The 57,671-nt window shown below is 44.9% G+C and carries 39 protein-coding genes (2 of these 39 running past the window's edge); 30 read left to right on the forward strand and 9 right to left on the reverse strand.

What is annotated here, in order from left to right:
• Nucleotides 1-533 carry the 3' end of a CBM96 family carbohydrate-binding protein gene (locus HQN90_RS13750; RefSeq protein WP_173219187.1) on the forward strand. It extends 3,493 nt beyond the left edge of the window, so 533 of the gene's 4,026 nt are visible here — the last part of the coding sequence; its start codon lies off the left edge, out of view; its stop codon occupies nucleotides 531-533.
• Between the two features lie 280 nt (nucleotides 534-813).
• Here HQN90_RS13750 and HQN90_RS13755 read toward each other — a convergent pair whose 3' ends face one another.
• The 6 genes from HQN90_RS13755 to HQN90_RS13780 are packed head-to-tail and all read right to left on the reverse strand — an operon-like array spanning nucleotide 814 to nucleotide 4,385.
• The gene (locus tag HQN90_RS13755; protein ID WP_173219190.1) at nucleotides 814-1,428 is read right to left on the reverse strand and encodes a DedA family protein; all 615 of its coding nucleotides are present in this window, start codon (nucleotides 1,426-1,428) and stop codon (nucleotides 814-816) included.
• On the reverse strand, nucleotides 1,418-2,086 hold the full coding sequence (locus HQN90_RS13760) for a phosphatase PAP2 family protein (protein WP_246362329.1): 669 nt from the start codon (nucleotides 2,084-2,086) through the stop codon (nucleotides 1,418-1,420). The genes HQN90_RS13755 and HQN90_RS13760 overlap by 11 nt, the downstream gene beginning before the upstream one ends.
• Entirely contained in the window at nucleotides 2,086-2,631 is a 546-nt protein-coding gene (locus HQN90_RS13765) for a class I SAM-dependent methyltransferase (protein WP_173219193.1), read from the reverse strand. The genes HQN90_RS13760 and HQN90_RS13765 overlap by 1 nt, the downstream gene beginning before the upstream one ends.
• A 29-nt stretch (nucleotides 2,632-2,660) precedes the next feature.
• Nucleotides 2,661-3,332: an ABC transporter permease gene (locus tag HQN90_RS13770; RefSeq protein ID WP_173219196.1), complete on the reverse strand. Its 672-nt coding sequence runs from the start codon at nucleotides 3,330-3,332 to the stop codon at nucleotides 2,661-2,663.
• Nucleotides 3,319-4,020 (reverse strand): ABC transporter ATP-binding protein, encoded by a 702-nt coding sequence (locus tag HQN90_RS13775; protein WP_173219199.1) that lies wholly within the window; start codon nucleotides 4,018-4,020, stop codon nucleotides 3,319-3,321. The genes HQN90_RS13770 and HQN90_RS13775 overlap by 14 nt, the downstream gene beginning before the upstream one ends.
• Nucleotides 4,017-4,385, reverse strand: coding sequence for a GntR family transcriptional regulator (locus HQN90_RS13780; protein ID WP_173219202.1), 369 nt, complete (start codon nucleotides 4,383-4,385; stop codon nucleotides 4,017-4,019). The genes HQN90_RS13775 and HQN90_RS13780 overlap by 4 nt, the downstream gene beginning before the upstream one ends.
• Nucleotides 4,386-4,773: 388 nt before the next feature.
• On the opposite strand from HQN90_RS13780, the gene HQN90_RS13785 reads away from it, so the two are divergent.
• The 11 genes from HQN90_RS13785 (at nucleotide 4,774) to HQN90_RS13835 (ending at nucleotide 18,008) form a co-directional block, all read left to right on the forward strand.
• Nucleotides 4,774-4,992: an S-layer homology domain-containing protein gene (locus HQN90_RS13785; protein WP_173219206.1), complete on the forward strand. Its 219-nt coding sequence runs from the start codon at nucleotides 4,774-4,776 to the stop codon at nucleotides 4,990-4,992.
• A 341-nt stretch (nucleotides 4,993-5,333) separates the two neighbouring features.
• A complete protein-coding gene (locus tag HQN90_RS13790) occupies nucleotides 5,334-5,477 on the forward strand; it encodes a hypothetical protein (protein ID WP_173219209.1) in 144 nt (47 codons plus the stop codon).
• A 59-nt stretch (nucleotides 5,478-5,536) separates the two neighbouring features.
• Entirely contained in the window at nucleotides 5,537-6,310 is a 774-nt protein-coding gene (locus tag HQN90_RS13795) for a glycosyl hydrolase family 95 catalytic domain-containing protein (RefSeq protein ID WP_173219212.1), read from the forward strand.
• 320 nt (nucleotides 6,311-6,630) lie between these two features.
• Entirely contained in the window at nucleotides 6,631-7,557 is a 927-nt protein-coding gene (locus tag HQN90_RS13800; protein WP_246362355.1) for a carbohydrate ABC transporter permease, read from the forward strand.
• Nucleotides 7,558-7,582: 25 nt separating this feature from the next.
• On the forward strand, nucleotides 7,583-8,413 hold the full coding sequence (locus HQN90_RS13805) for an ABC transporter permease subunit (RefSeq protein WP_173219218.1): 831 nt from the start codon (nucleotides 7,583-7,585) through the stop codon (nucleotides 8,411-8,413).
• 116 nt (nucleotides 8,414-8,529) lie between these two features.
• On the forward strand, nucleotides 8,530-9,906 hold the full coding sequence (locus HQN90_RS13810; protein WP_173219221.1) for an ABC transporter substrate-binding protein: 1,377 nt from the start codon (nucleotides 8,530-8,532) through the stop codon (nucleotides 9,904-9,906).
• Nucleotides 9,907-9,973: 67 nt separating this feature from the next.
• A complete protein-coding gene (locus HQN90_RS13815) occupies nucleotides 9,974-11,653 on the forward strand; it encodes a sensor histidine kinase (RefSeq protein WP_173219224.1) in 1,680 nt (559 codons plus the stop codon).
• 6 nt (nucleotides 11,654-11,659) lie between these two features.
• The gene (locus HQN90_RS13820; protein WP_173219226.1) at nucleotides 11,660-13,198 is read left to right on the forward strand and encodes a response regulator transcription factor; all 1,539 of its coding nucleotides are present in this window, start codon (nucleotides 11,660-11,662) and stop codon (nucleotides 13,196-13,198) included.
• A 351-nt stretch (nucleotides 13,199-13,549) separates the two neighbouring features.
• A complete protein-coding gene (locus HQN90_RS13825; protein WP_173219229.1) occupies nucleotides 13,550-13,729 on the forward strand; it encodes a hypothetical protein in 180 nt (59 codons plus the stop codon).
• A 69-nt stretch (nucleotides 13,730-13,798) separates the two neighbouring features.
• Nucleotides 13,799-17,518, forward strand: coding sequence for a discoidin domain-containing protein (locus tag HQN90_RS13830; protein WP_173219232.1), 3,720 nt, complete (start codon nucleotides 13,799-13,801; stop codon nucleotides 17,516-17,518).
• 91 nt (nucleotides 17,519-17,609) lie between these two features.
• On the forward strand, nucleotides 17,610-18,008 hold the full coding sequence (locus HQN90_RS13835; protein ID WP_173219235.1) for a hypothetical protein: 399 nt from the start codon (nucleotides 17,610-17,612) through the stop codon (nucleotides 18,006-18,008).
• Between the two features lie 136 nt (nucleotides 18,009-18,144).
• Here the strand turns inward: HQN90_RS13835 and HQN90_RS13840 are convergent, their stop codons facing one another.
• Nucleotides 18,145-18,810, reverse strand: coding sequence for a FadR/GntR family transcriptional regulator (locus tag HQN90_RS13840; RefSeq protein WP_173219238.1), 666 nt, complete (start codon nucleotides 18,808-18,810; stop codon nucleotides 18,145-18,147).
• 339 nt (nucleotides 18,811-19,149) lie between these two features.
• Between HQN90_RS13840 and HQN90_RS13845 the strand changes: the two genes are divergently transcribed.
• From HQN90_RS13845 to HQN90_RS13860, 4 genes are all read left to right on the forward strand, one after another.
• Nucleotides 19,150-20,310 (forward strand): mandelate racemase/muconate lactonizing enzyme family protein, encoded by a 1,161-nt coding sequence (locus tag HQN90_RS13845; protein WP_173219241.1) that lies wholly within the window; start codon nucleotides 19,150-19,152, stop codon nucleotides 20,308-20,310.
• Between the two features lie 48 nt (nucleotides 20,311-20,358).
• Nucleotides 20,359-21,003, forward strand: a complete 645-nt coding sequence (locus HQN90_RS13850) for a bifunctional 4-hydroxy-2-oxoglutarate aldolase/2-dehydro-3-deoxy-phosphogluconate aldolase (RefSeq protein ID WP_173219244.1) — start codon at nucleotides 20,359-20,361, stop codon at nucleotides 21,001-21,003.
• Entirely contained in the window at nucleotides 21,000-21,923 is a 924-nt protein-coding gene (locus HQN90_RS13855) for a dihydrodipicolinate synthase family protein (protein WP_173219247.1), read from the forward strand. Before HQN90_RS13850 ends, HQN90_RS13855 begins: the two co-directional genes overlap by 4 nt.
• A gap of 192 nt (nucleotides 21,924-22,115) precedes the next feature.
• Nucleotides 22,116-22,898: an SDR family NAD(P)-dependent oxidoreductase gene (locus tag HQN90_RS13860; RefSeq protein WP_173219250.1), complete on the forward strand. Its 783-nt coding sequence runs from the start codon at nucleotides 22,116-22,118 to the stop codon at nucleotides 22,896-22,898.
• On the opposite strand, the gene HQN90_RS13865 is transcribed toward HQN90_RS13860, so the two are convergent.
• Nucleotides 22,895-23,692, reverse strand: coding sequence for a response regulator transcription factor (locus HQN90_RS13865; RefSeq protein ID WP_173219253.1), 798 nt, complete (start codon nucleotides 23,690-23,692; stop codon nucleotides 22,895-22,897). The two genes, HQN90_RS13860 and HQN90_RS13865, sit on opposite strands and share 4 nt — an antisense overlap.
• Nucleotides 23,689-25,416, reverse strand: coding sequence for a histidine kinase (locus tag HQN90_RS39600; protein ID WP_173219256.1), 1,728 nt, complete (start codon nucleotides 25,414-25,416; stop codon nucleotides 23,689-23,691). Before HQN90_RS39600 ends, HQN90_RS13865 begins: the two co-directional genes overlap by 4 nt.
• Before the next feature lie 317 nt (nucleotides 25,417-25,733).
• Here HQN90_RS39600 and HQN90_RS13875 point away from each other — a divergent pair, with 317 nt between their 5' ends.
• The 14 genes from HQN90_RS13875 to HQN90_RS13940 form a co-directional block, all read left to right on the forward strand.
• Nucleotides 25,734-27,041 (forward strand): ABC transporter substrate-binding protein, encoded by a 1,308-nt coding sequence (locus HQN90_RS13875; protein ID WP_173219259.1) that lies wholly within the window; start codon nucleotides 25,734-25,736, stop codon nucleotides 27,039-27,041.
• Nucleotides 27,042-27,112: 71 nt separating this feature from the next.
• Nucleotides 27,113-27,994, forward strand: a complete 882-nt coding sequence (locus HQN90_RS13880; RefSeq protein WP_173219262.1) for a carbohydrate ABC transporter permease — start codon at nucleotides 27,113-27,115, stop codon at nucleotides 27,992-27,994.
• 8 nt (nucleotides 27,995-28,002) lie between these two features.
• Nucleotides 28,003-28,818 carry a carbohydrate ABC transporter permease gene (locus HQN90_RS13885; protein WP_173219265.1) on the forward strand — a complete coding sequence of 272 codons (816 nt, stop codon included), beginning with the start codon at nucleotides 28,003-28,005 and terminating at the stop codon, nucleotides 28,816-28,818.
• A gap of 126 nt (nucleotides 28,819-28,944) precedes the next feature.
• Nucleotides 28,945-32,595 carry a glycoside hydrolase family 2 TIM barrel-domain containing protein gene (locus HQN90_RS13890; protein ID WP_173219268.1) on the forward strand — a complete coding sequence of 1,217 codons (3,651 nt, stop codon included), beginning with the start codon at nucleotides 28,945-28,947 and terminating at the stop codon, nucleotides 32,593-32,595.
• Nucleotides 32,596-32,860: 265 nt separating this feature from the next.
• A complete protein-coding gene (locus HQN90_RS13895) occupies nucleotides 32,861-33,745 on the forward strand; it encodes a carbohydrate ABC transporter permease (RefSeq protein WP_173219271.1) in 885 nt (294 codons plus the stop codon).
• A complete protein-coding gene (locus HQN90_RS13900) occupies nucleotides 33,742-34,623 on the forward strand; it encodes a carbohydrate ABC transporter permease (RefSeq protein WP_246362332.1) in 882 nt (293 codons plus the stop codon). Before HQN90_RS13895 ends, HQN90_RS13900 begins: the two co-directional genes overlap by 4 nt.
• Nucleotides 34,624-34,657: 34 nt before the next feature.
• On the forward strand, nucleotides 34,658-36,682 hold the full coding sequence (locus HQN90_RS13905) for a beta-galactosidase (protein WP_173219274.1): 2,025 nt from the start codon (nucleotides 34,658-34,660) through the stop codon (nucleotides 36,680-36,682).
• A gap of 291 nt (nucleotides 36,683-36,973) precedes the next feature.
• Complete coding sequence (locus tag HQN90_RS39605; protein ID WP_173219277.1) at nucleotides 36,974-38,800, forward strand: histidine kinase; 1,827 nt, start codon at nucleotides 36,974-36,976, stop codon at nucleotides 38,798-38,800.
• A gap of 70 nt (nucleotides 38,801-38,870) precedes the next feature.
• Nucleotides 38,871-39,122, forward strand: a complete 252-nt coding sequence (locus tag HQN90_RS13915; RefSeq protein ID WP_173219280.1) for a hypothetical protein — start codon at nucleotides 38,871-38,873, stop codon at nucleotides 39,120-39,122.
• Nucleotides 39,123-39,162: 40 nt separating this feature from the next.
• On the forward strand, nucleotides 39,163-40,803 hold the full coding sequence (locus HQN90_RS13920) for a helix-turn-helix domain-containing protein (protein WP_173219283.1): 1,641 nt from the start codon (nucleotides 39,163-39,165) through the stop codon (nucleotides 40,801-40,803).
• A gap of 115 nt (nucleotides 40,804-40,918) precedes the next feature.
• On the forward strand, nucleotides 40,919-42,235 hold the full coding sequence (locus HQN90_RS13925) for an ABC transporter substrate-binding protein (RefSeq protein WP_173219286.1): 1,317 nt from the start codon (nucleotides 40,919-40,921) through the stop codon (nucleotides 42,233-42,235).
• Between the two features lie 158 nt (nucleotides 42,236-42,393).
• Entirely contained in the window at nucleotides 42,394-49,377 is a 6,984-nt protein-coding gene (locus HQN90_RS13930; RefSeq protein WP_173219289.1) for a discoidin domain-containing protein, read from the forward strand.
• Between the two features lie 482 nt (nucleotides 49,378-49,859).
• Entirely contained in the window at nucleotides 49,860-56,180 is a 6,321-nt protein-coding gene (locus HQN90_RS13935; RefSeq protein WP_173219292.1) for a discoidin domain-containing protein, read from the forward strand.
• Between the two features lie 79 nt (nucleotides 56,181-56,259).
• Nucleotides 56,260-57,671, forward strand: the 5' portion of a protein-coding gene (locus HQN90_RS13940) for an S-layer homology domain-containing protein (protein WP_173219295.1). It continues 379 nt past the right edge of the window; 1,412 of the gene's 1,791 nt are visible here — the first part of the coding sequence; it begins with the start codon at nucleotides 56,260-56,262; the stop codon falls past the right edge of the window.

The following is a 57,671-nucleotide window of genomic DNA, read 5'->3' on the forward strand; positions in this document are numbered from 1 at the left end:
ATTCGTACCTGCGTTTTGATTTGGTTAATGTACCGGCAGATTCCAACGCATTTACTGCGAAACTGCGGTTGACATCGGCTTCGGTGGGAACTTTTACCGATCAAGCGCAGTTTGTCCAGGATGATTCTTGGGGAGAAACATCAATTAACTATACTAACAAGCCTGCGGGAGGGGCAGTCGTGGGGGTATGGAACATGCTGTCGGCTGAGAATTCCGTGGAACTTGATATCAGTTCTCCTTATAACACCGAACTTGTTGGCGACAAGCAGTTAAGCCTGGTTATCACATCACAGACGACAAACAACATTTCTCACTATTATTATGCGAAGGAGAATGGAGGCGGTAAACCAAAGATCGTGGTTTACACGAAAAAGGCTACGAGCAGAACCATCGGCGCTGAGGCAGATACGATGGTGAGTGGAAGCGTACCAAATGCGAACTATGGTAAAAATACCAATCTTGAGGTGAGAAATTCGGCTTTTGTCCCGCGCCAAACGTTTGTTCGCTTCAACAACGGAATACCAAGTGAATGACGGTGCATGGACCATCTACACCGGTTTCATTCCTGCCGTCGGTGAAGGAACGTATAAGCTAGGTTATCGCAGCAAGGATCAATCAGGAAATCATTAAGAAGTGTACTTGGTTCGGGAGGAAGGCTTTATCGCTTTCCTCCCGATTATCAGATTGGAGAGATTGATTGATGAATGGGTTCTTGTTTACTTATTGCTTTATTGGTCTATTCTCAGGTGTTTTAAACTTTATTCACTGAACCCTCAATTGTAAGCGCTTCCTTAGAGACGAGAACGCGTATCGTCAAGCCTGACCCCTACCAGGTTTATTGTGTTTGTAGGCAAACCAGATAATCGCCCACACCGCAACGAGGACGAAAGGTAGCCAAAGGAAGCGCAAGCCGTATTCATAGATGAGCGAACCGACTTCCCGCGCGTGATCGCCTGCATAACGTCCGATTATAAAGAACAGGAATGTCCAGAAGAAGCCCGCCGTATATGAGAATAAGGCGTAGCGCCTGAACGGCATCCGGTTAACGCCGACCACATATGGCATAACATGCCGAACGATCGGGAAAAAATAACTGATGGCTATTGCAAAACTACCATATTTGTGAACGAGTGTCTCTGAAAATTCCAACGCCTTATCCACCTTCTTCTTACGACGCAATTTGTTCAGCAAAGGCGTTCCCGCATACCGGCCGAGCAGGTAGCCAAGCGATAAGCCCGAAACGACACCCAAATACGTCAGCAGGAAGGCGGGGACGGGGTGCAAAAGCCCGTTTACGGTGACGGCGCCGCCGGTCATGACGACGACTTCGTCTGGAATCGGCATGCCGACGATGCCCAGCCATAAAGAGAGGAACAGCGCCAAATAGCCGAATTGCTGAATATACGACACCAGCATTTCATAGCTCATGGACGGCAGTCTCCTTTCGCGTATGTTTGCCTGCGAAACGAAAACGCTTTACTACGAAATAGAGCGCTTCGGCCAGCAAAACGGCTCCTGCAATGTCCAGCAGCGCGTGCTGCTTTACGAACAGGGTAGATACGATGATACTCCATACCGTTATGAAAACTACCGATAGTGTGCTTCGTTTGATTCCGCATAAGTACGATGCTTTCAGCACGACATAGCTGGTCAGGACATGGATGCTCGGGAAGCAGTTGAAGGGCGCGTCGGTCCTGTAGACGATATTCACGAGTCCGTTAAACAAGCCGTTCGGCTCCACACCGGGCCTGGGGACGGTCGTTTGGTACAACGCATAAACCAGATAACAGGCGAGAAGCCCGGTGCACAAGGTCGTCAAGCTGCGGTAGTAGACCGCTCTATTTTTCATGAAGAAGACGACGAGCATGACGAAAATGAATGGGTACCAGATCAAATAGGGGATGATAAATGCCGGAACGAAAGGAATCAGACGATCGAGATCAGTCATCAGGCTGCCTACATTGCCTCCGCGGCCATGATTCAGGATGCCGTAGAATACGTTCAAAACGGGAATTGCCAGAATCCACAGCAGCGGCAAGTAAGCGGCAAACTTAATCTTCATCTCGTCCGCAGGAATGGAGTTCATCAAGTATCTCCCCTTTTGTGGCAGACGTGGAGCGCTTTCTTGCATTTAAAAACCCACGCCGGAGGAATATTCATCCAGGTGTATCCCGTGTCCATTGCCGGAAAATGCTTTTGAAAATGCGGCTTCAGCAGCAGCGTATATTGAAACGCAACGAAAGTTCCGTTATCTGCCAACGCATCGCGTATGGCGCCGAACAGCTGCTCCTTCAATTCATAGGAAAAGTTCGCAAAAGGGAGCCCCGAAACAATGAGGTCGAACGGATGTCCCGTCTCCTGAACAATCTCTCCAAGTCTTAATGCATCATCAAATAAAGGAAGTTCAGGAAAGCGCCGTGCCAATTGTTTCCGGAACGTTTCGTTTTTTTCATACAAATACAATCGACTGCCTGAGCTTCTGTTTTGCTGAATATGCTGCGTAAATGCGCCCGTCCCAGGGCCGAGCTCGGCGATCCGCTTCATCTTATGCCACGGCAAAGTAACTGGAAGCATTGTACGGGTTAGAAATCCCGAGCTTGGAATGACACTCCCTACTTGACTTGAATTCATTAGAAACTCTCCGAAGAACGAGTTTTTTGTCATTCGACCCCTACTTTCTTATTCAGCAAATAACAGCTGACCGTAAAAAATACCAGACTTACGATGATCAAAGTAAACGTCGACGTGAAATTCGCGAAAGCTATGATCCATAAGAACAAGCCAGCAATAAAACTCAGAAAGGTTACAAGAAGAGATAGCTTGCCGCAGCACTTGCCAATCAGTATACTTGTAGAACATAAAAACACACAGCATGTAACGGATAGAAACCACTTTATCAGTAGCAGCACCTTGGACCATGCGAATGTAACCAAAGGGTCGGCGCGAAACAATTGCTCGCCACTAACACTGTGTTGCATCCATAAGCCGGCGATCATGACTGCCGTTATTAGCATTACTTCCACAAGGATCAAGATATATTTGGAAACAAGCAAATAAGTTCGGGGGACAGGGAGAACCAATAATTGATAAATTGAATGCTGCTTCCACTCGTCAAGCCATGTAGAAAAGCAGTGCAGAAACGGAATAAGCAACCCGGCGGCGAACACCATAATATTCAAAAACATAATGAAACCAAGCTCGTCAGGAAGCTGTCTATGATGGGTCAGGATGGCAATCGCCACATTTAGAAGAGCTATTGATCCGAGCGTAACCCAAATCGTATTTCTTCGATTCCGTAAATCAGTAAGCACCAACCTTCTAAATGCGTGCATGATCGTACACCTCTTTCAAAATATCCATTAAAGACAAGCTTCTTTCAAGTTTTAATGTCTCTACATTACCGCTAAGCAGCAGCTTCCCTTCGTGAATAAACATTACCTCATCGAGCATGACTTCCACTTCGGATAACTCATGCGTAGTCATGATGATGGTTTGACCTTCCTCCACAAAATCCTCCACAATCGCTTGAGCAATCTGCTGTCTCGTGAAAGGATCGATTCCCGAGAAAGGTTCGTCCAGGAGCAAATATCTGGCTTGACGGCTAAGTGTCAGCAACAGCTTCATCTTAGCCCTCGTCCCTTTGGACGCCTCTCGAATCGACGATTCGGGCATTAATTCGAAAAAATTAAGCAAATGACGAGCCTTATTATCGTCCCAATCCCAATATATGTCTTTCATATACTGCATGGCGTCGGATAATTTCATCCATGGATACCAGACATCCTTGTCGGGAAGATAACTCAGCATCCCTCTTGTAGACAAACTCGGTAATTTGCCGTCCATAGTAATGTTGCCTCGATTCAGCCGGAGCAGTCCGACCATCGCTTTGAGCAACGTTGATTTGCCAGCACCGTTCGTACCCAGCAATCCGATGATTCGCCCCTCCTCGGCGGAGAAGGATATACCGTCCAACGCTTTTTTATTTCCGAACGTCTTAATGGCGTGTTCTACTACGATCATTGAGATTTCTCCCCTTTCATATACTTTTTCATTGTATCCAGAATCTCCTCATCCGATTTCCCGAAAGAACGTAGCATTTCGATGTTTTGGCTAACCGCGGCGTTCAACGCTTCTTCCCTTAACGCTTCCAAAATTTTCGCATCGCTGGTCATAAAGCTTCCCTGCCCTCTTGCCGTTACAATCAATTTCATGTCCTCCATTTCCCTGTAGGCTCTCTGGATCGTATTTGGGTTGACCCCCAATCTTTTGGCAAGCTCGCGGCGTGAGGGAATTTCCTGACCCAATGGATACGTTCCGTTGATGAACTTTATTTTGATGTCATCGATAATTTGGGTATAAATCGGTTCCTTTTGATTGAATTCCATCGCAGCCTCCACCAATCTCATTCGTGTTACTGTCTTACTGTCTTACTGTATTAATTAATTAATACAGTAACAATAAAAAAATGCAAAGTCAATAGATATTTCAAAAAACAAGCGCCACTCTCCTAACTCTAAGTTTTGGCCCAAACGGCTTTAGGCACCATAACTATCGAGGTAAAGTCGGTTGAATCAACGCATGCGGTAACGGTGGGGAGAAAATCAGTACCTTACGGTCAAAAACAGCAAGTATAATCCATCGGATGGCATGGTTGAATTTTACCCTAAGCATTTCGGCAAATACGCAGCTACCCTTGCTAGCGCCACATTCCAAGACCTTTCAGGCGTACCTTAGGCGAAGTCTGGCATTGAGGGACTTGCTGTCAGAGAAGTGGTGAATGGAGTCGAGGAAGTAAAAGCAATACATATCGTCTTGCCGAAACAAGAAGGGGCAGCCGCATTCAAAGATCAGGAGACGATCGCCTCTTATGCTACCGATGCTGTAGCCACGATGCAGCAAGAAGGCATTATCAATGGTTTCGACAATGGCACATTTGAATCATATTTGAGATTAGTATACTGTTTGCCTTTTACCGCCGTACGGTCTTCTTAACAGGATTTGAGCGTGGCGCGCACCCTTCTTATTTATAAATGTGGAGTCAACCAACCACCTAGCGCGGAGGGAACTACAAGACGCTATTATAGAAAAAAGTGTTATTATCGCTAGTCAAAGGGAACTACAGGGTGCTATTTTGCTGTTTGATGAGAAATTCAGTGCTTTTCGTGGAAATAAGACCCTGTAGTTCTGCTATGACCCTAGTATCCCTGTTATTTGCATAAATAGCGTCCTACAGTTCCCTTAACAGGATTTGTCGCTTGAAGAAACTCATCTCTCAGGGCTGCGAAGCGGTTTTTCTTACATGAGCTCGTTTGTTCGATTTCTAGGGGAGCATCATGGCGCTTAAAGGCGAAGATGTTTCGGGTGGTGTTGCTAGCGAAGTTCTTCAACTAAGTGACAAGACATTTCATTCCGGCGAACCGTTTAAAAATTCTGATCATCCGAGTCGTAAAACAGCTCTGGATACGACGAGAAGCTAGCTGGCTCAAGCGGATACAGCAACAACAGTAACATACCGCGAGCCGCATCTGGCGGTAATTTGAACATTTCTAACGCTACGGTAATCGAGTTGTTATACGCAGACGCGACAAGTTATAAGGATCCCTTTACCAATCCGAATCCAAGCCAAGGTGGTAATCTTCCTGCCCCGATCGTAATGGGTATTATGAATGCTGCTTTTGCCAAAACTTATACACAGCTCTTGGATGCACACCAAACTGATTACCGGAGTTTGTTCCGCAGACTATGGACGGAAGTTAACGGTAATTCGGGTAGTTCTAGGCCATACACGATGACCTACCAGTACGCTCGTTACGTAAACATTGCTGCTTCCAGAGCCAATACATTCGACCGTCCTTTTAACGAGAATGGCATGTGGCAGTACAATTGGAGGCCAACTGCATATGGGGCACATTTTTTCAATGAAAATGTAGAAAAAGTGTACGGATTAATTGAGACGGGGAACCTTTCTGAAAATGGCGATCCACTTTGGAAGTATATTAAAAATCTAGCCAAAAACGGAGCGAAAACTGCACAATCCGATTTTGGGTTTGATGGTTGGATGGTGCCGCACGCATCCGATGTTTGGGCCAAAACAGAACTTAGTGCAGGGGACAATGAATGGGCAATCTGGCCTACAGGGGGCATGTGGCTCATGTTCAATGTGTATGACCATTATCGGTTTACACATGATATATCGTTTCTGCGCGATACGGCATTCCCTCTTATGAAGGGTTCTGCAGAATTTGCATTGTGTTTATATGAAATATTTCGATATTGCGTAAACAGACCTCGGCAAGAAATTCTCGCTTGAATTCGATGGCGTTATATCAACAATCGTAGATATGCAAACGGGAGAGTCAGTTGCTTCCATCTCACCCCAGGCCGTATCGAGTCGGAGGTTCATGCAACTGTGCATGGGCCTATTCTACTTATTCACTCAAATTTCGTGGTTTCAAAAAACTAGTTAAACCTTTATGCTTACAAAACTGGATGGAGAAATCTTGATTAAAAGACATCCTGAAATAAGACAATAATACAAATGAGTCAAGCATTTGCTCCATTCCGGGTCCTTCTGAAATAGAAGATAATAGAACTAATCAATAAATTAGTAGGAGGTAACCCGTGGAGAAGATGAATACACTGACTAAACCTGCAATGAAGAAATTTCGCCGTGGTTATTCGTTGGAAAGGCGTGAAAAGCAAGTAGGTTTCTTATTCGCAATCCCAAGTATCATCGGATTTTTCCTGTTTGTTTTATTACCGATATTGGGAATTTTTTTCTTGAGTTTCAATAAAGTAGACCTCATGTCAGGAAGTTTTTCCTTTGAGGGGCTGAAATATTATAACAAAATGTTTCATGAGGAAGACTTTTGGAAATCAGTTCAAAATACAGGCATCTATTTGGTGATTTATGTCCCATTAACTCTTGCACTTGGATTAGCTATGGCATTAATCTTAAACGCCAAACTCTATTTGAGAGGCTTGATAAGAACTTTCTTCATTATCCCTTACATCACCACTTATGTAGCAACTTTAGTTGTCTGGAATGTTTTTTTGCATCCGACACAAGGACCTCTAAATAGTTTGCTTATAAGTTTGGGAGTCGCCTCTCCTCCTCAATACATGGTTGATACGCAGTGGGCACTACCTGTTCTTGCCGCCATCGGAGCATGGAAAGATGTGGGTTATCATTGCATCTTATTTTTGGCCGCACTTCAAACGGTATCAGTTGACTACTATGAATCCTCGTCGATTGATGGGGCCAACCGCATGCAGCGCTTCCGACATATCACGCTTCCATTAATCTCACCTACTACCTTTTTCCTTCTACTGATCACAATTATTGGCGGACTTCAGGCATTCTATCAAATGGCCTTAATGACCAAAGGTGGACCTGCATTCAGTACAACCACACTTACCTATTATATTTATCGTTCTGCTTTTGAATTTTCTGACTTCTCTTATGCATCTGCAATCGGTGTGTTCCTTTTTCTAATAACGCTGTTGTTGATATGGATCAATTGGCTTGCACAAAAGAAATGGGTATTTTATCAATAAAATAATTAAAGGGAGGAGGATAATTGTGAAGAATGGAGTTAACGTGCAAAAATTTGTAAGATCGCTTCTATTTATCATCATTGGATTAATCTTTATCACTCCGCTTCTCTGGATGGTATCGACATCCTTTAAATTTGAAAGCCAAGTTTTTGAAAGGCCATTTGTCTTCTTGCATTGGGGGCAATTGAATTTAGAGAATTACCGAACTATTTGGCTAAAAACGCCTTTTTTAACTTGGTTATATAATTCAGTTTTTGTTGTTCTGTTTTCTGTCATTTTTCGTTTGATTATTGCCGCATTCGGTGGATACTCGTTTGGGTTTCTCAAATTCAAATATTCCGGTGCCATATTCTTCTTGTTCTTAATGACCTTGTTTGTACCGTATCAACTTACCTTATTGCCACAGTTTATCGCGTTTCGCTATGTTCATCTATTAGATACAAGGTGGGCGTTAATCATTCCCAATATCTTAGATATTCTATCTATTTTCCTCATGCGGCAGTTCTTTTTAAGTTTTCCTCGCGAATTAATAAGTGCTGCGTACATGGAGGGGAGTGGAATTACACGGTCTTTTATGAGAGTAGCACTGCCCTTAGCGAAAGTTCCATTGATTACGCTGGGTATTCTAAGCTTTTTTATGATCTGGGATCAGTTCTATCAGCCTCTTATTTTCTTAAAATCAAAAGAGTTATACACGATACCTATGGGTTTGCAAAGTTTCCAAACGCAATTTGGTAAAGATTATGCCCAACAAATGGCGCTTGCATGTCTTGCCATTGTACCTGTATTAAGTGTATTTTTGATTCTACAAAAACAATTTATCGAGAGTGTGACTTCTTCAGGAATAAAAGGATAATAGAACGAAAAAACAGATAATTCTACAAATGAGCCAAGCATTTATTCCATTCAATTTCAAACGCAATTCCACCTATAATCAAATTGTACAAAAAACAAATAAGGGGATGAATAATCATGATTAAAAAATTATCCATAATCGCTGCTTCTTGTGTGTTAGTTTTCATGGCTGTTGGTTGTAGTTCCAAAAGCAGTTCACCAAGTACGACAGATGCGGTTGATGCTAAAGGCGCAACTTCAAGCCCAACTTCAAACCCAACAGAAAGCGTGACACTTGAGGTATTAAACATTTCTGAGTATACAGATACGCCCGAATATAAAGCCTTTATTGAGCGCTTTCAAAAGAAATACCCGAATATTAAGATTGATTCGATCGCAGTCCCTCATGAACAATACATTAATAAACGAAATGTCATGCTGGCAAGTGGCTCTATCGTTGATTTAATCTGGGGCAATGGTGTCGATCAGTTCGATGCGATTAATAAGGGATTTCTGATGCCGATTGATGCACCAGCCAAAGAAGCAGGCGTAGATATGAGTAAAGATTTCGGTGATTTTAAACCAGATAAGGATGGGAAATATTACAGATTCCCAATTCAACAAAATAACTGGATGATGTTTTACAATAAAAAAGTATTCGATGATGCTAAAGTGCCATACCCCGATGCTAAGGTTCCAATGACTTGGGACGAATACGCCGTCACAGCTCAGAAACTAACGAACAATGCAAGCGGCAAAGACAAAGTGTATGGTATGTTTTATAACAATTGGGGCATGTATTACTATGGTTACGGCAGTCAATTAACCGATGGCAAGTTCTATACTTCAGATGGTTTGAGCAATATCAACGCTCCGGAATTCAAGCGTAGCTTGGAATGGATGAATGATGTTATCAATGTGAAGAAAGCAGCAATGCCTGTAGCCGAATATATTTCCAACAATACGGATTTCTTATCTTATTGGAACGGGAATTACGGAATGGTTGTGGGTGCCCAATGGTATGCACAGTTGGCCGCTACCAAAAAAGATAAATTCCCACGTGATTGGAAAGCAGGAATTGCCCCAATGCCTGTGCCGAAAGAAATGGCTGGCAAACATATGAACTGGTCAAGCATCGATTCCCTGGCTGTTCCCAAAAATTCAAAACATGCCAAAGAAGCGTTGATATTCGCTAAAGAGTACGTTGCAGATTACACCTTGAGTACGGGGACTCTTCCCATGTATAATAAAATTGACGCGAACAAGTATTTCCAAGAGTTAGCAGACAAATTAAAAGACGACGGAATTACTTTGGAACAAGTCAAATATTTGTTTGGCGGTGACGCAGCTGTCATTAATGTCGCAGAAAAGCCAGTATTGGGCGCGCCATCTGAGTACGAAGCAACCTTCTTGGATCAGATGACACAATACTACACAGGGAAAATATCAGTTGATGATGTTTTGAAAAATGTTAAGCAAAAAGTCGACAAAGTGATTCAAGATCAAAAAAAATAAATAAATAACCTTCTATGCCCGTCTTATTAAAGTCGGGCATAGAACTTTTACAAGGAGAAGAAGTAGTATGATATGGAGTAATAGACGGTATTCAGGTCCTAAATCGGTTCAGCGCAGACTGATTTTTTTACTAGTGGCCGTTTTTATCCCCTTATCCCTGGTGCTTATTTTTGTTTATCGTTTTACGGAGTTAACGTTGTTGAACAAGGTGAACGAGGTCAATCAATTTAGGATGGAACAAACATCTTCGCGTGTTCAAGATTTATTTCAACGAATATTTATGGCTACTAATTTATTTATTAACGATAGGCAATTACTAGGTGCACTTGAGGTGAAGGATCCTTTTGATATTGAGAAAAATAAAATTTATTTAGAAGCGATAGAGCGGCTGCAATATGCTTTCTTTCTCAATGAAAAATATGTGGTCATTCTACGTGACAATAACGGGAATATTTATCAGTCGGACACTTCTCGATTAGCCATAAGAAAGGAGGAATTGAAGGGACGGGTGCTATCGATCATGGATTGGGAGGATGCTGATATTTTTGATAGTTTCAAGTGGTCTACTGTAGATAGTCAACAAATAAACGGAGAAATCGCAAGCTTTATTGTGTTTACACGATGGCTGTTCAACCCCGAAACTGCTACTAAAAAGGGGATGATCTCCATAGTCATTCCTATTTCGTATATACAAAATATTCTTGAAAACGATGGGGGACATTACATCATTGAAAATGAGAAGAACGAAAGTGTATTTTCAACTCACATAGATGGTGAACATTCCGTTGAGAAAATATCGAAAAGTACAAATACTCGTAGCGTGAAGAAGCTCAATCCTACGAATTGGCATTTGTACCAATTGGAAAGCACGGATTTTTTGAACAATCCATTGAAATTGTTTACTGTGGTTGTGTTTATGACGATTACATTGGTTATTGTTATCTATATTGTAATTATGATTGTCGTACTTCAAACAACTAGAAATGTATTTAATCAAATTCGGTTCTTATCCAAGCAATTAACCACGAACTCATCTAATTTATCCATTTCGATTAAATCCGACTACCAAATCGTTGAATTATCAGAAATTCTTCGCCAATTGGTCCACAATTTAACAACCTCACGAAAAAACTTTGAATTGGCCTCTATTGAAAAAAGAAAATTAGAAATGCAAATGCTTCAGCAGCAAATGAATCCGCATTTTTTATTAAATACATTAAGTACGATACGATTTATTGCTGACTCCACCGCACAACAAAGGATAAGTTCTTTAGTACTATCTCTTTCCTTCCTTCTCAGACAGCAACTATATAAGGATGATTCTCATTGGACGATGAGAGAAGAGAACGAGTACTTGCTTAAGTATATCGAGATACAAAATGCTAGATTTGGTGATGAGTATCAAGTCGACATTCATTTTCAAGAGGGGACTCTGGATAAGTTGATTTTACGAATGCTCATACAGCCACTCTTAGAAAATTGTTTTGAACATGCTTTTGCAGGTAAAACGGAGGGAAGAATTCAAATAGGTGCTTTGGTTAAAAAGGGTGGAATGGAGTTAACTGTTCAAGACGATGGACTCGGGTTCGTAGATCGAGGGGTCAAAAAATCAAGAAAGAACATTGGGTTATCGAATGTAAAGGATCGTTTGAAGCTTCACTATAGGGGATCTTCCGCTTTCGATATCAGTAGTTATCCATCTTTAGGGTCATGCATAACGATATTTATTCCAGATGAAACGAGCTGATCTTTAATGAAGCTGTTGATTGTTGAAGATGAGGCACCTGTCCGTAAACACATGAAGTGGATGTTAGAGGGCAGTGGCATTGAGCTATGGGAAGCGGAAAACGGAAGAGAAGCGCTAGATGTATTAGAGCAAAACTCAATAGACATTATGTTGACGGATATTCGTATGCCTATTATTGATGGTATTGAGTTGATCCAACAATGCAAGCTTCTCTATCCTCGGTTATGGTCTATTGTATTGAGCAACTATGCTGAGTTTGACCTTGCGCAAATGGCATTGCGATATGGGGCCAAAAATTATTTACTTAAAGCAACCATCTGTAAGGAAAGTCTGGTAACTGAACTAAATCGCGCTTACGAATATTCGCAAAGTGAAAGTCTGGAAAAAGGACGGCTGGATTCGAATGAAATGCTAATGCTTCAAAATTCATTGTTTTATGAATGGCTGCATCAGCGTATTAACACGGCAGAATTGATCAAAAGATCAATGAAATTGAACGTTCAAGTCTTTCAATTCGAGGAGACCCAGTCGATGTTTACATTGCTGGAAGTGGACCGATTTACGGAGTGGTGTGCGTCAAAATTTAACTGCCAAGCAGATCTCGCCATCTATGCATTTATGAATGTAGCTGTAGAGGTCATCAAACAATTTCATCCTAAAAATGAATTATTTCATTTGGAAAACGCTAGATTCATACTTTTGGATTTCGGTGAGTGTAATAGGGAGAAACATGACGAGAAAATGAAAGGCGTGCAGTTGGCTTTACAACAGTTTTTAAAACTTGAGTCTTCTTTGATTACGGGATATGACTTCACAACGATGGATTCATTCATCGAGAAGGTCCGTCATTCGGTCAACGATATGACACAGTTGTTTTATTGTATGCCAGCATGTCTCATTTCTCACAATGAGCGGGAGTCTACTAGCAAAGATATAGATTTGTATTCCTTTTTTCAAAATATAGAGGTGGAAAACGAAAAGAACTACACCTTGAGTTCAAATTTGCCGATGTGGATCGAGTCTTTTTTTGATTTGGTCCGCTATTTAAAGCGTCAACCAAGTACAGTAAAAGAAGATTTAAAGTTCTTGATATCTTTTATTGAGAAAAAGGGGTATTCGGTCACGGAAGACTTGAAAACTGAAATTAGTCGCAAACAAGCGTATCGGCTAAATGATTATAAAATCATTTTTGAGCAATGGTTGAATGACTATCATTATATGGGCACACATCGGATAGAGATTGTAGAAGCATTAAATTATATCCATGAACATTACTCAAATAAGTTCACTGTAGATGATATTTGCAATCACATTAACATCAGTCGATCTCATTTCTCTAAACTATTTAAAGAGCATCAGGGAGTCTCCGTTATTGAATATGTGGAAGGCGTGCGTATGAAGCAAGCCAGAGTGCTTTTGCGGACAACACCGCTAACCATCAGTGAGATTGCTGATCGAATAGGTGTACAAGATATCTTTTATTTCAGCAAACTATATAAGAAGTATTACAAGGTCAGTCCAAGTAAAGACCGGAGTATGTTGTAGAGGAGAGTTTTTAGAAGGAAGAAGGAAGTTTACCTCTTTCCAAAAACTGATTTAATTTTACAAAGGGCAAAGGATGAAATTACATGTTTTATTAAAAACTGATTACTTATAATAGGTGTAGGCCTTATGAATGATCACAGAGAGGGGGGCGTTAGAGTGCCAAAGCCATATCTTGTAAGCGTTATTAAGCATTGAGAGACGGGAAAAGAAATGTTTGAAAACCCTTGGGCGACACGGTGACACGGTAAGTATTATCGGTTCCTAATTCAACAAAACAACTGGGGTATGTACTTCTACGGCTTGCAGGTATCACACCAATGCCCGTGCCAAAGGAGGTGGTCAGGCAAACATATGAACGGGTCCAGCATCGACTCGCTCGCGGTGCCGAAAAACTCCAAGCATGTCAAAGCAGAGCTCATTCTGGCCAAGAAATACTCCTTTCCGGGTTTGGCCGATGTGCTGGTCGACGACGCACTGAACGATGTAAAGACGAAAGTTGATGCTGCGATTGTTGTACTGAGCAAGCAGTAATAGTACCAAGCGACTATGTGCTGCAACGATAAGTACCGAAAAATAAATCAGGTGAGAGGTGTGAGCGTTATGCGAATACAATCGACTGCGAAATGGACGTCATTACTTGTTTTGATTGCGATGACTTTAATCATGCTGGTACCCGCGACAACTGCCAGGACATATGCAGCAGCGGGAGATCCCGTTGAGCTCGCTTCTGTAACCATCCCGCATAAATTCATGACGGCAACGGCTACAAGCCAGAATGCCGGGTATGAAGCCAGTAAAGCCATTGACGGAAATCAGAATACACTATGGCACACGAAATATTCCAATCCTGCGGATAGCTTGCCTCAGAGTATGACCATTAAATTGAATCGCGGCTATCAAGTAAACAAATTCAGATTGCTACCAAGACAGAATAATAATACGAATGGAAGAATTACTAACTACAATCTCTATGTAAGTGTAGATGGAATCAATTATCAAAAAGTAGCAAACGGCACCTGGTCAAGCGATGCTACAGAAAAAGTCGTCAATATAACCCCGGCTGTAAGCGCTTCATATGTAAAGCTGGAAGCGCTCTCAGGAGGGGGAGGCTTCGCAGCGGCAGCAGAAATCAATATTGGAACTGAAACAACCTTCTCCCTTGCCGGCGAATGGGGATTCAAATTAGGCAATGCAAACGGAACCGCTCAGGGCTTGATCGAGTCCGTCAAACTTCCGGGAACGCTCGATGAGAATAAAAAAGGCGCCGTTAATAGCAATGTGGCGCTTAACACGCTGAGCAGGAAATACACATATACAGGTCCCGCCACCTACCAGAAGAAATTCACCTTGCCTGCAAGTTTCGAAGGCAAGCGGGTTGAGCTGTTCCTCGAACGAACAAGGGTTACAAAGTTATGGGTGAACAATCAGTATGTCGGCACTCAAAACCAGCTTACCTCATCTCAGGTATACGATATCACCGATTATCTGGGGAAAGGTGAAAACATCATTACCATTGAGGTGTCCAACTCTTATACGAACATGCCCAAAGGAATACTCAGCTCTCATATGGCCACGGAGCATACGCAGACCAACTGGAACGGTATACTGGGCAGCATCGAAATTCAAGCACACGATGCTCTATACATGGATCAGGTCCGGGTATACCCCGACGTGGACAGCAAGATGGCCAAAGTAAAAATAGATGTTCAAAATACAACAACAGAGGTGATGGAAGGAACACTGACCCTTTCGGCCAAGAACTGGAATTCCAATGTTTCTCATGAAGTGCCTGAGCAAACGTTCCATATTACCGTGCAGCCGGGGGATAAGACGATCGAAGTCGCTTACAAGATGGGCGATAACGTGCAGTTGTGGGATGAATTCAATCCGGCACTTTACAACCTCAGGGTTGTTATAGAAGCAGGAGAATATGCCTCAAGCGCCGATGTCGATTTTGGCATGAGAAGTTTTAAAGTGAATGGCGCTCACAAGCAGTTTGCTATAAATGGGAAAAATATATTTTTGCGAAGCGAAGCCAATTGCGCCGTATTCCCGCTTACCGGATACGCTCCGATGGATGAAGCAGGCTGGGAAAAGCTGTTTAGCGTATACAAGTCCTATGGCATCAATCATGTGAGATTCCATTCCTGGTCGCCGCCGGAGGCGGCATTTAAAGTGGCCGACAGGATGGGTTTATATTTGCAGCCGGAGCTTTCTCAATGGGATACACGGACGACGTTTTCTTCGGAAAGCGATTACGCGTACTACACGAAAGAAGCGGAAAGTGTCGTCAAGCAATTTGCCAACCATCCTTCCTTCGTGATGTATACATGGGGTAACGAGCTGCAAGGCGACAGGATCAGGATGAATGACCTTGTCGAGCATATGAAAACGATTGACTCGACAAGACTGTATGCGGAAGGCTCCAATACATGGTATGGCAGGGAAGGGCCCGGACCCAAAAGCGACTTTTTTACCGCCCAACAATGGGGATCTCGGCAATTCAGGGGAGCGTATGCGGGAAGCTATGGGCACGTAAACGACAATTATCCTTCAACGATGGAGGATTACACCAAAGCGATGACAGATGTTCCAATGCCTCTGTTCAGCTTTGAGGTAGGACAGTTTGAGGTCTATCCCGATTTTACAGAGATTCCGAAATATACAGGCGTGCTGGAAGCGAGAAATTTCAAGAAATTCCAGCAGGATCTTGAAAATGCCGGCATGTTGGACCAGGCAGACCAATTCGTCAAAGCATCGGGACAGTTATCACAAATCAGCTACCGCGAAGAAATCGAAGCGGCGCTTCGCACCCCGCAGTTTGCAGGGATTTCACTGCTGGGGCTGCAAGATTTTCCCGGACAGGGTACGGCACTCGTGGGTATGGTGAATGCGCTTGGAGAATCGAAGAGCTTCTCCAACCCGAATGCCTTCAAACAATTCAATAACGCCGTTGTTCCGCTTGTTCGTATGGAGAAAATGACCTGGCAGAACAATGAAAGATATACGGCGAAGCTGCAGCTAGCCAATTATGGGCCGAAGGATCTTACTGGAATCCCTTATTGGACAATCAAACGGCTAGACGGCACGGTAGTGGCATCAGGTGAATTGACTGTCTTAACCGCAGCGCAAGGAGGATTAAGGGACTTAGGAAACATCAGCGCGGACCTTTCGAGTGTAGCTAAAGCCGCACAGTTAACCCTGGAAGTGGGGATAAAGGGTTCTTCATATATTAACCTTTATGATATATGGGTATATCCTGCGAAGGTAGATACCGTTGCACCCAAAGATGTACTGATCGTCAAGGATTTTAATGCAGAAGCCAAAAAAACGCTCAAGCAGGGTGGCAAGGTCCTGATTGTTCCTGACAGTACGAGTTCAGCTCTGCCAAAGAGCGTCCAGGGAGCATTTATGACCGACTTCTGGAGTTATCCGGCGTTCAAAGTCAATAATCAACCCGGCACGATGGGGCTTTTGATCGACACCGACCATCAAGCGCTGAAAGATTTTCCAACGAATTACTTCAGTAACTGGCAGTGGTGGCCGCTTGCCAAGAATGGAAGACCCACTATTCTTGACGATACATCGATAACCTTCAGGCCAATTGTGCAAGTGATCGATAATTTCGAGAGGAACCATAAGCTTGGTTTGCTCTTTGAGGCCAACGTGGATAATGGGAAACTCATGGTGAGCTCCATGGACCTGCTGAATCAGCAGGATAAGCCGGAAGTCAGACAGATGCTTCATAGCATTTTGCGCTATATGGGTTCCGATGCGTTTAATCCTGAGGAGTCGCTTAATGCAGACTTTATCCAATCAATCGTCCCCGGCACCAGAACAGACTTGGCCGAAAACAAATTAAGAACGGGTTTCCCGGAGCCTTTAGTATCGTATAATACGACGGCCGGTTACAATTATGTTTATGACAGGAAATGGCAGCTTGTCGACGGGAAAGAGGACTATACGACTGGCACAAACTCCTGGACGAATTGGACGGCAGACCCCAAGCGGCCACAGGATTATATCGGTATCGATTTCGGGAAGGCCACGCGGTTTGATAGGGTGGAACTGGATGTCTTTACAGACTTCGATACCGCGCCGCCCGGAAGCGTGACTGTACAATACTGGAATGGATCCGCCTGGGTTAATGTAAGCCATCAGCAGAACGGCGCTTTTGTAAAGGGTCCGAACTTGATTCAATTCGATCCTGTCGAATCCTCCAAAGTAAAATTGACAATGACTGCCGGTATTTCAGGAGGGAAACCGAGAGGAATCGCAATCACGGAACTGAGGGTATACGACAATATTTTGGTGAAGTAGATCCGCTTCCCTCCTCCAGTGGTTCCGACAACATGACTGAAATAGGCAGTTCGCTGCAACTGTTGGCCGATGTCGAAGCGGACGAGCCGAGATGGCAGGGGTTGCACAATTATGCTCTGCAGCAGATTTAGCCGGGCTTAGCGCATCGGATGTATCCGATTGGCCGTCATGTAGCCAAAATAATCGAATAATTCTTGTAAAACGCTGTACTTCTATATCAAAATCAAACGTAGATTCGCTCTTGACCCTTATGGTTTCTTTTGCTGGTTTGGCAACGAGTATGGAAAAGGCAGCGGACCATTTCAACGTGGGTGCAGCCTTTATCCTCACTCGTTTTTTCTTTGTTCATTTCAAACAAAGCTACAGCAAACATGGACAAAGCGAAAGATGGAAGTACAAGCACCAACTGGGCACGTTCAATAAGTTTCATAATAAAAGAATATTGAACAGCCGAACATTACCGAATTTGAAGTTTACGGAAATTAGTTAAACCTGCGCTTGTCACCATTCCATTCGCGGCACAAGTGGTAAACAGTGAAATTTGCATAAGGACTCTCCCAAACTTGAAATTTCGGTTGTGGGGGAGTTTTTTAGTTACTCTTCGTTATCACTTTGGCCGTTCCTACCTACTGGATAAACACGCGCAGCATTTCGCGAATATGCGCTTCCATTAACATTTTGGCTTGTTCGGCATGTCTTTCTTCCATAGCTATGGCAATTAAGATGTGGTAGTTTGATGCTTTCGTGCGCATATTAGGGATGGTATTGGTTTGTTTTCTTGCTTCCACGGAAATGGGGGTAATCATGGACATCATTCTGATCAGGACCGGATTATTGGCCCCTTCTGCAATGAGTTGATGAAAGGCCATATCGGTTTCGAAGAAATCCCCCCCTTTTTGCATTTGTACAACCATTTGGTCCGCTAGGTAACGCAATTGTTGGATTTGTGAAGCTGTTGCATGCTTAGCGCATAGCGCTGCGAGTTCGGGTTCAATGAGCAGCCTTGCTTCAAGCAGTGAAACTAATGAAATATTCCCAAGCTGCTCAAGAGTCGTTGTGGGGTCTTCTAGTAATAAAGGATCATTGCGCAAATACATGCCTCGGCCGTGCTCAATGCTGACAATGCGTTGATTCTCTAGAATACGCAAAGCTTCCCGAACGGTAGATATGCCCAGAGAAAGTTCTACTGCTAACTGTTGTACTGTTGGCAGCCGATCTCCGGCTTTCCATTCTCCGCTCTTTATTTTTTCCTTGATTGCTTGTATTGCGGTTTCATATGCCATCGTTTTCATATTTAAAGACCTTTCTTTTTTCAATAGACTTCAAGATCAATTCTAGCATAGCTCAGATCACCTTGAAAAAAAAGAGACATACATACGATCTTCTTGGAAAATCATATCGTCAATAAGGATAGTTATGATGACTTCAGTAAGTTTATTTATATAGATATGATGAATTCATAATTAAATTATACCCATAATTAGGTAGAAAGATTCAAAATTAGAGCGAATACAAGCGGTTTATTTAAAATAATGAAAACATATGATTGACATACGCTAAAATAGATCATATCATAACATCATAAAGATATGATCTATTTTATTAAATTTCATTTTAGCGGAGGTTATCTTATGAAAATTACAGACGTGAAAGTATGGTTGGTTGAAGGGATTAAGTACAATTGGACAATGATCAAAATTTATACCGACGAAGGTTATACAGGGGTCGGAGAAGCGACGAACTGGCCAGGAAGTCCCATCGTTGAAGCAGCGGCTAAGCATGTGGGTGAACGCATCATTGGTCTGGATCCGATGAGAACGGATTTTATTTGGACGAAGTTATATCGCGATTTGAACTGGGTTGGACCTTACGGAGCAAGTATGTGCGCGATCAGCGGGATCGATATGGCATTGCTTGACTTGAAAGGAAAAGTATTAGGCGTTCCATGTTATGAGCTGCTTGGCGGAGCGTTCCGTACGGAAATCCCGCTCTATGCCAATTACTGGTTTACTGGCGGCGGTCATAACGCAGAGGATTATGCGGCGCAAGCCCTTAAGGTGAAAGAAGCAGGCTTCGGTGGACTGAAGTTCGATCCGTTCGCACATACCAACTATTTATATGGCGAAGATTTGTCCAGTAATTTGTCTCTGACACCTGAACTTCAACAAAGAGCTTATGATGTAACGAAGGCTGTTCGTGATGCGATCGGTAGTGACATGGATATGATGATTGAAACGCATGCAATGCTGAACTTCAAGACAGCTATTACGATGGCGGACAAATTGGCGGAGCTGGATATTACTTGGTATGAGGAACCTGTGGGACCTGAAAGCGCGGATACCTTGCAAGCGGTTCGCGATCGGCTGAATCCGAGAGTATCCATTTGTGTCGGTGAGCGCCATTATACAAGGTATGGCATTCGTCAGATTCTCGAGAAACAATTGGTCGATATTATTATGCCGGACATCACGCGCTGTGGCGGTCCGTCTGAAATGAAGCGGATGGCAACGATGGCGGAAGCGTACAATGTGCTGCTGGCACCGCATAACCCCAATGGGCCGCTTTCCACATTGGCAAGTGCTCATGTCTGCGCTTCAGTGCCGAATTTCTTCCGACAAGAGTTTATGTTCAACGATGTTCCTTGGAGAGATGAAGTGATCGATCATCCAATTGAAATGAAACAAGGACGTCTCGTGTTATCTAACCGTCCGGGGTTAGGCGTCGATTTAGTCGAGGAAGCTATGGAAGCGCATCCGGGAATTCGGGAAGCCAGACCGGGATTCTATGTATAAGCGATGGATTGCATGGATTGCAGTCAGGTATAAGGCGGAGAAGCGCGTATGAATAAATCGGCTAATCTACAGAAGCTCAAAGATTCAGGAATTGTTGCTGTGATACGCCGTCCGAATCCGCAACATATTCAGCATATAGCGAATGCGTTGGTTGAGGGCGGTGTAGGCGCGTTGGAGATTACAGTGGACACGCCAGGTGTCTTCGAAATGATTGCCAGTCTGAAGAAAGCCTTGGGTGAGCGTACTTTGGTAGGGGCCGGAACCGTATTGGATGCGGATACGGCGAAACAGGCGATTCAAGCAGGTTCCGATTTTATTTTTGCCCCAATTTTGGACATAGAAACAATTCGAGTAACGAACGCTTACGGGAAAATATCCATACCTGGCGTCATGACGCCAACTGAAATTGTTACCGCTTATAAGGCGGGCGCTGATTTAATCAAAGTTTTCCCCAGTAATGTTTTGGGGGCCGACTATATCAAGGAGCTTCAAGGACCTTTGGGACACATTCCCATGATGCCTACTGGCGGAGTGACCCTGGATAATGCAGATCAGTTCATTCGGAACGGGGCTGTTGCTGTCGGGATCGGCGGCTCTTTAGTGAAACAAGATGCCGTAGAGGCTGGCCGATACGAAGAATTGACACAGATAGCAAGGAAATTCGCGCATCTCATTCAGGAGGCTAGAAAATGAATATAAAAAAAGAGCAGGATCAAGTGGAGATCAGAGGTGTATATCCAATTATGGCTCCTCCATTTCAGGCGGATGGGGAAATCGATTGGGATGATTTTCGAACTTTAATTCATCATCTGTCAAAGTCCGGCATTCAGGGTCTGACCATGTTCGGGATTGCGAGTGAGTTCTATAAGTTCACGGATTATGAACGGAAAGATCTAGCTGCCATATTTGTTGATGAGCTGCAAGGTACTGGCGTACGAAGCGTTCTCTCGGTCACGGATCATAGCACGGAAATAGCTGTCAAACGTGCGAAGGAATATGAAGCAATCGGGGCAGATGCATTAATGCTGCTGCCTCCTTTCTTCCTTCGTCCTAGCATGGAGGCGATTAAAGAACATATCCGAGCCGTGGTGAGCGCTGTAACCATTCCTGTGCTTGTACAATACGCTCCGTCGGAGACGAATGTGGAAATTGCCATTGATGAGTTAATCGAGATCTATGACGCGTATCCGAATGTTGTTTTCAAAATCGAGTCCAACCCGCCGATGGATACCATAAACGGAATTCTGCAAGAGCGGCAGCAAGCTGTCATTATGAACGGTTATGCTGGTTTATATATGCTGGACGTATTGCAAGCCGGCGGGAAAGGTGTCATGCCAGGCTGTTCGTTTGCTGAAATCTACGTTGAAATTTATCGATTACATCAGAGGGGGTGCGAAAGCGAGGCGAGGCAGCTTCATCAGAAGCTACTCTTTTATATTTCGCGCTGGATGAAAGATTGCGAGTATATCATTCAAGTCGAGAAGAACATTTTACAACAAAGAGGTTTGATCAAAACCGATTATTGTCGGAAACCTTCTTATCCTTTAAATCAGGATGATAGGGACATGATCCGCCAGTTCTTAGAAGAGTTTGGTCCTATATTGAATAGATAATGGGAGAAAGCACCAAAAAGACGGCATTCATTTCAGTACTGAATGGAATGCCGTCTTTTTGTGAATTTAAGGATTTTTTCAAACAATTACGTCACTTGTAAGCATCAGGCATCCATAATACGATGTGTACAGGCACGGTATTGTGTTTGGATACAGCAAGTGGTTACCATTCTGGCAAAAGGGGAGCTTACAATGGCACTAAACATTGATCTGAACGGCCAAGTTGCGATTATTACTGGTGCATCTGGGGGTATCGGCCTGGGGGCAGCGCGTATGCTGGCAAAAGCCGGTGCTTTTGTTGCAGCATGCGCAAGAGAAAGCAGTCCGGAGTGGAAACAATTCGAATTGGAGCAATTAGCATCAGGTAAGCCGTGTTTGTTTACTGAAATCGACATAACGGATGATAAATCAGTTAGATCTTTTGTACAGATGACTGTTCAACAATTCGGAGGTATTCATATTCTTGTTTCAAATGCAGGAGCAAATATGTTTAATGGTGCTGCTGACTGTGAGGCAGACTTGTGGCAGCGCAACATGGATCTCAATCTGAAATCCCACTGGATGATGAGCCAATGCTGCAAGCCATATCTGGAACAAAGCGCCAGCGGCGTTATCGTGATCATGACTTCGAATCATGCCATCGCAACCATCCCAGGGTGCTTCCCATACAATGTGGCCAAGACGGCATTGACGGGCCTCGTTCGCAGCCTTGCTGTCGAATGGGGACCTTCCATTCGCACGGTTGGCATTGCCCCGGGATTTATTGACACGCCAGGCAACGATGCCTGGTTTCAATCGTTCCCTGACCCGCAAACGGAACGAGAGCAGACTGTGCAACGGCATCCAGTCGGGCGCTTGGGTACTCCCGAGGAGATCGGCGCCTTCTGTGCGTTCTTGGCCAGCTCGTATGCCTCATTTGCCTCGGGCTGCACCTATGTAGTGGATGGTGGTCGCACAGCGCTGCTGCAAGATTAATGTCCTATTATGGCGACGGTGCCAAGGGTGCGGCGGTATTCAGAAGGTGTTTGCCCAACGATCATCTTAAAAATCTCATTAAAGTGGCGGAACGTTTTGTAACCGACAAGTTCTGCCACTTCATAACTTTTATACTGCAAGTCGGCAAGCAGATACTTGCTTCGCTCAATGCGCACCAAATGGATAAAATGACTTAGGCTATGGCCCGTTTCCTCCTTGAATATTGTGCTGAAATAGGAAGAGCTCAAATGAACCTGACTTGCGATGTCGGGAACGGAGAGCTCTTTTTCGTAGTTGGCCTCAACGTACTGAACCGCCGTTAGGATCCATGGGTTGGTAGATTGAATGTCATATGTCGCGTTCCATGAGCTCTCGCCAGCAATACCTTCAGCAGTTGAATTCACCGATGCTGCTGACGTTGCAGCGGCCTTTGAAGCGCGCTCTAACGTTTCAATAATGACCGCCGGATCGCATGGCTTCAAAATGTAATCGAGCACACCTGCCTTAATCGCCGAATAGGCATAATTGAACTCCGCATGCCCTGTTAGTAAGATGACTTTGATATGCGGCCACCTGCAGGTTATTGTACGGCATACCTCAATGCCATCTATGCCCGGCATACGAATGTCGGAGAGTACGATGTCCGTGGTGTTTCTTTCCAACCATTCAAGCGCTTCCCCTCCGTCAGGAAAATCAGCCACGACTTGGAACGACGGCGATCGATCGATTATGCGTCGCAAACCTTCTCGGATGTTAATCTCGTCATCAATGAGGACAACTCTTGATGGTTTCATCCTGTTGATTCATCTCCTTTACTTATCAAGCTGGGGAACGTAATCGTAATTTGAGTACCAACACTGACTTCACTCTCAATTTGCACGCCAAATGCCTCCCCGTAGTGAAGCCCAAGTCTTTCATGCACATTGAGTATCCCAAGCCCTTTGTCACTCTGTTGACCTTCCGCCGATCGTCTCTTTTTGAGCAGCAGCTTCAGCTTTTCCTCCGGAATGCCGGCCCCATCGTCAGAAATAACGAGCGTAACGATACCTTGACTCTCTGCGGCTTCAATGCGAAGCTCTTTGGCCGTTTTTTTCGGTTCAATGCCGTAAGTAATCGCGTTCTCCACGATCGGTTGAATGAGCAGACGAGGTATTTGGCAGCTGAGCAGCTCTTGCGGGACATGGATATGGGTTTGAAAGCGCCCAGGGTATCTATATTGAATGATCGAAATATAGCGCTTGATGTGCCACAGTTCTTCTTCGAGCGTTGTCATTGAGGAATTAGGATTTAGGGCATACCTCAGCATTTGCGAAAGGTCTAGAATGACTTGCGATGTTTTGGACCCGCCTTCAGATTCCAATCCCCAGAAGATATTGTCGAGTGTGTTATAGAGAAAGTGAGGGTTAACTTGCGCTTGCAGCGCTCGCAGCGTGGCTTTGCGCTCAAGATCCTGCTTCTCGTACACCTCTTGCACCAAGTAACGAAAATTTTCCACCATGTAGGTAAAATGCAGGGCAAGCTGTTCGCTCTCTTGATTGAAATAATGCTGTCGGTTCACCCTCACTTTAAAATTTCCGAAAGCGACCAATTTCATCTTCCCGATGATGTCTCGTATCGGCTTCGTTAGGAACGAAGCAAACAGTGTCGAAAATATGATCGTTGCTAGGATGAGCCCGCAGCCGACCCAAAAGCTCGTAATATAAATCTCGTTCAAACCTCGGGTTAGTTCAAGTTGTGGGGTAATCGCTACAAGCAGCCAGTGGGTATAAACATCTTCGTATGATGTGAATATGTAGCCTTGATCGTAATAACTATGACGGTTGCGAAGCTGCTCATACATCGATGGATGGCTGGCGAACAGAGCTTTCATATGATTATGATCTTCTTCGCTCAAATGATTCATGATCGGTTCGCCGTTCTCGCTTATAAGCATCATCACCGTTGATGAAGAATTCTTATCTCTTTGGAGAATATCGGTCAGGAAATTCAAATTGATGGTATAGGTCAAGTAACCGAGGATTTCATTGGGATTGAGCAGGTTGACCACTGCCCGTGTACCGGTCAACGTGTAGGGGGTGCTGATTTGGCAAAGCTGGTCTTCCGTGATGGACCAATAGGTGGCACCTTGCAACGTTTCAGAACCACGTCGCATGGCATCCGTCATAATTTTCTGGAAGCAGATGCCTGAGGATACGGTTTCTGCGGTTATGGAATGGAGTTCCATATAAGAAATAACGTTCGTATCCACGAATGCGGTGCTTAGAGAGTCACGAATAGAGCTGAACGTAAGTGGATCCATAGCCCCATTACGCTTAGCTTCGATTAATGTTTTTTGCAGCAGCTTATTATTGATTGCCTTATTCGTCGTATCATGCGCAACCTGAAGGATGCGCTGCAAATTCTGGTCTGTTTGATTAAGCGCCAAATTGATGTAATGGTATGAATTGTGTTCAATCACACGAGTGGATTGCCGAATCGTCGCGTACGTAATAATAACCATTGAAATGAGTACGAGCACAATCCCTCCAAGTGAGAGTTGATGCCGCAATTGCTTCCATGGCAGATATGATGAAAATAAGTTAGATATGAGAATCACCTGCTCTGCATGCGATATTTGAAAGCGCTCTAATTGTACCATTTTCACTAATTAGACAGCAATATTCAGAAGCAAGTACGTGAATTTAAGGATTTTTTCCAAAAATTACGTTACTTGTGGGAGTCAGTCTTTCATACTACGATAAATACAGGCTTAGCATACAGCTTGAATGACAGCAATCGTTCATCGTTTTTCAAGCTTCTTGCCGTGTCATCCATATAAGGGGAGTGAATGTTTCTATGAGAACTAAGAATTGGTCCAAATCGAGTATTGCCGCCATTCTCGGTTTGATGATCGTGTCGAGCGGTTGCAGCAGCAATCCAAGCACAAGTACAACATCGGATTCAAGTAAACCAGCTGAAAGCAGTTCGGGCAATCCAGTCGTCGTCAAAGCTTGGTATCATCAATATGGCGAGAAAGAAGCCGTTGAGTTCCTCAACAACTGGACAGCGGAATTCAATAAAAGCCAGAGCAAGATCAAGCTCGAGACGACGATCGTTGCAGGCGGAGTTGCGGACTACTATTCCAAGCTGAGTACCGCATTTGCAAGCGGAGCGGGGCCGGATTTTTTCGAAATGGATGCCTCGGACTTCTCTAAATATGTAAGCTCAGGCATCGCTGCTCCGCTGGATGATCTTATTACAGGAGATATCCGCAAAGATTTCAACGAAAAAGCACTGGCTGGAAATTCGAGCAATGGCAAATTGTATGGCATGCCTTTCATCATTGACGCGATTGGCTTGTACTACGACAAAGATGTGCTCAAGGCGGCCAATATCCAGCCTCCGAAGACATGGGATGAGCTGCGCGATGCGGCTAAGAAGCTGACGACACCGGAACGCAAAGGCTTCACGCTTAGCCCGATTCGCGGGGGCTACCAGAACTATGAGTTCTGGCCGTTCCTGTGGGCAGCAGGCGGCAATGTACTTGACGACAGCGGCAAGAAGTCGACTTATGACAGTGACGCTACGCGCAAAGCTTTGCAATTATATCGTGATTTGGCGAAGGATGGCTCCATTTACACGACCTTGCAGACGGATAGCTGGGATATTAACTACCTGCTCAGCGGCAAAACGGCGATGCAGCTTTCTGGTATCTGGGCTACGCCAACAATCGAAAAGTCAGGCAAGAATATCGGTTTAATGCCGTACCCAGCCGTAGATGCACAAGGCAAACAGACGTCAACACTCGGCGGCTGGAACATGATCGTGAGTTCTAAAGGTCATCAGGCAGAAGCGAAGGAAGTCATCCGCTGGTTCTGGCTTGAGGGGACGGATCGGATGGGGCAGTTCAACACCATTGGCGGTTTCCACCTTGCGCCCCGCAAATCCGTACTGGAGGCGAAGAAGGATATTTACAACAAACCGATTTACAAGGATTGGGTGGATACGGTCGTTCCATTAGGACGCAAGGATCTATCATTGCCTCCGGAAGTGGTGACCGCAACGAACGACGCCGTACAAGAAGCGCTGTTCTCGATGGACCGCAATATTGATACGATCGTGAAAGATGCGGATAAAAAAGTGAAAGAAGCGCTCGCCAAATAAATCATCTTCAAATGCGCAAACAGGTGCGGTGACACGCCGTGCCTTGCTTGCGAAAAGAATAGAGGGATAGTATGAACAAATGGGGTAGGGAGCAATGGATTGCTTATCTATTTATGTCACCAGCCGTACTGCTGCTGCTTGCGTTCGTCTTTTTTCCGTCCGGTTACGCATTCTTTGTCAGCTTACATGATTGGAACTTGCTTGGGGGAAGAAAGTTTATCGGGTTCGGCAACTATGCGCGACTTCTCAACGATACTTATTTCTGGAGATCGCTAGGGCGTTCTATCCTCTATGCGTCTATCGTAGTGCCACTCGTATTTGTTTTCTCGTTCGGTCTCGCATTGCTAGTGCGTCATATTGGGAAGTCGAGCAACTTTTTCCGGACGGTTTTCTTCTTTCCGAATCTCGTCTCTACGGTGATCAGCGTACTTATTTTCCGCTTCATTCTGGATTCGGCTCCTTCGGGGTTGATGAACTATCTCATCGGCTTTCTGGGTTTTGAACCTGTCTCTTGGCTGGGAACGACCAGCGGTTCATGGTTCGGACTCATCAACGTGTTTTTCTGGACCTCGATCGGCTTCTACATGCTCATCATGCTGTCAGGGCTGCTCGACATACCTGTTGATTACTATGAGGCTGCACATATCGATGGGGCTAACAGGTGGCATTCATTCTGGCATATTACGGTGCCGCAAATGAAAAATTCGATGGTATTTGTGTTTATCGTCAACATTATTAACGCCTTCCAATATTTTGATCTGTTCCTTATTATGACGAAGGGCGGGCCGGCGAGGTCGACTGAAATTACAGTGCTTTATATTTACAATCTGGGCTTTGGTGAGTTGAGACTAGGCTATGCTTCAGCGATATCGTTCCTGCTGTTCCTGCTCGTCTTCGTGCTGACGCTTGTACAGGTGAAGTTATTCCGAGTCAATAAATCAGTGAATCAATAGGAGAAGCTATGAGACAAAAACGACCATTCTTGCATGTGATGGCAATCTTTTACACGATTGTTTCGCTGGTGCCAACGTTTTGGATGGTGTCAGGCTCGCTTAAGTCACAAAATGACTTCAATCAGTACCCGCCAAGTTTTATTCCTCAACAGATGCACTTTGAAAATTTCACGAAATTATTTAACTCTTTTCATTTCGATGTGTACTTGAAGAATACGATCTTCGTTACCGTCGCCATCGTTCTGCTCTCCTTGCTCGTTAATTCGATGGCTGCTTATGCACTGGCAAGACTGACATTTCCGGGCCGCAATATCATCTTCTTGTTCGTGCTTGGATCTATGATGATTCCGTTCGCCACGTATATGATTCCGCTGTTCATGGTTATTCGGCAGCTCGGGTTAATCAATAATCTTTGGGGTATTGTTGTTATCGCCATCGCTCATCCCTTCTCCATTTTCTTGCTGCGGCAATTCTATATGAATTTTCCGAAAGAACTGGAAGAAGCAGGACGAATCGATGGTCTTGGACTGATAGGCATTTTCTTTCGACTCATTGTGCCTACATCGAAACCGATCTTCACCACGGTAGGACTGCTCGTTTTCATTTGGAATTGGAATAACTATGTGTGGCCGCTTATCGTAACGAATGATAAATCACTTTGGGTGCTGCAGCTTGGTATTACCAGCTTTATGAGCGAGCACTCGGCGGAATTTCAGATGGTTATGGCTGGTTCTCTAGTAGCTATCTTGCCAATTGTCGTGTTGTTCTTTTCATTACAGCGTTATCTGATTGAGGGGATTTTATCTTCGGGGATCAAAGGATAAGAACTAGCTAGAGACATTGGATTCGCAGGGAAAGGAGGTGAAAGTTGTATTTAAGGTCTACATGTGGCAGGTAAAATAATGAGTTTGACATGTAGAGGGTTGTATTCAATTTGAGGAGGATGGTTAATGAGAACAAAAAAAGGGTTGAGTATCTATTTAATTGTCATGATACTTTTTACATGTTTCGTGCAATTTGCTCCCCAATCAGCTGAGGCAAATGCAGTTTGGTCAAGACCCCAGATCGTACCTATACCGACATCGGTATCCGGCGTTGCGAATCCTGTCATTAGTCTAAGTGGAACCTGGAAATTTAATATGACGACTCCGGCAAATTTTTGGCAGAACGCGGTAGATCCTTCATCATGGAGCGATATACAGGTGCCTGGTGAAGCGTATATGCAAAGTTTTAACATCATACAGAATTATGAATACCCTTACAAAAAACAGGTTAGCATTCCTTCGGATTATAGCGGCAAGCGGGTTGTATTAAGATTTGAAGGGGTATACAGTTATGCACGGGTGTGGGTAAACGGGAATTATGTCCGAGATCATAGCGGAGGCTTCTCGGGGTGGGATGCAGATATAACCAACTATGTCACCCCAGGGCAGTCAGCTTGGATTACGGTAGGTGTTACCGACAAGTCAAATGATATATCGAATGAGGATCAATATGCGAAGCATAATATCGGAGGCATATTGAGAGACGTTAAGCTTGTAGCTTTACCTCAGAGCTATGCAACCAGGCTTCATGCATCGACGGATTTTGATGCAACGTATACAAATGCGACTTTGAATGTTTCAGGAAGCGTATACTTCAATGGCGCAAGTAACGCGACACTCAACTTTAACCTGAAAGATCCACAGGGGAATAATGTTGCGATCAGTCCAAGTTCAATGAACCTCTCAGCATCGACGGCTGAAAGTACCGTAAGTATGCCTGTAGCTTCACCGCAGAAATGGGATGCGGAGCACCCTAATTTGTATACACTAACGGCAAACTTAGCTGTCGGAGGTTCTATCGTACAAACAATTACCAAAAAAATAGGCTTCAGGAAAGTCGTTAAGAGCGGTAATCAAGTGTTCGTAAACGGCAAGGAAATTAAGCTAAGAGGCGTCAATGTGCATGATATAGATCCCTTATTGGGGCGGGCAACGAATGATGCGCTTGATGATGCGACGGTTGCCAAATTTGCCGACGGCAACATTAATTTCATTCGAACGTCGCATTATCCGCGTTCGGATGCTTTCCTTGATGCCGCTGACAAGTACGGCGTATATGTAGAGGAAGAAAGCGCGGTAGTATGGCAGGGTGGCGAATGGGGGGCAAATCCGAATACCGTTAGTGATCCGAACTTCACTGCTAATTATATGAACCAGTTCTCGGAGATGCTGGAAAAGGATTTGAGTCATCCCTCCATTATCGTTTGGTCATTGGGAAATGAAACAGCTTGGGGAGCCAATTTCCAGAAAGAGCTTGATTATGCCAAAGCGGAGGACCCGACTAGGCTTACCATCGTAAGTTGGGGGAATACAGCAGCCGACATTAACAGTTCGCACTATCCCAATTATAATGGAAATATGGCCCCGTCTGCGGCGCAGCCTACGCTGCATGACGAGTATGTTCATGTAAACGCATACAATACGGCTACGCAGCAGCGTGATCCGAATGCCAGAAATTTTTGGGGAGAAAGCATCAAGAAATTCTGGGAAAACATGTTCCCTACCAGCGGGGCGCTCGGAGGTGCGATATGGGCTTCTACGGACGAGGTATTTCAGTCGCCAAACTCGAGTGGAGGTTATGGTGAATGGGGAATTATTGATGGCTGGAGAAGGGATAAGCCTGAATTCTGGTTGACCAAAAAGGCTTATTCTCCCGTACGTATAACGGATGCTCCTGTCGCGAATCCAGGCAGTGGCAATACGCTGCAAATACCGATTAAGAATTGGTTTGACCATACGAATTTTAATGAAATTTTCTTTAACTGGAGCGCAGGTTCTGATTCAGGCAGCATAACCAACCTGAACTTAGCACCCCATGGCAATGGTACACTCGTCATTCCAGCACGAAACTGGCAGAACGGCGATATTCTAAATATTAAAGCGGTTAAGTCTTCGAAACTGTTTGATGAATACAACCTGTCTATAGGGACGCCAGTGAAAACGTTCCCAGCTGTTCAGGGGCCTGCTCCAAGTGTAACTGAAAACGCTTCGAGCATTACCGTATCCGGCTCCAACTTCAATGTCGTATTCAGTAAATCTTCGGGACAGGTAACAAGCGGAACCTATAACGGAAGCACAATTATTGTTGGCGGACCGAGAATAAATCTGGCGCCTGTCGATCTTCCAGCATGGTCACTATCCGGCATAAGCCAATCCGTGCAAGGTAACCAAGCTGTTATTAGCATTTCCGGCGCATACGGCACCATGGGTGCCAACTTCACGGTAAGTGTAGATGGCGCAGGACTCGTTACTACCGGGTATAGTCTTACCAATCCGATAGCGGGGGCGAAAGAGACTGGTGTTATCTATGATGTATCAGGTTCAGTCGATCGATTGAGCTGGGATCGGAAAGGCTTGTGGTCCGCATATCCTGCTGATCATATCGGTAGAAATACGGGAGTGGCCAATAAGATTAGCGGAAACAATGATACGTACAGAGTCAAACCTACGTGGTCATGGTCGCAGGACATGAAGGATTTCTTCCTCTTTGGAAAGGGCGATGCCGGAGGGCGCGGCACGAATGATTTCAGAAGCCAGAAGGAATATATCACTTATGCCTCGGCCATCATGTCTGGCTCCAATAACCGATTAAGGGCCGAATCGGACGGTACGGCAGCGGTGAGAATGGAGCTGAATAAAAATTGGATTGATGAGAGGGATTCTTCCATTAGCTACAGCGGAACATGGACAGCTTTTAGTGATGCAGGAGATTACAAAGGTACGGAAAAATACAGCAATACGGTAGGCGCCTATGCGCAATATACATTTACAGGCACAGGCATAAGCTTTATAGGACCCAAGAATAACAATTTGGGCACGGCTGATATCTATATAGACGGAACGGTTGCACAATCAGATATTAACCTTAATGCGGCAAGCAAGAATTTCCAACAGGTACTTTATAGCAATACGGGACTGTCAAATGGCACACATACGATCAAAGTTGTCGTTAAAAGCGGGTACGTTGTCGTTGATGCCTTTGTACCGTCAGGCGTTTCATCCACTAGTATTGCCATGGCTATCAATAACCAATGGGGCTATGACGATTTGGATTGGGGCAACTATGAAACTGCAATTACGGTTCCCTCGGGTTACAGCAACACCGTTAAGATGAGACTCACCGACAACGACAGTTACAACATCGGGTACAATCCCGTAACCCTAACAGTGAATGACAACACAACTGGAACAGGAAGCAACCAGTTCAATTATGTGGGAAGCTGGTCCTACTACGGTAGTCAAAGCGGAGCCTATCAGAATGATAACCACTATTCGAACACCACGAACAATTACTTTCAGGTGGCCTTTAACGGCACGAAAATACAGTGGTATGGTGCCAAAGCACCGAATGTAGGCATAGCGGCAGTTTCCATCGATGGGGGAGCAGAAATTAACGTTGATCAGTATGCATCGACCAGGTCTGACAACGTACTTCTATTTACCAGTCCGACCTTATCAAGCGGCTCCCATACGCTGAAGGTAAGGGTTACAGGTACGAAGAATGCGAGTTCGTCCGCTACATTCCTAACAGCGGACAGGGTCGATATAACCAATTAAGGAATAAACCGATTTTGATCGGTTTGCCGGAGTAGATCAAACCGTCAGGAATTTTCCTGGCGGCTTTTCTATATGTAAATTTTCCGTTTCATCAAGTCCAAAGGAAACGGCTTATTTGATCGGCCAACAAAATTTATCAATTGAAAGCACAAAAATTATCATGTGAAAGCGTGTGCAATCTCTCTAAAATTAGCCTTACAGAAGGATGATTTAAGGGGAATACCTTGTCATTACAACATCAGAGATCTAGGAATGAGGGTAGCACATGAATAACATGATGCAAAAGAGAGTGCTTGTTGTTTCTTTTTTGGCGTTGCCGGTTGGATTATTGCTGTTATTTCTGATTTACCCTACCGTGAAGCTGTTTGAATACAGTTTGACTGACTGGAATGGGATCAGCAGGGAATTGAATTTTGTGGGATTTGACAATTATTTGAAAGCGCTCAAAATGTCGCAGGTGTGGCAATCGCTTTCAAACAACTGGCTTTATTTTATCATCCATGCCTTGCTGATTCCGTTTGAGATTTTATTAGCGGTTATGCTAAATGCCAAAATGAGAGCTAGTGAATTTTTTCGCTCTATCATTCTATTGCCCTACATCATCAATGGTGTAGCTGTCGCATACATTTTCAGCTATTTGTACAACCCAGTAAACGGTCCAATCAACGAGATGTTAACAGCTATTGGCCTGGAAGGATGGATTCATAACTGGTTAAGTGATGTGAAAATTGTAAACTATTCGCTTGTTGCTATCTCGCTATGGCGGTTTGCAGGGTTTCATATCATCTTATTTCTAGCGGGCGTTCAGTCCATTCCGAACGATCTGTACGAAGCTGCAACGATTGACGGAGCCAATAAAATGCAGCAGATTCGTTTTATCGTTCTGCCAGGCATTCGCCGCGTCATTGAAATTATCTTGTTCCTGAATATTCGGGGAGCGCTCCAAGTATTCGATATTCCTTTCTTAGTTACACAAGGCGGTCCGGGGACTTCCAGCAGTACGTTCACGATTTTCACGATCAATACAGCATTTAAGTTCAATAGTTATGGTTTAGCATCGGCAATGGCCATTATCTTGATGATTATGATCATCGCATTCAGTTTCATTCAAAACTTATTGATCCGTGAGAAGGGAGAAAAATCATCATGAGCATGTCCCAAACAGAGATTGCCATCAAGCCAAATAAATTGGAAAAGGCTAGCATGTTTTCCCTCCTCGGTAAAACGCTTTATTATGTCGTTCTAGCGATCATTACGTTAATTATTTTCGTACCGCTGCTTGTCGTTGTTTTCGCAGCTTTCAAAACATCGCCGGAGCTTGCGGCAACATCGCCGTTTTCGCTTCCGAAGAGCTTGTCGTTGCACAATTTCGCCGTCGCATTCGAGAAAGCGAATATGCTGGTAGGATTAATGAACTCGCTTAGCGTTACGTTATCAAGCGTTGTCATTAATGCGATTCTCGGAGCAATGACGGCATTCGTGCTGAATCGATTTAATTTCCGTTTCAAGAAAACGATCTTTCTGTTATTTATTGTGGCATCTGTCGTTCCCGCTTATACAACAGAAGTAGCCCGTTTTCAAACCATTAAGTCACTAGGGCTGTACAACACAATTTTCGCGCCGCTCATTATTTATGCGGGCACGGATTTGATGCAAATTTTCATTTACTTGCAGTTCATTGAGAAGATATCGAAGCAATTGGATGAAAGCGCGCTCTTGGACGGCGCCTCCTATTTCCGGATTTTCCGCTCGATCCTTTTCCCGCTCTTGCTTCCAGCTACGGCTACACTGGCGATTATCAAAGCCGTTGATATTATGAATGACATGTACATTCCGTATCTATACATGCCATCTAAGAAGCTAAGCACGTTATCAACCGCTCTGATGACGTTTGTCGGCGAACGGGCGACTTATTGGAATGAGCTGGCAGCTGCTATTATTTTGGTTATGCTTCCAACTATTGTGATTTACTTGGTTTTGCGTAAATTTATTTTTGCCGGACTCATGGATGGAGCGATGAAAGAGTAGATCTGATCGATTATTCAATTTGGGGGTATATCCAATGATTAATGACAAACTGCCATACATCTATTATGGCGGCGATTATAATCCTGACCAATGGCCTGAAGAAGTGTGGCAAGAAGATATGAGAATGTTTAAACTAGCGGGCATTAATATCGTGACGCTGCCCGTGTTCAGCTGGGCGAAGCTGCAGCCCTCGGAGGATACCTACGATTTGGAGTGGCTGGATAAAATCGTTGACACCGTCTCTAAGGAAGGCATTTTCCTATGCTTGGCTACATCAACTGCGGCGCAGCCAGCTTGGATGTCGCGGCTGTATCCGGAAGTGCTTCCCGTTGATGTTGACGGAAGAAAGCGCACGCATGGCTCCCGCGTTAACTTCTGTCCAAACAGCAGCGTTTACCGAATGTTTTCTCAGCGCTTGGCAACCAAATTAGCAGAACGTTACGGGAATCACCCCTCATTGCTCATTTGGCACATCGGCAACGAATATGGACCGCATTGCTATTGCGACACCTGTGCGTCAGCATTTCGAACTTGGCTGCAAAATAAATATGGTTCCTTAGAAGTCGTTAATCGTGTATGGAATATGAGTTTCTGGTCTCATACGGTCTATGAATGGGAAGAAATCGTAGTGCCAACGAATTTGAACGGATATAATAAGTGCTTTCAAGGAATCGCACTGGATTATAAGAGATTTATGTCAGATTCTATCTTGGCTTGTTATCAAGGCGAGTACGACGTGATTAAAGCAATTACGCCGGATATTAAGATCACATCGAATATATGGGGACTATTTAACGGTTTGGATTTAAAGAAATGGGCCGATCATATGGATGTTGTTTCCTGGGACAGTTATCCTCAAATGAATGAGCCGATGAGCAACGTCGCGATGAGGCATGATTACATGAGAGGGCTCAAGGATGGACAGCCATTCATGCTGATGGAGCAGACGCCAAGCCAACAAAACTGGCAGCCTTACAATAGTCTCAAAAGGCCGGGCGTTATGCGCCTTTGGAGTTATCAGGCGATAGCCCATGGAGCAGATACGGTAATGTTTTTCCAATTGCGCCGTTCTGTCGGAGCCTGCGAGAAGTATCATGGCGCTTTGATTGCTCACGCGGGTCATGAGCATACAAGGGTATTTAAAGAGTGTACGCAATTGGGACAAGAACTGCTCGCATTGGGAGATACGCTGCTGGATTCTGTAACAGAGTCCAAAGTAGCGCTGCTGTTTGATATTGATACATGGAATGCGGTGGAAATGACCAGCGGTCCTAACGTTGATCTCGATTATCTCAAGCAAGCGCAGAAATATTACAAAGCGTTCTATGATTTAAACGTTAGCATAGATGTCATTAGTCCGCTTAGCGATTTTTCCAAGTATGAATTAATTATTGCTCCAGTGATGTATATGATGAAACCTGGCGTGAGCGAACGGCTGGAGTCATTTGTGAAGCTGGGCGGGACGTTTGTCACATCGTTCTTCAGTGGGATTGTGAATGAGAACGATCTTGTAACGCTTGGCGGCTATCCAGGTGAATTGCGTGATCTGCTGGGGATTTGGGTAGAGGAAATAGATGCGCTTCAGCCAGAAATGACGAACACCATTATCATGCATGGATCGTTCGGAAAGCTCCAGGGAGAATACGAATGCGGGCTATTATGTGACTTGCTGCACCTAGAGGGAGCTGAGGCGCTTGGCGGCTATGGACGTGATTTCTACGCTGGCATGCCAGCAATCACCCGGAATAAATTCGGGCAAGGCGAAGCGTACTATGTAGCAACAGACCCTGATGCGAAGTTTCTGGAGGAGTTCAGCCAAACCCTGTGTGAACGCCTGAATTTGCCCAGAGCTCATCAAGCACCATATGGTGTCGAAGTTAAGAGCAGACACAAAGAAGGCAAAACGTATACCTTTGTGTTGAATCATAATGCTTTCGAAACAGTGATTCTATTAAATGAAGGAACTCATAAGGATTTATTGTCTCACCGAGTTTACGAGCATGCGTTGGTGCTGGAATCGCACGGGGTAGCGATTCTGGAAGTTGTGGAACCGGCATAATCCTTGTTAGGCATGAACTAAACTTAGAATTTCCCAAGGGAAGGCAGCCATGTCTTCTCTTGATTTTCTTTACTATATTTAGGGATAAAATGGAAGTATTAGGGTGTTGACGAGGCGAGTAATTAAACTTATGATGACGGTAGGTTGATGTCGCAACGTGACGAAATTAGGGTTTAATAGTTAATGAAAGCGTAACAACTTCGTCACACTAGGTGTCCCAGCTATCCCGTCAGATGTGGGAATATGTAATAACATGCATAGTTGTTACTTGATAACGGGGGGGATACAGCAGTGAGAATATTCAAAAAAAGATGGCCAATTACTTCGATCCTTTACGTGATGTTCTTTTTCGTTGTAGTGATGCCCATTGTTTTAGTTGCGTTGTTGTCATTACGAGCCTACACCAATATTTTACTGACCAACATTACCTCGCGTACGATGCAGACACTCGAACAAGTCTCTTACTCCATTGATCAGGAAAAAAGCAGGTATATCAGGACGGTCGCCGCCATTGCCTCGGATAATAATGTCATTTCTCTTGCCACTTCCTTCCATCGCAGCACGGAACCCAAAGATTTGTTCAATTATTCCTTCCAACTAGAAAATCAACTGAAAAATTATTTGCACGATATGCCTGACGTTGTTTCTGCGATGTTCATCTATCGCGACGGGGGCGCCTACTTTTTTGAGGGTACTCATTTTCATAACATCGATACGCGGATCAACGAAAATTATTTGAAGGTGACGTCACTTTATCAAAAAACGCTTCAAAACCAAGGACGAGTCCAATTATTCGGTTCTGAAGAGAACGTATTGATTGAGTCGAATGATAAATATATTTTGTCCGCAGCTATAGCTCCTCCGTATGAAAGGTCATTCAGCGATGTAGAGATGGTCTATTTTGTGATACAAGCAAAGATGTTCGAGAATCTGGCAGAATCCACGTCCAACCAAAACGGCAGCTTTATCATCCTTGATGGGAATGGAAATATCATGTTGGACACGAGCAAAGATAAAAATCAAAATATCGAAAAGCAGGCGATCGAGCAAGCCCAAGATAAGAAAACCGGCAATTTTAAAACCATGGCTTACGGCGAGCAAATGTTTGTTACTTTCCTGACCATGGAGCGAGCGGATTGGAAAATTATCTACATTACTCCGTATGATCAGATGACTTCTCAGGTCAGGCAAATATATAAATTTATTATGAATGTATCTGCGGCAGGTTTGGTCATATTTCTGATTGTATCGTTCTTCCTCGTTCGTAGTATCGTAGGTCCGATCAAATCATTAATCTATCAAATGAATAGAGTGAAAAGTGGATCCTTTCATGTCGATCTGGAGCTTTCAGGGCCACTCGAGATTTATTCGTTAGGAAAAACATTTCAAAGTATGACGGGGCGGATCCAGGAACTCATCATCGAAAGGCAAGAACAAGAAAGGCTCAAAAACCGAGCAGAAATAGATGCGCTTCAATCTCAAATTAATCCTCATTTTTTGGTCAATACCTTAAATGCCATAAAAATCATGGCGATGTTGTCCAAAGCTACCAATCTGGTTGAAATGACGGATTCTCTCATCAAATTGTTATCTTCTACGTTTCATCGGGGTGGTTCATACATTCAATTATTCGATGAGTTGCAGAGCTTGGAAAAATATATCCATATCATGAAAGTTCGCTATGGCGACCGATTCAAAGTCGAATACGACCTCGACGAAAGTGTGATGCACACTTATATTCTCAAGCTGCTTCTGCAGCCCATTTTGGAGAATGCGATTATTCACGGATTTTACGGCAAAGAAGCGATGGGAATCGTCAAAATTACATGTAAAACTCAGAGAGACCAACTCATCATTACAATCACTGACAATGGGAAGGGGATGGAGCGGCGGACGATGGAAGCTTTGCTCCAGGAGAAAAAAGTGGAGTCGCTTAGCGGTATAGGCATTGCCAATGTCAATGATCGAATTCGCTTAAATTACGGAGAACCGTATGGATTGGAAATCGAGAGTGAGTTGGGGGTTGGAACAGAAGTCATTGTTGTATTGCCGCTCTTGGTCAATAATCCGGATCAACCTTCGACTACTTGTGTATTGATTGATGAAAAGTCTGCTTAGACCGATGTTGCCAGCACGATAATTTTATCCAGATGAACAGAGAGATGGATAAAGGGGGTCGACGTATTCTATGAAATTCTGCTTATATGATACCAAATATGATCGAATTATTCTCATTGAAAAAAACTTTCTTTCCGCGTTGATGTTGAAGGATAAGTTCGGACTGTCTGTTGATATTGCCGTTCTTCCCATTCTATCAGAGAAAGAATACCTGTCTTTTCCGAGTTCGTTTCGTGGAGAAGTTAGCGGTCGTTCTTACTTGCTGTACGAAGTTCCAGGTGTTATCGAGCTAAAATATGATCAGGTTATTGTTCAGGATTAAATGATCATATCGGCTTTTATTCAGATTGGGGATGAAAAGAATGTTTAGAGTGATGATCGTCGACGACGAGCCTCTAGTGAGACTTGCCATGAGTGCCATTATTCCGTGGAGTGATTTGGACTGCGAGGTAGTAGCAGAGGCTGCGGATGGTCATGAAGCTTGGGAACGGATATCAAGACAGCAGGACATTGATTTAATGATTGTCGATATGACCATGCCGATTATGGATGCCCTTACGCTGCTTTCCAAGCTGCAGGAAGCGAATTTAGCTGTCTCTCCAGTGAGTATTGTACTCAGCGCCTATTCTGACTTTGATTTCGTACGGAAAGCGTTTTTGTTGGGGGCCGTGGATTACATTAAGAAAGCTAATCTTGATCCGGAACATATCATTCCGGTGATCGAGAAAGCCGTTAATCAGTTAAAAGAAAACACGATTTCTTCCGCTAGATTGAACAAAGACAATAGGGACGCTGATCTCAAGCAGCGAGAATCATGGCTTCGTGGATTGTTATGCGATAAAGATTACATGTACAGCCATAATTTAACGCAGGATGACGCCTTTTCACAATGGATGCTGCAATTTGCGAACTTTCAGCATGTCCTTATATCCGTGATGCCGGATAAACAAAATCCGCTGACGAATATGACGTTGGAAGGAAGTTCGGACAACGATGTTCATGTCATTAGGATTATTAAACAAGGCATGGAAATCGTCAAGCACCCCTATGAATTACTGCAAATCCAAGAGGATGAACTTGCACTATTGCTATGTTTTGAGTCATCCACAAGCTTTTTGAATTTGCGGGGACACGTGATGGAACTTCTGGATTCATTGCGCAATACGGTCAAAAACTTTCTGAATGTGTCGCTATCTATCGGGGTAGCCGAGTCATGCACAGACTGGAGAAGCTGGCACCTTAGATACAGTCAGGCTAGCAGTCTGGCCAGTCTGCGATTCTCAGAAGGCCCCGGACGCGTCTATTATCCTGAAACGGTAAGTCTACACGACAAACAGCTGCCTACGCCGTATGATTACACGGTGATGATGTATCTCATGGAGAAGGGAGATAGCAAGTGGCAGCAGCAATTGTACACGGGATTAAATCAATTGTGCGATATGTCCAATGTAACGCTGGAAAACTCGCTACCGATTTATGAGGAATTGATTTGGAATATAGGGTCATTGCTGCATGCCAAAGGGATGAACTGGACGCATGTGATAGAAACGCGGCGAAGACCTTATGAGATTGTTGAACAATTCACGTTCCGTGAAGACTTGCATCAGTGGATTGAGAAGCTTGTATTTCGCCTGGCAGATTTGCTGCATCCTGATAAAATACGGGAAGAAAACCCGCAGCGATTGGTGGAGAGAGTCAAGCGTTACGTAGAGAAAAACTACTGCAATTCAATTACGCTTGGTCAAGTTAGCGAGTGGGCACAAGTGACGGAGAGCCATCTCAGTAAACAGTTCGTCAAAGAAACGGGTGAGCATTTTATTGAATACGTGACAAAGCTGCGGATCAATGAAGCAACCAGGCTAATCGAAACGGATATGAAAATGTATGAAATTGCCGTGAAAGTGGGGTATGAGAACCCTGAACATTTTAGCCGCGTGTTCAAAAAATACCGGGGCATGAGTCCTCAGAAGTATCGGGATAGCTACGCAAGGAAAAAAGATTAACCCCAAAATATATCAAGTGAATCACCAAATATATCAATGAAAGCGTATTCTGTATTTTTGTAAGATAAGGGTGTAAATAACAAGTTACGTATTCCTGAGGGGGTTAAGAAAGACTATGAAAAAAAGATTAGTAACATCTGTACTTTCAATTGCCTTGACGTTTGGATTAGCAGGGTGTGGTACCAATACGGCACCTGTGGCATCTACGGACAACAACAGCTCTGCTGCTCCTACTGCAGCAAATACCACGAAAGAGAATGCGGTTACATTAAAACTGGCGATGTGGGATAGCGACAGCGAATTCCTCGATAGCTGGACTAAAAAAGTGAAAGAGTTTTCAACGGTTATGCCAAACGTGAAAATGGAAGTCGAAACGTTCAAAAGTGATGGCGATTACTTGCAAGCGATGAAAGTAAGATTAGCCGCTAACGAGCTTCCGGATATTATCGAATTGAAACCGAATTTCATCAATGATTTCAAAGCGGAACTTCTTCCGCTTAATGATTTGAGTGTTACAGCTAAAAATACGAAAGCTAAGCAATATGCTGTAGATGGTAAAATTCTAGCATTGCCAGTTATCTCTTTCCCTGAACTTGTTTACTATCATCCGAGTGTATTTAAAGAGTTGGGCTTAAGTGTTCCAACAACGTGGGAGCAGTTTGTAAGCGTATTAACCGAAATTAAAAAGAGCGGTAAATATCAGCCTTATGCCATGGGCGGCAAGGATTCCTGGCCGAACTATCCGTTTAACGAATTCATGCCGATATTGGCATCCGGTGACGCCAACTACTACGACAAAATTGCCGGAATGGACAAACCTTTTGATAAAGGTACGCCATTCTACAAAGCTTACACGGATATTCAAACCCTTTATGATGCCAAAGTAATGGGCGCGGATCCGCTTGGCTTAAGCAATGATCAAGCGACTGGATTGTTTGAAGCGAAAAAGGCAGCGGTGATTGCTGCTGGACTTTGGTACTTGCCGCAATACCAAACGAAAGTTGGCAACATTGATGACTTAGCCGCATTCGCACTGCCAACTCGTCATTCGGAGACGGAGCCGCTGAAAGTGATGACGTTCACGGATAATTTCTTCGGTATTAATAACAAATCCAAAAACGCAGAGGCTGCTAAGAAATTCCAAGAGTGGATGTTCAGTTCGGATGCTTACACCTTCTATGTGAACAAGAAGCAAGCAAACTCTGTCATGGAAGGCGTTACAGCCGATGTTCCTTTCTTGAATAATTTCTACAAAACAAACAAAGTTGAAGAGTTCAGCTTTCTTCCAGGCGGAGACAACTTCAACAAATATGTAAACTCGATCCAATTGGATTGGAAAAAGCTTGGTCAAGAGATGATGGGCGGAACGCCACTTGATAAGATTGCTAACGATCTGAATGATAAATGGACAAAAGCAAGAGCAAGCAAGTAAGGTTTGCGCATGAAAATGGGAGAGTGATGCCTAGTCATCGCCTCCCGTCTTATTGGGAAATCGATTGCAATCGGTTTCCGTTTTTTTGAGAGAATCCAGTAAGCGGTTCCAAATTATGGTTTTTGGTGGTTACGCCATCTTAGAAGGAGGTTGTTTAGATGACTACAAAGGTTGGACGAAAATTATTTACTTCTTGTCTTGCTTTATCTTTAATTACACCTACGTTTTTCGGAATAGCTGCTCAGCAGGCTAGCGCCGCTACGACAATCAATTTAGACCCGAGCAACATGCAGCAATCATGGGACGGCTGGGGAACATCACTCGCCTGGTTCGGCAATATAACAGGCGGCTGGAACGATGCAACCAGAAATGCGCTGGCTGATGCGCTCTATTCGCCTCAAGGATTAAATTTCAATATTGCCAGATACAATATTGGCGGCGGTGAAAATCCTGCCTACGAGACTATGCGCCAAGGCGGCGAAGTTCCTGGATACTCGCCATCCCCTGGGGTATGGGATTGGTCGCAAGATGCCAATCAGCGTTGGTGGCTGCAAGCGGCGAAGGCAAGAGGCGCTAATCAATTGGAAGCGTTCTCCAATTCCGCTCCCTACTATATGACGGTCAGCGGAAGCACAACGGGAAATAGGGATTCTGGGAAAGACAACTTGAAACCAGATGAATATGATAATTTTGCTGCCTATATGGCGGGCGTTGTAAAGCATTTTAAAGAAAATTGGAATATTGATTTCAATTATCTTTCCCCGATTAACGAACCTAGTACGAATTACTGGGGATTCGGCGGGGGGCAAGAAGGTTCTCACTATGACGTTGCATCGCAAATGAAGATCATTAATGCCACCCGTGCGAAACTGGATGCAGCCGGCCTTGGATCCGTTCAAGTTGCAGCAATGGATGAATCCGTTCTGGACACCTTTGTAACCAATTGGAATTCGTATGATGAAACAACGAAAGCAAATATCGGGAAAATGAACACCCACTCCTACGGCGGGAATGATCGATACGGAGTCAGCAATCAAGCCAAAGCTGCCGGCAAGCCGTTATGGATGTCTGAAGTGGATCTTGGTCCTTCCGGAATTGCTCACAATCACGAAGACATTGAACCGGCATTGGCTCTAGCGGAAAGAATTATGACGGACATTACATGGCTTGAACCGAAGGGCTGGGTACTCTGGCAGGCGATTGAGAGCGAGAAAAACATGCAGAAGGACAAGGAAAACATGAACTGGGGTCTCCTGCATGCAGATTTCGATACGCAGCAGTGGTGGTATACGAAGAAATATTATGCAATGCAGCAATTCAGCAAGTTTATCCCGCAAGGCTCCAGATTCATAGCAGATAACAATGATAATACGTTAGCCGCTTATGATCCTTCTAAGAATAAAATCTATGTCGTATATAGAAATCCTGATACGACTAGTCAAGATATTTCCTTGGACCTGTCAAAGTTCGATGCTGTCACCGGGACTGCAACGCCATATGTATCTTCCGCTACGGAAAATGTAGCCCAGAAGGCGAATGTTCCCGTATTGGATAAGACGATGCATGCCTCCGTTGGCGCGAAATCAATTACTACATTTGTTATTGACGGAGCATCCTATGCAAGCGGCACGGTTATTCCACAAAGTCAGATGAGCGCAACGGCAACCAGCGCACAATCAGGAGAAGGACCTGAGAAAACACTGGATGGGAATAACTGGAGCAAATGGCATACTTCGTGGGATCCTTACGATGGAGGTCCTCATGCTATTACTTATGATCTTGGAGAATCCTATAGCGATGTTTACAAGTTAAGTTACTTGCCTAGGCAAGATTCAGATTGGAATGGCGTTATTACCAAGTACACCATCGAAGCGAGCACTGATGGTACCGTTTACAATCCGGTTGCGCAAGGCGTTTGGAATAAGGATAAGGCGGAAAAAACTGCGACCTTCTCGTCAACATCTGCAAGATATATCAGGTTAAAGGCGGATGAAACGAACGGATCGGGTGCAGAGTATGCATCGGCTGCTGAGATTAACATCATGAGAAAGTCCAATTTCAGAGTAGATGCGCCAGCGCTCGCCAATGCTGTTACGAGAGCAGAAGACTTTATTGCAGCAAATGCAGCAAGCGTTGACACAACGAAATTGCAGTCGTTAGTTGTCGAAGCCAATGCGGTTAAATCCAACACGTTGGCCAGCCAGGAAGACATAGCTCAGATATTAAATAAACTAAATGCTGAGTATAGCTTCGTGCTCAAGTCCGCTGAGACGGGGATCATTCCGCAAAGCCAAATGACGGCAACGTCTGACAGTTCCGCATCAGGTGAAGGACCGGGGCGGACGCTGGATGGGGATTCCGGAACGAACTGGCATACGGCATGGGACGGCTCTTATTCCGCACTTCCGCACTCCATCACTTACAATCTTGGCAGGGCGTATGACGGTGTGAATAGGCTGAAATATTTGCCAAGGCAAGATGTCGATTGGAATGGAGTAGTCACCAAGTTTGAAATTTCCGTCAGCACCGACGGTACCGCTTTCACCAAAGTGGCTGAAGGAACATGGGACGCGGACAAAACCGAGAAAACAGCAACCTTTAACGCAGCGGGCGCTTCCTATGTGAAATTTACCGCGCTTGAATCAAGAAGCGATGCAGGCAAGCAGTATGCATCGGCTGCTGAGTTCAACATCTTTAACAAGACTGGATTTAGAATTGACAAGACCAGCCTTACAGGAGCGATTAGCGATGCTGATGCGTTCATTCGCGACTTCCATGAAGATCAATCTTACTTAATTGATGTGCAAAAGCTGCTTGATCAAGCTCCAGTGCTGCTGAGCAGTCCAACAGCGACGCAGGAAGAACTTGAGAAACTAGCAGGTCAAATTAGAGCCGAAATCGCAAAAATTGATGTCGGTGAAAAGCAAATTAACGGAATTCGTCTCTTCTATGCACCAGAAGCTTATCAATCGAATCCTTCCAATCTTATGTTAGATAACAACAGTTCATCTTTCTATGAATCAAACTGGGATGGAAACGGAAGAAAATACAAATCAGGCGATTATATCGTGATAGATTTGGGTCAGAGTTTTGCCGATGTTGGCAAGATTTTGGTTACACCAAGGCAAGATAAAGCGAACGGTAGAATTAAACAGTTTAAAATTTATTTGAGCGATAGCGATTTATCTGGAAAAACGTCAGATGGCACGCAAAAGTATCTGGATGACAATTTCCAATTTACAGCAAACGGCACTTTTGACGCAACCAGTCCAAGTGCTCAATCGGCTAGTTTCAAATCCGGCAAAGCCAGATATGTTGCCATTCAGGCCATAACCACAGGCGGTGACGGCAATACGCTAAGTACCGCAGAAATCGCTGTCAGTCAGAAAAAAGGAGATGCTTTCAACACAAGCGGTTTGCAGACGGCCATTAATCGCTTGCGGACGGTTGCGGGAATAAGTCCTAAAGTGGAAGCTGCGATTGAAAATCAAGTAGCAACGATTGGTGTTCTTAGCGACTTAACCGAAGAAAGTATTGCCTACTACACGAAAGTTCTGCAGGATTTATACAATTTATATCTGAGCTTGGGCAAAGTCGATTCCATTAAAAGCGGTGAAGTGTGGCTGGATACGGAAGGCGTGCCGATTCAGGCTCATGGCGGAGGAATTCTGTACAACGAGAAGAACAAAATGTACTACTGGTATGGCGAAGACAAATCGGAAGATAATGTTGGCTCGGGTTATGTACCCGTAACAGGCGTTCACGCGTACTCTTCTGAAGATTTGCTCAACTGGAAAAATGAAGGGATTGTATTGCCGGTATTCAACAACCCGCAGCTTGGCGAAGATGTATTGCCTGCCGGAGACCTGCCATTGTACTTGGACGAAAATTCGGAGACGTACAAGACTAGCGGGAAACCATTCGACCCTAATCGTGTTGTTACGATTACAAAGAGAGATGACGACTATACAGGATCAATGAAATCGCCGGTCAAATCGTTGAGCAAATATAATTCGCCTGAACGCATAGCTGAGCTAAATGCCTTGTATGCGGACAAAACGAATGCAGAGAAGCAAGCGATGTATAAAGATTTCAACTGGGATAAAGTTGTCGAACGCCCGAAGGTCATCTACAACAAAAAAACGGACAAATATGTGATGTGGTGGCATCAAGACGGACCGATCGCTGGTGAATACTGGGCGGCGGAAGGCGGCGTTGCGATCAGCGATTCACCAACAGGTCCATTCAAATTTCTAGGTACATCCAGATTGCCGAATAATGGATGGGGAGGCAAAGAAGGCGAAGGTATGCTGCGCGATATGACGTTGTTCGTCGACGATGACGACAAAGGATACCTCATCTACGCATCCGAAGGTAACCAAACAGAGATTGTTATGCAGTTGAATGATGACTATACAGCTCCTGCGAAGAACGAGAGAAACCAGTCGCTAGAGGGCGTTCATTGGGCTAAAGCTATCTGGCATAGTCGAGAGGCTCCGGCGATCTTCAAGCAAGACGGCGTGTATTATATGATTACGTCAGGTACTGACGGCTGGAAACCAGTCGCAGCCCAATATCATACAGCGACCAATATTCTAGGTCCATGGGAAGATAAAGACAATCCGGCCAGGGGCACGAATAACAACAAGACATTCTTCAGTCAAAGTACTTTTGTGCTTCCGTATAGGGATGCAAATGGAAATGTCCTTCCGAATAAGTTCATTTTTATGGGGGATCGTTGGGATGCCTCGAATCTGAAAGATTCCAGGTATGTATGGCTGCCGATTGATATGAATACGCAAGACAGAACAATCGGATTTTATTGGCATGAGGAGTGGGATTTCTCTTACTTCCAGTCAGGCACGAAAGTTACTTTCGACAGTAATGGCGGTAACACGGTTCGACCTGTTTTCGGATTGACGGAAGGGTCCAAAATAACGAAGCCAGCGGATCCGACAAGAAAGGGATATATGTTTGGCGGCTGGTATCAAGATGCCGCATTGCAAAATCCTTGGGATTTCGCAGTGAATGCGGTTCAGGCGACGGATATTACGCTATATGCGAAGTGGGAGCAAGTGGCCGTAACGGAAGTCGTTCCGGTAAGTGTGCTTACAGTTGTTTATACGAAACCTGAACTGCCTCAGACAGTAACGGTTCGTTATAACGATGCCACAACCCAAAACAAAGCGGTGCAATGGGATGCGATCGATCCTTCCCTGTATGCGGTGGAAAACAGCTTTAGCGTGAATGGAGCGGTAGATGGAACTACGCTTCCTGCTGTTGCTAATGTAACCGTAACGGAAGGCGTCTACCACGATAGAAAAGCGCTTGAGACGGTTATCATCAATGCTCGATCGGAGCTTAATGCAGCCACAGAAGGTACGGCAGTCGACATGTATCCTGCAGGCTCGAAACAAACTTTGCAAATTGCAATCAATGCCGCTCAGGATGTTCTAAACAACCAGTCTGCCACCAATGCGCAGCTTCAACAAGCAAAGGCTGCTTTGGACACAGCACTGCAAGTATTTAAAAATAGTGTGATCAAAGAAGTACTGGTTCAAAGCATAACAGTTACCAGCCCACGCGATCTTATTAACTTACTAGGCGGAAGCCTTCAAATGAGTGCTGTGGTGTCACCAGTTAACGCAACGAATGCGTCTGTAACATGGAATGTATACGAAACAGATGGATCGCCAACCAATAAAGCGGCGATTGATAAAGACTCCGGTCTCTTGACCGTTTCGAAGGTCGGCGTAGTGAAAGTGGTGGCAACAGCGGCTGACGGTTCGGGAGTCAAGGGTGAAAAATTGATTTCGATCACAAGCCAAAGTTCTGATAGCGACAATGGCAACAGTGGAAGCACTTCTGTTGTTCCTACTTCGCCGCCAACAGCACAGGAAGATCCAACCCAATACGTGCCGAAAGATTCGGAGCTTCGGATCGACCCTGTACAAGACGAACAAACAGCTGTAACGGCAATTATCGATCGTGAACGACTGGCTAAGAAATTGGCAGATCTCCCCAAAACAGCGGGTCGCTCTGTTCTCAATTTTGAAATACCAGGAGATTATGCATTAAATGCCGTAGAACTTCCGCTTCAGATCTTGTCCAATGGTTACAAAGAAAATCCGGACATCATTCTGACTGTACACAGTCATTTAGGAACGTATGATTTGCCGCTTTCCATCCTGAGACGTGAGGATGTCGCGAGTTTCGTGAGTGTCGAAGACGCAACCCTGATCGTTCGCATGGATAAAGTGAAGGCGCAGCATAAAGTGCAATTCGAACAATCTCTGACGAATAAAGGTCTGGAACGCGTAAGTGATATTATCGATTACAAAGTGATTCTGAAATCTAAGGATAAAGAAGTAGAGATTACGAACTTCGGCAATCACTTTATCACCCGCGTAATGAATGTAGACGGAATCATACAAGATTCTTCGGCTGCTACAGCGGTTGCTTTTGATCCGCTTACCGGAAAACTTCGGTTTGTACCGTCTGTGTTCGCCGTGAAGGACGGCAAGACAGAAGTAACTGTGATCCGTAATACGAACAGTATGTACACGATCGTTGAAAACAAGAAAACGTTTGACGATATGAACGGGCACTGGGCACAGAAAGATGTTGAGAATCTAGCTTCCAAAATGGTTATCGACGGGACAACGGATCGCACGTATACGCCGGAAATGAAAGTCACTCGCGCTCAATTTGCCGCTTTGCTCGTAAGAGCACTGGGATTGCCGACGGAGACGACGCCTGATGTATTTACGGATGTTGCTGCCACCCAGTGGTATGCATCGGAAGTAGGTACAGCCGCGAAGTACGGCTTGGTTCAAGGTGTTGGCGAGGGCAGATTCAACCCGGATCAACTGATTACGAGAGAGCAAATGGTCGTCATGATGATGAAAGCTGCCCATCTCGTTCAGGGAGAATCGCAACCGGAAGCTGCGACGAATACCCAATTTGCCGATCAAGACAAATTGTCGGATTATGCACGCAGCGCGGTAGCGGAAGCCGCTGACCAAGGATTGGTACATGGGAAAACAGCAACAAACTTTGCTCCACAAGATGCAGCTACTCGCGCAGAGGCTGCGGTGCTTATCAAACAAGCGATGCAATATTTGAAATTGATCAATCCTTAAATGTTCTGCAAGCTGTGCTCGGCTCAACCAAACTGAGTCGAGCACGGTTTCTATTATTGTTTGAGAATCATCAAGGGGTGAAGTAAATGAACGTAATAAAAAATAAATCTTTGGCAAAGCACACAAATGTAAGCGATTTATCATCATTGTACTTGCTTCGGGTTATGAGAACCCTGAGCATTTCAGCCGAGTGTTCAAGAAGTACCGGGATTCGCGGAAAAAATCAACCCCCCAAATATATCATCTAAATCACAAAGTTTATCAATGAAAGCGCACTTTTCATTTTTGTAAGATAGAGTAGTTGCAACATCAACTTGCGCAACCTTGAGGGGGTCAAGAGAGATTATCAAAAGCAAGAACAAGCAACTAATAAGCGCACCGGAAATGAATCACTTTCATGTATTGACGTTTTGAAGAATTTTGGAAGCGTTTTCCAAATGTTGGGACTGGATGGTTAGACATAATTGAAGGAGGTTATAACGATGAGTACAAAAACTGGACGAAAGATATGTGCTTCATTCTTGGCAGTTTCTTTAGTTTCACCCGCATTATACGGATTTACAGATCAGCAGGCGAGTGCCGCCACGACTTCTATCAGTTTGGACCCAAGCAGCATGCAGCAATCGTGGGACGGGTGGGGAACAGCTTTAGCTTGGTTTGGTAATGTTACGGGAGGTTGGAACGACGCAACGAGAAATGCTCTGGCTGACGCGCTCTACTCGCCAGATGGATTGAATTTAAATATTGCCAGATACAACATTGGCGGCGGTGAGAATCCGGCTTACGATACGATGCGCCAAGGCGGTGAAGTGCCTGGGTTTTCGCCATCAGCTGGCGTGCTCGATTGGTCGCAGGATGCGAATCAGCGCTGGTGGCTGCAAGCGGCCAAAGACAGAGGGGCGAACGTCTTCGAGGCGTTTTCCAATTCGGCTCCGTACTACATGACGGTAAGCGGCAGCACCACGGGGAACGCGGACGGATGGAAGGATAACTTGAAATCGACGGAATATAACAATTTTGCGAACTACCTCGCAGAAGTCGTGAATCATTTTAAAACAGACTGGGGCATTCAATTCAACACGCTATCTCCGGTCAATGAACCGAATACGGATTACTGGAAGTTTGGCGGAGGGCAGGAAGGTTCTCACTGGGATACGGGTTCCCAAGCCAAAATGATTAATGCGGCGCGTGCCAAGCTCGATGAAAAAGGGCTTCAAAGCGTGAAGATTTCGGCAATGGACGAGACCAGCGTCGATACGTTCATGACCGACTGGAACTCGTATGATGCAGCAACGAAAGCGAATGTAGGACAAATGAATACCCACACCTACAGCGGGAATAACCGGACTGCTGTCAGGGATGCCGCTAAAGCTGCCGGCAAGCCATTATGGATGTCTGAAGTGGATTTGGGACCATCTGGCGTAGCTCACAATCACGATGATTTTGAACCGGCATTGGCATTAGCCGAAAGAATTATGACGGACATTACTTGGCTTGAACCTAAGGCTTGGGTACTGTGGCAGGCGATTGAGAGCGAGAAAAACATGCAGAAGGAAAACATGAACTGGGGTCTCCTTCACGCAGATTTTGATACACAAGATTGGTGGTACGGAAAGAAATATTACGCAATGGCGCAATTCAGCAAATTTATCCCGCAGGGATCCAGATTCATTGCAGATAACAATGATAACACGTTAGCCGCGTATGATCCTTCCAAGAATAAAATCTATGTCGTATATAGAAATGCTAACACGACTAGCCAAGATATTTCTTTAGACATGTCACAGTTTGACGCTGTCACTGGGACTGCAACGCCATATGTTTCTTCTGCTGAGGAAAATGTAGAGCAGCATGCAAACGTTCCGATCATGAATAAAACTTTAAATACGACAGTTAGCCCGAAATCAATTACAACGTTTGTAATTGACGGAGCATCTTATACGAGCAATACTGTGATTCCGCAAAGCGGGATGACGGCTACAGCAACCAGCTCCGCCTCAGGTGAAGGACCAGAGAATACGTTGGACGGCAATACAGGAACCAATTGGCATTCCGCTTGGTCCGGTACTCCGGCGCCAGCTCCGCACTCCATTACTTACAACTTGGGCAACTCGTATGACGATGTATACCAATTGAAATACTTGCCTAGACAAGATAGCAGTTTCAATGGAGTCGCAACCAAGTATGAAATCGCTGTCAGCACGGACGGCACGAATTTCAATAAGGTGGCCGAAGGAACATGGAGCAACGACAAGTCCGAGAAGACGGCTACATTCCCGGCAGTAAGCGCGACACATGTGAAGTTTACGGTGACGGAATCGAATAACGGATCTGGCACACAATACGGTTCGGCTGCCGAGATCAAAATTGCGAGAAAGTCAGGTTTTACACTAGATAAGGATTCACTGAACCAGACAATTGCCAGCGCGGAGGCGTTGATAGCTACAAATGGCAGTTTGACGACATTGCAAACGCTAGTTAACGAAGGCAAGACAATTCGGGATACCGCGTATGTGACGCAAGAAGCTATTGCAATGGCAGCAGGCAAAATTACCGCTGAGTACAATAAGCAATTTAATTCGGTGGGACGAATTTCGCAAAGTCAAATGACGGCATCTTCAAACAGTTTCGCTTCTGGAGAAGGACCGGAGAAAACGTTGGATGGCGACACCGGCACGAAATGGCATACAGCCTATGACAGTTCCTATGCACCGCTTCCACAGTCCATAACTTACAATCTTAACAAGGCGTATGACGGTGTGTACAAACTGAGTTATGTGCCGAGGCAGGATGAGGATTGGAACGGTGTTGTGACTAAATTTGAAATATCCGTGAGCCCTGATGGTACCGCTTTCACGAAAGTTGCTGAAGGAACATGGGATGCAGACAGGCTGGAGAAGTCGGCAACCTTTAACGCACACGGCGCTTCCTATGTGAAATTCACAGCGCTAGCTTCGAAAAGCGATGCAGGCAAGCAGTATGCTTCTGCTGCTGAAATCAATATTTTCAACAAGGCTGGATTTACCCTGGATACGTCCAAACTCAACAATGCGATGACTGCTGCGGCTACGTTCATCGACGGTTTTTCGAGTGATCCTGCTTATTTGGATGATTTGAAAGCATTGCGCACGCAGGGTACAACACTGCTCAACAGCAGTACAGCGACCCAGGAAGAAATGGTGAAGCTGGCAAACAAACTTACTGCCGAAATCGTAAAGATCCAAAGCAATGAACAGCAGACTAACGGAATCAGTCTCTTCTACGCTCCGGAAGCTTATGCCTCAAATCCTTCCAGTTTCATGCTGGATGACAACAATTCAACGTTCTATGAATCCAATTGGGAATCCAACGGAAGAACATACAGATCTGGTGATTACGTCATTGTAGATCTGGGTCAGAACAGACCGGATGTTGGCAAAGTGATGGTTACGCCAAGGCAGGACAAGGCGAACGGAAGAATTGGACAATTTAAGGTTTACTATAGCGACACGGATTTAACAAATAAACCGGCAGATGGGACTCAAGCTTATTTGGATCAGAATTTCACTTTTGCAGCGAATGGCGTTTGGGACACATCCAGCTCCAGCGCGCAATCGGCAACATTCAAATCGCATAGAGCCAGATATGTAGCGATTCAGGCTATTTCTACAGGCGGCGACGGGAATACGCTAACTACCGCTGAGATTGCTGTCAGCCAAAAACAATCCACTGGCTTCGATACGACAAGCTTGGAAAATGCCATTGCACAATTGCGTGCGGCATCTAGCATTAGTCCGAAAGTAGCCGCGGCGATTGAAAGCAAAATTGCATCGATCGGTACGGTCAGTGATTTAACGGAGGAAAGCATTCCTTACTACACTGGAATTCTGCAGGACTTATACAATTTATATCAGACCGTAGGTAAAACAGATTCCATTAAAAGCGGTCAAGTATGGCTGGATGGAGACGGTATTCCAATTCAGGCTCATGGCGGAGGAATCTTATACAACGAGAAGAATAAAACGTACTACTGGTATGGTGAAGACAAAACGGAAAATAATGTTGGCTCAGGTTATGTACCAGTAACAGGCGTTCACGCGTACTCTTCAAAAGATTTGTACAACTGGATAAATGAAGGGGTTGTATTGCCGGTATTCAACAACCCGCAGCTTGGCGAATCGGTTTTGCCTGTTGGGAACTTGCCTTTGTATTTGGACGAGAATAGCCAGACGTATCAGACTAGCGGTGTTCTCTTCGATCCGGATCGGGTCGTTAACATTACTAACAAAGATGCTGACTATACAGGATCTATGAAATCACCGGTCAATTCGTTAAGCAAACATAATTCGCCTGGACGCATAGCTGAGCTAAACGCCTTGTATGCGGACAAGACGAATGCAGAGAAGCAAGCGATGTACAAAGATTTCAACTGGGATAAAGTTGTTGAACGTCCGAAGGTCGTCTACAACAAGAAAACAGACAAATATGTGATGTGGTGGCATCAAGACGGGCCGATCGCCGGTTCTTATTGGACGGCGGAAGGCGGTGTTGCGATCAGCGATTCGCCTACGGGACCGTTCAAATATCTCGGCACATTCCGATTGCCGAATAAGGGTTCAAGCAATGGCAACGAAGGTATGCTTCGCGATATGACATTGTATGTCGATGATGACGGCAATGATGCAACAGATGACAAAGCCTACTTGGTATACGCATCGGAAGAAAACGCTACGACCGTCATCGTGATGTTGAATGATGCGTATACGGGGCCTGCTCAGAATGAGAACGGTCAGTCAGTGGAAGGCGTTCATTATGTGAGAGCATTCACCGATTGGAGGGAAGCGCCAACCATCTTCAAACAAGATGGCGTCTATTATATGATTACGTCCGGCTTGACGGGGTGGAATCCAAACCGCGCCAAGTATCACGTGTCCACGAATGGCATGTTTGGTCCATGGCAGGATAAAGGCGATCCGTTTGTGGACGACTGGAAAGGAACGACTCACGACAGCCAAAGCACGAACGTTCTGCCTTACCGGGATGGCAACGGCGAGCTCGTGCCGAATAAATTCATTTTTATGGCCGATCGATGGTACCCTAGTGATCTGAAGGATTCCAGATACGTATGGCTTCCAATGGAAGTGAATACCGAGAACCGAACGATTGGCGCAAGATGGTACGAAGCGTGGAATTTCTCGGTCTTCAAAACAGGTACGACAGTGAACTTCAACAGCGGCGGCGGCAGTCTGGTTCCTCCCCTATACGGAACTGTACCGGGTTCGAAGATTGCTGCGCCTACAGCTCCGGTGAAGAACGGGTTTACTTTTGCCGGTTGGTATGAAGATGAAGCGTTGACGGTCGGCTGGGATTTCGGCGTGAATACGATCCCGGCATCCGATATCACGCTATATGCAAAGTGGGAGCAGGTTGTATCCATGATTAACGGCGTATTGCCGGTGACTGTGGCAACAGTTACCTATAGAGCGCCGATATTGCCTGCCAATGTAACGGTTACTTACAACGATAACTCGACAGCGCAGAAGTCCGTTGTGTGGAATGCTGTTCATCCATCCCAATATGCGGCAGTCGGCAGCTTTATCGTGAATGGTGCTGTAAACGGTACGGTCATACCTGCTGTTGCGAACGTGACAGTAACCGATAATGTGTACCCGCCGGTGTATGTACAATCCGTTTCCGTAAGCGGCATAGGCGGCATTAACGCGATTACAGTCCAAAGCGGTACGCTGCAAATGCAAGCCACAGTACTGCCATCTGGTGCAAACAGTCAAGTTACATGGAGCATTTGGGAAGCAGACGGTGTCACGACGACCAATAAAGCAACGATTAACGCCGGCGGATTGCTTACGGCGAAAAATAACGGAATTGTGAAAGTGGTGGCGACAGCTGCTGACGGCAGCGGCGTTCAAGGCTTCAATTATGTCATGATCAGCGGTCAGACACCGCCGCCGACTGACGTGCCCCACACTACGCTAACAGGGGCTGCAACGGTTCAAGCGGGAGCTGCGTTCACAACCAATTTCGGATTAACCAATGTAACAAGTAACCCATCTTCCAGCGTATATGCGGCAGACATACTTCTGAGCTTTGATGCAAATTCGATTGAATTTGTATCTGTAGATTCATTGAAATCCGGCTTCAAAGCGGTTGAGACGAATACGGATGTACCTGGTCAAGTTCGAATTATTGCGATCAGCGAAGGAGAAGCGGGGGCTATCACCGCAAGCGGAGATGTATTCAAGATCAATTGGAAGGCGAAGTCTCAGCAATCATTCGCGACAACCAATCTGAATCTAACCAAGGTATCTGTTTCTAATGCATTATCTCAAAAAAACGATGCGTCTCTGGCTAATCTAACGATTTCAATTACAGAGGCTGAAGTTGTAAATAAAACAACGCTGCAAACGGTCATCAATTCGGCACAGTCCATCTATGATCGTGCGGTAGAAGGAACGGAAGTCGGAGAATTTGCAGCGGGTTCCAAAGCGGTATTGCTAGCTGCGATCCAAGCGGCCTCTGCCGTCAACACGGCCCCGGTGGTTAGCCAGCAGCAGCTGGATGACGCGGCCATCGTGTTAAACGAAGCGATACAAACGTTTAACGGGCAGTTCATCACCATCTTTGCGCCAGGCGATGCCAATGGAGATAACCTCATCGATATCGGAGACTTGGGTACAGTAGCCGTGCATTATGGCAAGACTTCCGCAAGCAGCGATTGGAGTAAGGCCAAAGGTGCTGACTTCAATCATGACGGTAAGATTGACATTATCGACGTAGTAGGTATCGCTAAACGGATCCTGCAATAACAAATCAATCCGAAATGGAAGAGAAAGGCCAGCCCTTTCTCTCTCCATATTTGGATGATATTCAAAAGGAGTGAACCCCATGTTACGCAAAACAGGGATATTTTTCACGGTTATGATGCTCTTATTCACTGTTATCCCAATTGGCACGGCTGTAGGTGCCGGAATTCCTTCATTCAAGGTCAATCTGAACGTTTCTCAAATAACTGTCGGTGACAATGTGGTCGTTACGATCCAAGGTAACAATATGACGGATTTATATGGATATGAGGCTGTTCTAACCTATGATGCAGATCGGCTGGATTTCAAACCAGATCAATCGAATGGCACATTCGAAGGGTTTAAGATCGCACAAGATTCGGGGAATCAAGTCACATTCGCCTATTCGAAAATGCATGATAAAGCGGGGGAAAATGGAGATCTAGCTATTTGTACACTGACTTTCAAGGCTATGAAGAGCGGGCAAGCTAACGTAATCTTGGATCAGATGACAACAGTGACATCGCAAGAGCTACCGTCTATATGGCATGTAAATGCACAAGCTGCCGTTAAAATTAACGACACGATTCCTGGTTCTGGAACTGGGGGCGGCGGTGGAGGTGGAGGCACAACGACTCCGCCAACGAAAGAAGATCCGAATAGCTATGTACCTAAAGAATCCGAACTCCGGATCGAAACGGCACAAGACGGTCAAACCTCTGTAACAGCGGTTATCGACAGCAAACGTCTGGCTCAGAAATTGGCGGATCTGCAAGCAACGAGCGGCAGCAGGGTTTTGAGCTTTGAGATTCCTGGCGAATATGACATGAATGCCTTGCAGTTACCGCTGTCAACTTTGCTAGGCAGCCTGAAGGATCATAAAGATACCATTTTAAGCGTGCGAAGCCATTTGGGCACTTACGATCTTCCGATGTCGATACTGAACCATGCGGATTTCGCGAGCTTGGCTGGCGTGGAAGGAGCGACGCTGATCATTCGTATCGATAAGGCTAAATCACTGTATGAAACGCAATTCGATCAATCCATTTCCGATAAAGGCATGGTACGTGCGGGCGATATGATCGATTATAAAATCATTCTTAAAACCAAAGACAAAGAAGAGGAAATTCATAGCTTTGGCAACAGCTTTGTAACACGCGTTATGCATGTAGACAAAATGATTCAAGATTCGTCAGCTGCGACTGCGGTTGTTTATGACCCGGCTACAGGAGAAATGAAATTCGTGCCTTCCGTGTTTACCGTGAATGGCGGCAAAACCGAAGTGAAAGTGATCCGGAATACGAACAGTTTGTACGCGATCGTTCAAAACAAGAAAACGTTTGACGATATGATCGGTCACTGGGCGAAGCAAGATGTGGAACAGCTAGCTTCGAAAATGATTATTAACGGGACTTCGGACCGTGCGTATACGCCTGAGATGCAAGTCACCCGCGCCCAGTTTGCCGCCTTGCTCGTGCGAGGACTGGGATTGCCTGCGGAGGCTGGGAAGAATGT

Origin of the sequence: Paenibacillus alba, assembly GCF_013204855.1 — a bacterium.
GTDB lineage: Bacteria > Bacillota > Bacilli > Paenibacillales > NBRC-103111 > Paenibacillus_E > Paenibacillus_E alba.

Bases quoted from the DNA above. Each gene is read 5' to 3' on its own strand.
- HQN90_RS13755 (WP_173219190.1), bottom strand. From the start codon at position 1,428: ATGAGCTATGAAATGCTGGTGTCGTATATTCAGCAATTCGGCTATTTG.
- HQN90_RS13760 (WP_246362329.1), bottom strand. From the start codon at position 2,086: ATGAACTCCATTCCTGCGGACGAGATGAAGATTAAGTTTGCCGCTTAC.
- HQN90_RS13765 (WP_173219193.1), bottom strand. From the start codon at position 2,631: ATGAATTCAAGTCAAGTAGGGAGTGTCATTCCAAGCTCGGGATTTCTA.
- HQN90_RS13770 (WP_173219196.1), bottom strand. From the start codon at position 3,332: ATGCACGCATTTAGAAGGTTGGTGCTTACTGATTTACGGAATCGAAGA.
- HQN90_RS13775 (WP_173219199.1), bottom strand. From the start codon at position 4,020: ATGATCGTAGTAGAACACGCCATTAAGACGTTCGGAAATAAAAAAGCG.
- HQN90_RS13780 (WP_173219202.1), bottom strand. From the start codon at position 4,385: ATGGAATTCAATCAAAAGGAACCGATTTATACCCAAATTATCGATGAC.
- HQN90_RS13790 (WP_173219209.1), top strand. From the start codon at position 5,334: ATGGCGCTTAAAGGCGAAGATGTTTCGGGTGGTGTTGCTAGCGAAGTT.
- HQN90_RS13800 (WP_246362355.1), top strand. From the start codon at position 6,631: ATGAATACACTGACTAAACCTGCAATGAAGAAATTTCGCCGTGGTTAT.
- HQN90_RS13810 (WP_173219221.1), top strand. From the start codon at position 8,530: ATGATTAAAAAATTATCCATAATCGCTGCTTCTTGTGTGTTAGTTTTC.
- HQN90_RS13815 (WP_173219224.1), top strand. From the start codon at position 9,974: ATGATATGGAGTAATAGACGGTATTCAGGTCCTAAATCGGTTCAGCGC.
- HQN90_RS13820 (WP_173219226.1), top strand. From the start codon at position 11,660: ATGAAGCTGTTGATTGTTGAAGATGAGGCACCTGTCCGTAAACACATG.
- HQN90_RS13825 (WP_173219229.1), top strand. From the start codon at position 13,550: ATGAACGGGTCCAGCATCGACTCGCTCGCGGTGCCGAAAAACTCCAAG.
- HQN90_RS13830 (WP_173219232.1), top strand. From the start codon at position 13,799: ATGCGAATACAATCGACTGCGAAATGGACGTCATTACTTGTTTTGATT.
- HQN90_RS13835 (WP_173219235.1), top strand. From the start codon at position 17,610: ATGGCAGGGGTTGCACAATTATGCTCTGCAGCAGATTTAGCCGGGCTT.
- HQN90_RS13840 (WP_173219238.1), bottom strand. From the start codon at position 18,810: ATGAAAACGATGGCATATGAAACCGCAATACAAGCAATCAAGGAAAAA.
- HQN90_RS13845 (WP_173219241.1), top strand. From the start codon at position 19,150: ATGAAAATTACAGACGTGAAAGTATGGTTGGTTGAAGGGATTAAGTAC.
- HQN90_RS13850 (WP_173219244.1), top strand. From the start codon at position 20,359: ATGAATAAATCGGCTAATCTACAGAAGCTCAAAGATTCAGGAATTGTT.
- HQN90_RS13855 (WP_173219247.1), top strand. From the start codon at position 21,000: ATGAATATAAAAAAAGAGCAGGATCAAGTGGAGATCAGAGGTGTATAT.
- HQN90_RS13860 (WP_173219250.1), top strand. From the start codon at position 22,116: ATGGCACTAAACATTGATCTGAACGGCCAAGTTGCGATTATTACTGGT.
- HQN90_RS13865 (WP_173219253.1), bottom strand. From the start codon at position 23,692: ATGAAACCATCAAGAGTTGTCCTCATTGATGACGAGATTAACATCCGA.
- HQN90_RS13875 (WP_173219259.1), top strand. From the start codon at position 25,734: ATGAGAACTAAGAATTGGTCCAAATCGAGTATTGCCGCCATTCTCGGT.
- HQN90_RS13880 (WP_173219262.1), top strand. From the start codon at position 27,113: ATGAACAAATGGGGTAGGGAGCAATGGATTGCTTATCTATTTATGTCA.
- HQN90_RS13885 (WP_173219265.1), top strand. From the start codon at position 28,003: ATGAGACAAAAACGACCATTCTTGCATGTGATGGCAATCTTTTACACG.
- HQN90_RS13890 (WP_173219268.1), top strand. From the start codon at position 28,945: ATGAGAACAAAAAAAGGGTTGAGTATCTATTTAATTGTCATGATACTT.
- HQN90_RS13895 (WP_173219271.1), top strand. From the start codon at position 32,861: ATGAATAACATGATGCAAAAGAGAGTGCTTGTTGTTTCTTTTTTGGCG.
- HQN90_RS13900 (WP_246362332.1), top strand. From the start codon at position 33,742: ATGAGCATGTCCCAAACAGAGATTGCCATCAAGCCAAATAAATTGGAA.
- HQN90_RS13905 (WP_173219274.1), top strand. From the start codon at position 34,658: ATGATTAATGACAAACTGCCATACATCTATTATGGCGGCGATTATAAT.
- HQN90_RS13915 (WP_173219280.1), top strand. From the start codon at position 38,871: ATGAAATTCTGCTTATATGATACCAAATATGATCGAATTATTCTCATT.
- HQN90_RS13920 (WP_173219283.1), top strand. From the start codon at position 39,163: ATGTTTAGAGTGATGATCGTCGACGACGAGCCTCTAGTGAGACTTGCC.
- HQN90_RS13925 (WP_173219286.1), top strand. From the start codon at position 40,919: ATGAAAAAAAGATTAGTAACATCTGTACTTTCAATTGCCTTGACGTTT.
- HQN90_RS13930 (WP_173219289.1), top strand. From the start codon at position 42,394: ATGACTACAAAGGTTGGACGAAAATTATTTACTTCTTGTCTTGCTTTA.
- HQN90_RS13935 (WP_173219292.1), top strand. From the start codon at position 49,860: ATGAGTACAAAAACTGGACGAAAGATATGTGCTTCATTCTTGGCAGTT.